Genomic DNA, 56,992 nt, shown 5'->3' with positions numbered 1-56,992 from the left:
CGCGCATTTCAAAATCCCCCGCTATGTGCACATCGTCGAGGAGTTCCCGATGACGGTGACCGGCAAGGTCCGCAAGGTCGAGATGCGCGAGGTGTCCGCGCGGCTCTTCGGAGGAGGTTCCGGCCAAGAGCATGCCGGACTGACAGATGGCCGCATGCCGGACTGACAGATGGCCGGATGTCGGATGACAGGAGATTGCGCATGACCTCGAACACCGAGCGATACCGAGCGGCGCGCGACCAGCTCAACACTCTGGCAACGGATTACACGTCCGCCGTACAGCTCTTCACCTGGCCGCAGCTCGAGGGCCGGTTCAACTGGGCTGTCGACTGGTTCGATGTGATCGCCCGCGGCAACGACCGCACCGCCCTGTGGATCGTCGAGGAGGACGGCCGCGAGCAGCGGGTGAGCTTCGCCGAGATGGCCGAGCGATCCGATCGGGTCGCGACCTGGCTCGCCGGACTCGGTGTGCGCCACGGCGATCGGGTGATCGTGATGCTCGGCAACCAGGTGCAGCTGTGGGAGTCGATGCTGGCGATCGCCAAGCTCGGCGCGGTCGTGATGCCGACCACGGCGGCGCTCGGCCCGGCCGACCTGAGCGACCGGATCGCCCGCGGCGCCGTGCGTTTCGTCATCGCCAATGCCGCCGACGCCGCCAAGTTCGAGCAGGTGGCGGGCGACTACACCGGCATCGTCGTGGGTGCGCCGGTGCCCGGTTGGCGAGATTACGCAGAGGCCGATGCGGTGTCGTCCGCGGGCCCGTTCGAGACCGCCACCGATATCACCGACGAACTCCTGGTCTACTTCACCTCCGGCACCACCAGCAGGCCGAAGATGGTGCGGCACAACCAGGTCAGCTATCCGGTCGGCCACCTCAGCACCATGTACTGGATCGGCGTCCGCCCCGGCGACGTGCACCTGGCCATCAGCGCGCCCGGCTGGGCCAAGCACGCGTGGAGCTGTTTCTTCGCACCCTGGATCGCCGAGGCGACCATCTTCGTCTACAACTACGGCCGATTCGACGCCGCCGCCCTGCTCGGCCAGCTGCGCCGGGCCCAGGTGAACACGTTCTGCGCGCCGCCGACGGTGTGGCGCATGCTGATCCAATCCGATCTGGGTACGCGGCCGGACGGCCTGCGCGAGATCCTCGGCGCCGGTGAGCCGCTCAACCCGGATGTCATCGCGCGGGTCGACAAGGCCTGGGGGCTCACCATCCGGGACGGTTTCGGCCAGACCGAGACCACCCTGCAGGTGGGCAACACCCCCGGCCAACCGGTCAAACCCGGTTCGATGGGCCGTGCCGCCCCCGGCGTGCCGGTGGTGCTGGTCGATCCGGTTACCGGCCGACCGGGCGACGAGGGCGAGATCTGCCTGGACCTGAGCGCGGAACCGGTGAATCTCATGACCGGGTATCTGCAAGACCCGGAACGGAATTCGGCGGTCCTGGCGGGTGGCTACTACCACACCGGCGACGTCGCCGCCCGCGACGGCGACGGCTACATCACCTATATCGGGCGTACCGACGACGTATTCAAATCCTCCGACTACAAGGTGTCGCCGTTCGAGCTGGAAAGCGTGCTCATCGAGCATCCGGCCGTGGTGGAGGCCGCGGTCGTGCCGCAACCCGACGACACCCGCCTGGCGGTCCCGAAGGCGTATGTCGCGCTGGCGGCGGGTTGGGAGCCCGGCCCCGAGACCGCCCGCGCCATCCTCGAATACGCCCGCGACCACCTGGCTCCGTACCTGCGGATTCGCCGGATCGAGTTCGCCGAGCTGCCCAAGACCATCTCCGGCAAGATCCGCCGGGTCGAGTTGCGGCAGCGCGAGGAGCAGGCGGCCGGTACCCCGATCGATACCGAGTACCGCTACGAGGACCTGCTACCGCTGGCCTCCGGATAGTGGGTGGACTCACGTTGCGTCATATTCGCTCGTCGCCGGGAAGGCGCGCCGCCGAGTGTGCGGCCGCCACGCCGAGACGAAATTGGCACGTTTGCCCGAGTGTGGCGTGTTCGGCGCTGGTCCACTCCGTGACAGGGCGCAAGACTGGCACCGTGCCCGCCGCGCGGCACCGGTGCCTGTCGTCCACGGATCGCTCCTCCCCTCCCTCGGACGCGATCCGCCCTCCCGGACGGCGTTCGCCGTCCCCGAGGTCTCGGCCCGGCGCATTCGGGCACCGGGCCTTACGCCGAACCGGGACGACGAACCCGGGACGACGGGGACCGCCCGCGCGGTGTCGGTTCGGTGTCTGCCGCGCAAGCCACTGCGCGGCAACACGATCCGTGATCGACCGTATGTGTACCTGCGACCGATTGGAGAACGCCGTGTTGAACACCTTCGAATCCGCGACCGAGTACGTGATCGCAGAGCTCGAAGCCAAGGGCACCGCCACGCGCGAGGACTTCGATGTCGCGGCCATCGTGACGGCCTCGCACGCCATCGCCGAGAGCTGGGACCTGCAGTCGCTCGACCGCGGCACGTTCTGGAATATCGCCGCCAGCAATCTGAAGGTCTGACGTCCTAGACGCGGCGGTCCACTTCGTCGCCGAGGCGGGCATGCGCGACCACCGACCACCGACGCGCCGCCCGCCGCATGGACCCCGCGTCGGAGTAGCCGAGCAGTTCTGCCTGCCGCTCGCGGCTCACCGGCCCCGCCGCCGTCGCGCGGACCAGCCTGGCGCGATCCAGTTCCCGCCGCCAGGTGGTCCCCGCCTCGGCCAGTCGGCGCTGCAGCGTGCGCGGGCTGGTCGCCAGCCGCCGCGACACCCGCTCCAACGAGACCGTGCCCTGTTCGAACGCCTCGGCCAGCGCGGCGGCGACCCGCTCGGGCCACGCCGTCGCCAGCGGCGGGGGCGGGGGCAGCGCCGCGGCCAGCGGTTGCAGCACATCGGCCAGCACGGGATCGGCGGTGGTCAGCGGCAGTTCCATATCGACCGCCCGGAACGTGATGGCGTCCACCGGGGCGTCGAATTCGATGGTCTCGGTACCGAATACCTCGACGAAGGTGCCGCGGTTGCGCGGCGCCCGCTGCCGCAGCGACACCCGGATCGGATGCAGCGGAGCCTCGACGACGTGGCGGGCCCGGGTCAGCACGGCCACCAAGCCCCAGACCTGAGTGAGGTCGCGGCCGCGGCCCTCGCCGTCGATCATGTCGAGGTAGAGCGTGGTCTCCCCGTCGTTCTCGGCCACCAGGTCGAAGCGGTGGTTGGTGGTGACGGCAGTGACGTACGGGCCGCAGGTCGCGAATCCGGCGCCGACGGTGGGCGCGCTGGTGAACAGGTAATCGTAGAGCCGCGTCGCGGTGAGCTGGTACCGGCTCGCGACGCGCAGGGCGATATCGGGGTCATCGAGTAATCGCTCACCGACCTCCCATAATCGGGAGAACGTCGCACTGGGCACATGCACACCCTCACCGGTCAGCGTCCACTCCGGGACGCCGCACTCGCGCAACACCTGGTCGCGGTCGAGCCCCGCCGCGGTGAACTGCGACAGCACGAAGCGGTGCAGCAATGTCTGATCGGTCCCCAACGCCCCTCCTGCCCGACGGCTCCCCTAGCACGCGAATCTTCCGTTCGACGGTACAGTGTCCGATTCGTTCAAGACCGCGCCGCGGACCGCGGCCTAATGTTCGGGACATGACTGTTCGACTGGATGTAATCGGTGTGGTCGTCTCCGATATGGCGGCCGCCCTCGCCTTCTACCGCCGACTCGGCCTGGAGTTCGGCGAGGATTTCGGTGGCCACGTGGAGGCCGAACTTCCCGGCGGGTTCCGGCTGGCGCTCGACTCCGAGGCCAATATCCACTCGTTCCACCCGGATTTCCCCAAGCAACTGAACGGCGAGACCGGGCGGATCGGCCTGGCGTTCCGCTGCGAATCACCGGCGGAGGTGGATTCGATGTTCGACGACCTCGTCGGCGCCGGATATCACGGTGAGCTGAAGCCGTTCGACGCGTTCTGGGGCCAGCGCTACGCCTCGGTGCAGGATCCGGACGGCAACGGCGTCGACCTCTACGCGCCGCTGGACTGACCGGCCACCAACTGCCCCAGCGGCCGCCCGGCCAGCTCGCGGATGTCGCGGGCCAGATGCGCCTGGTCGGCGTATCCGGCTCGGAAGGCGGTGTCCGCGAACGGGATTCCGGCGCGCGCCAGGGCCAACGCCCGCTGCATGCGCAGCACCCGCGCCAGCATCTTGGGCCCGTACCCGAACGCCGACAGCGACAGTCGGTGCAGCCGCCGGGCGCCGAGGCCGAACTCGTCGGCGGTGGCCGCGACCGAGGCGCCCGCGTCGAAACGGTCGACGAGGCGACGCAGCAGCGGGTCGGCGGGCGCGCGGTCGGCGACGATGCGGCGGGCCAACTCGTCCAGGCCGGTCATGGGATCGGGCGCGGACGCCACCGCCGCGGCCAGCGCCCGCACGCGCGGCGCGGACCACAGATCGGCCAGGGCCGGGCGGCTGTCGAGCAGCTCGTGCGCCGGGACGCCCAGCAGCGCCGGTGCGGTGCCCGGGAAGAATCGGATGCCGGACACTTGGGCGCCGAGGGCGGCCGCGGGGATATAGCCGCGCGTATCCGGGCCGGCCACGAACAGCCGCTCCCCGGTCCACAGCACATCCATGCATCCATCCGGCAATACGGGAGCCACGTCGGCGGACCCGATGGTCCGCGACCACACCACGGCGCCATCGACGACCGCCGACGGCCGCTCCCGGTATCCGCGCGGGCCCAGTGACTCCACGCACCCGAGACTAGCGCGCCACGCCGACAGGAAGCCCCGGGCGCGGACCCGGGCACCCGTAGTCTGAACCCGCACCGAGCGGTTCGCGCCGATGCGCCGCCGCCCGTCCACGCTGCCCGTACTGCCGGTCGAGGATGCCGCCGAAGGGAGGATGCCCCGTGCTGGCCGCCTCATGATCGGGCGATTCTCCCGCCCGCGAGGACGGGTGCACGCCCCGCCCAGCGGCGTCATCCGCGATCCCCGCCTGCGCCGCCACCACCGCGGCGACGCCTACCGGCTCACGGCGGTCGGCGGCCTCGCCGCACTGTCGCTGGATGCGCTGTCGAGCGTCGCCTACGGTCCGGAGGCGATCGTCGCCGTACTGGTCACCGCGAGTGCGGACGCGGTCGGCTACACGGTGCCGGTGGCGATCGCGCTGACCGTGCTGCTGCTGGTGCTGGTGACCTCGTATCGGCAGGTCATCGCGGTTTTCCCGGATGGCGGCGGCAGCTACGCGGTGGCGCGGCGCGAGCTGGGTCGGGCCGCGAGCCTGCTGGCGGCGGCCGCGCTGGTGGTCGACTACGTGTTGACGGTGGCGGTCAGCCTCGCGGCGGGCGCGGCCGCGCTGGGCAGTATGTTCCCGCTGATCGCCGAGCACCTGCTGGTGACGGCGCTGCTCGCGCTGGCGGTGCTCACGGCGTTGAACCTGGCCGGTATCGCCGAATCGGCCAAGGCGCTGCTGGGACCGGCCGCGCTGTTTCTCGTGGTCATCGGCGCGATCATCGTGGTCGGACTGCTGCGCGACGAGCCGGTCGCCACGATCGGCGCCTCGCTCATCTTTCACGAACTGCCCGGGGTGATCGGTCCGCTGCTCCTGCTGAAGGCGTTCGCGGCGGGTGGTTCGTCGCTGACCGGCGTGGAGGCCACCGCGAACGGCGTCCCCGAGTTCCGCACGCCCGCGGCGCGACGGGCACAGCACACCGAGATGGCGCTGGGCCTGCTGCTCGGCGCGATGCTGCTGGGGATCGCCGCGGTTGTGGCCACCCATCGGGTGGTGCCGCGCGAGGGGGTCACGCTGCTGGCGCAACTGGCGGCGGCCGCCTTCGGCACCGGGCTGCTGTTCTACGTCGCCAACCTCGCGATCGCGGGTGCGCTGGGACTGGCGGCCAATACCAGTTTCGGCGGATTGCCGGTGCTGCTGAGCCGCCTCGCCCACGACCATCGGATGCCGCATCTGTTCGCGCTGCGCGCCGAGCGTCCGGTGTACCGGTTCGGCGTGGCGACCCTCGGCGTACTGGCGGCCCTGGTGCTGCTGCTCGTCGACGCGCGCGTCGACCGCCTGCTGCCGCTGTACGCCATCGGCGTGTTCATCGGGTTCACGATCAGTCAGGTGGGCCTGGTCCGGCACTGGCGCGACAGCCACGGCCCGTGGTGGCGGGCGAAGCTGTGGCTCAACGGGTTCGGCGCGCTGCTCACCGCGGCGGCGGCCGTGGTGTTCCTGTTCGACCGGTTCGCCGAGGGCGCGTGGCTGCTGCTGTTCCTGGTGCCGGGCCTGATGCTGCTGTTCGACCGCACCGAGCACTACTACCGGCAGGTCGCCGCCGAACTCCGCATGGGAACGAGGATCCCGGCGCCCCGGCGCGATCCGACGAAGCACACGGTGGTCGTGGTGCCGGTGGTGGCGGTCAGCGATCTCACCCGGCGGGCGCTGGACGCCGCGCTCAGCCTGGGCGAGCAGGTGCATCCGATCGCGGTGGACATCGATCCGGAGACCACGCGGCGACTGGTCGAACACTGGGAGGACTGGGACCCGGGCCTCGGGCTGCGCGTGCTGCCGAGCCCACACTGCGGGATGGTCGAACCGATCGTCGAGTACGCCCGCGCCCTCACCTCGACCGAGCGCCAGGTGCTGGTGCTGCTGCCGCGGCTGGAACCGCGGCGCCGCCGCTACCGCATCCTGCACAACCAGCGCGCCCCGATCATCGCCGAGGCGCTCGACCGGCACACCGACGCGATCGCGGCGACGATCACCCTGCATCTCGACTGACCGCGCGCGACGTCGTTAGACTCCCGCGAAGATAAACATCATCTGTTCAGATTGGAGTGGCGGGGCGCCATGCTCAAGGGTTTCAAAGACTTCCTGATGCGCGGGAACGTGATCGATCTGGCTGTCGCGGTCGTGATGGGCACGGCGTTCACCGCCGTGGTCACCTCGGTCACCAAGGGAATTCTGGAACCGCTGCTCGCGGTGCTCGGCGACAACGGGCAGCTGGGACTGGGCGTCCAACTCGTCCCCGGCAAACCCGCCACCTTCATCGCGCTGGGCCCGATCATCAGCGCCGCCATCAATTTCGTCATGGTGGCGGCGGTGCTGTACTTCGTACTCATCGTGCCGATGAAGCATCTGCAGAAGCGCTTCGGCGGCCAGAAGAAGGCCGAGCCCACCCAGACCGAGCTGCTGACCGAGATCCGCGACCTGCTGGCGGCCCAGGCCGCGGACGGCACGTCCGCCGCGAAGGACACCACGAAACTCGCCGCGACGATGAAGACGGTCATGGACTGAACGCCGTCGGGCAAGGCTCGCGGGATTCGAGTACCGCGCTACTCGCGTCGCGGCGCTGCCCGCGGCGCACCCTCGAAAGGTGGCACAGCACAAACTCTTCTGCATTCCGGGCACCTGGGAGGCCGTCACGGCGGCCGAGGAATTCGGGCGGATCGAACCGCGCACCGAGATCGGCATGCTCACCGGTGTCACCGATCTGCTCGACCGCCGCGTGTTCGACGTCGTCTACCTCAACTATCCGAGCAGCGCCGGACCGGTATCCGGCGGCGGCGACGGGCTGCTCGAGGCGCTCGGCCGGCCCTCGCACCGGGAGGTCCGCGAGATGGGCGTGGCCGAACTGCTCCGGCTGATCCGCGAACACCCCGGAGGCTTCGGCATTCTCGGCTACGGTCAGGGTGCCGCGATGGCGTCGCTGGTCGGGCGCGAGCTGGTGTCGGGGTCGCTGCGCAACCGCATGCCGGACTGTCACTGGCTGCACACCTTCGCCTCACCGCACCGGGCGCCCGGGCATACCTTCCCGCTCGGCAACCAGCTGGCGGGCCAAGGGATCTCGGGTGATCCGATCACCGACACCGGCAGCATCGACTGGTTCGACTACTGCCTGCCCGGCGACCTGTACGGCGACGCCGACCTCGTCGACACCTACCTGCCGCTGGCCTACGAGCTAGCCGTCGAGCTGTCGCTGGTGGATCCGTTCGCGATGATCGCGGGCTGCACCGACAGCCTGCTGCGCGGACGGCTGCGCGACGTCATCGCCGAGCTCGGCGAGCATCCGGCGCTGGTGGTGGGCAAGGCGGGCATCACCGGGGCGACGCTGGCGGCTTTTCTCCAGCAGTACCCGCACGACAAGTACGCCGTGCGCGAGATCCTGCCGGGCACAACGGCATTGCGGCACTCGGCCAACCACCTGAACTTCTGGGGGCCGCGCGTGGAGACCGGCGAGCAGCTGGCGGCGACGACCGCGCCGCCACGCTGAGCGAGCGATCACCCAGCCAGCGGGATCAGGCGCTCGGCGTCGTCGAACAGTCCGCGTTCGGCGATGCGCGCGGTGGCCAGCGCGGCCAGGGCCGCGGCGGCGAGCAGCATGTACATGACGACGATCTGGTAGCGAATGGCGGTCAGCGGCTCGACTCCCGCGAGGATGAGCCCGGTCATCGCGCCGGGCAGGCTGATCAGGCCCACCACCTTGGTGGCGTCGATGCCCGGGAGCAGGGCGGTGCGCAGCGCCGAACGCCGGTACGGCAGAAATGCCTGGTGCGCGGGCAGTCCGAGACACAGCCGCGCCTCGACGGCGGCCCGGGACGCGCGACCGTCCTCGTGCAGGCGGCGCAGCGCGATACCGGTGGCCTGCATCGCGCCCGAGACGATCATGCCGCCCACCGGCACCACCACGCGGGCCTCGGTCGAGATCACGCCGAGCAGGAGCAGCGCGCCCAGCGTGATCACCGTGCCGAAGGCGACACCGAGGGTGGCGGCCCGAATCGCATGCGGCACACCCGCTCCGCGCCGACCGGCGACCTGTCCGGCGATGATCACCATCAGCACCACCCAGCCCAGCGCACCGGGCAACCCGGTGTGCCGGAACAGGATCAGCAGCACGGCGCCCACGGCGATCAGCTGCACCCCCGCCCGCGCGGCGGCGATCAGCAGTTGGCCGGTGAGCTGCAGTCGCTGTCGGTAGGCGATGAGCGCCGCCACCCCGACCAGCAGCAACGACACCGCCACACCCGGCCAGTCCGGTACCGAAAGACCCTCTGTCACTGCGCTATCCGTTCGTCGAGCCGTATCGAGTCAAAGAAGCCGGTCCGTCCCGCCACCAAGGAGCCTGCCCGCCTGGGCTCGGGCCGCCGCCCAGCGGCGCCAGTCGCCCGTCCTCGAGCAGCAGGATGTCATCGGCCACGGCGCCGGTGAAATCGCTGTCGTGACTGACGAGGACGGCGCTGCCGCCCGTCCGGCAGTGCGCCCGGACCACATCGCCGATCACCGCGGCCGCGGCCTCGTCCAGGGCGGAGGTCGGCTCGTCGAGCAGCAGCACCTCGGGGGCGACGGCCAGGGCGCGCGCCAGGCAAACCCGTTGCGCCTCACCGCCGGACAGCTCCTCGCACCGCCGATGCACGAAGGTCTCCGGCAGGCCGACGCGGCGCAGCAGCGCGCCCGCCTGCTCGTCCCACAGGGCGGGCCGCCCCACCCGCACCTCGTCGGCGACGACCTCGGTCAGCAGCACCGGATGCTGCGCCACCAGACCTATCCGCCGCCGCAGCGCGAGCACGTCGAGTTCCGCGACGGGCACGCCGTCGAGGAGTATTCGACCGGATGAGGGTTCGGCGAGCCGGTTGAACAGCCGCAACAGCGTGGTCTTCCCGACCCCGCTCGGTCCGACCACCGCCGTGCAGCCGCCGCTCGAGATCGTCAGATCGATATCGGCGAAAATCGTGCGCCCGCCACGCGACACGCCGATTTGCTCCAGGACGATGCTCTGCACGGCCCCACCATGCCGCACCTCCCCCGATATCGCAGCGCAAGCGCACAGGCACGCCGCCGCCGTGGCCGAGCGAGCGCTCAGATCGTCTGTGCCGCTTCGGCTTCGACCAGGCCGGTGAGGAACCCGGCGGGCACGTCCGGCCAGCGGGGCGCGTCGACCGGCGTCCGACGGTGCGCGTAATCCACCACCGGCAATCGGCCGAACTCCGGATGCGGCGGCAGCCCGAGGCGGAGCCGTTCGTTCTCCACCTCGGCGCCCAGGCGCGGCAACGCCATCGAGCGCGCGACGCGGGCCCCCTCGTTGAGCCGCCGGATCGCGGCGGCGCGGTCGCCGCGCAGCGCCTTGATCCGCGCCCCCACCACGTAGCTTGTAGCCCTCGGCGAGTTGGTCGCGCTCGTAGAGCAGTTCGCCCAGCAGCGATCCCGCCAGCCGCGCCCCGTAGGAGTGCGTACCGCCGGTCTGCTTCGCGGCCTTCAGGGCCGCGCGGAAATGCTGTTCGGCCCGCCCGATGTCCAGGCGCAGACCGGCCGCCAGCCCGAGGAAGCACCGACCGTGAATGTTGTTGTAACTCCCCTTGTTTCGCCTCATGTACGGCGCCGACCACTCCTGGATGCGCACGGCCTCCTCGAAGTCGCACCGATATCCGGCGGCGAAGGTCGCCACGTTCGCGGCGATCGCGACCACGTATGGCGGCAGCTGGTCGGCGCGGCGGAAGCACGGCGCCAGCATGTCCTCGACCCCGCCCAGCACGTCGGCCCGCACCGTCACTACCGCGTGCACCACGCCCGCCTCGGCGCGCAGGTTCGCGGTCCTCGTCTCGTCGAGCCCGCCGCGGTCGAGATGCTCCTCGGCCAGTCGCAACGCCCGCTCGGCCGGGTCGGCGCGGTGCAGCAGGATATTGGCCCAGGCCAGATCCAACCGCAGCCGCGGATGCGTCTCGATGGTCGCGGCCGGAAGCTTGCCGACCAGGCCGATGAGGCTGGCCATCTGGCCGTACTCGAGCAGCGTCATCCCGTCCTGCTCCACGATCTCCACGGCCCGCTGCTCGTCACCGGCCAGCAGTGCGTGATCCACCGCCTCGCTCACGTACCGATGCTCGGCGAACCAGATCCTGCTGTTCGATCTGCTCCAGCAGCGCCTGCCCGTCGGCCACCCCGGTCAACGCGGTCGCCAGCTCGCCGCAGGTGCGCTCGGTGATCGAGGTCGCCACCACGAACCCCAGCGTCCCGGGTTCCAGTGTGTCCAGGACATTCTCGGCGAGGAATTCGCTGATGGCGTGATGGCGGTCGGTCAGGTGGCCGACCAGCGCGCCGGGGTCGTCGCTGCCGCGCAACGACAGCGCGGCCAGCTGCAGCGCCGCGACCCACCCCTCGGTCGACTCGGTGAGATCCTCGACATCGCCGCGGTCCAAGGTCCAGCCCGGCCAGGTCGACCAGGAAGGTCTGGGCCTCGTCGATCCCGAAACGCAGGGCGGCGGTGTCGATTTCGACGAGTTCGTCGCGGGCGCGCATGGAACTCATCGGCAAGCCGGTGCGGTGTCGGCTGGTCACCACGAGATGCAGTGCGGGGCTGCAGTTTTCGACGAGAAAGCGCAGCGCGCGGGTGGTGTCCGGATCGGTGACGCGATGCCAGTCGTCGATCACCACCACCAGATCCTCCGCGTGGCCGTCGATGTCGTTGATCAGCGAGGTGAGCACGTACCGTTCGGCCTCGTCGCAGTGTTCCTCGAGCAGGTCTCCCAACCCGAGATCTGCGCGCGCTGCGTGGAGAGCGGATCGGTATACGCCACGGCGACCTCGAGAGAACCTTCGACCAGTTACAGACGAGGATATTCCGCCCGCGCCGATTCGGTAGCCCCTTGTTGTCTATCGCACCGGCCACCGCCGCGCCCGGGGACGACATCGGCGGCATCCGGCGCTCCTCGTTAGCATGCACGCGTGGCAAAACTGAAGGTATCGGTCGACGTGCCCATCTCTCCCGACGAGGCCTGGTCGCACGCGGCCGATCTGCGCGAACTGCACCGGTGGCTACTCATGCACGAGGCCTGGCGCGGCAGCGTTCCGGAAGAGCTGACGGCCGGTACCGAGCTGGTCGGCATCGCCTCGGTGAAGGGCCTGCGCAACCGCGTGCGGTGGACCGTGCGCGCCGCCGAGCCGCCGAAGCGCCTGGCGCTCAGCGGCTCCGGGAAGGGCGGCACCAAATTCGGGCTCGAGCTGCTGATCGCGCCGAAGGGCGACGGGTCGCAGGTCACGGTCGATATCGAGCTGGGCGGACGGCCGCTGTTCGGGCCGATCGGCTCCGGCGTCGCCAGGGCGCTGAAGGGCGATATCGACCGTTCGCTGGACCGATTCGTGGAGCTGTACGCCTGAGCTGATGTGCGAGTGCGGGGCGGTCCTCCGGGCCGCCCTTTGCTGTGCCGTGCGGGTTGGCGCCGACGTGAGCAAAACTGTAACATGTTCTTGTTTTTCCGGATCGTCGACTCCAGCGAACAGCACAGCCGCCAACACGGGCAGCACAGCCGCAGGACAGAAGGGAAGGTCTCATGCAGATCGACAACACCGTGGCCGTGGTGACCGGCGGCGCCTCCGGGCTGGGCCTGGCGACCGCGCAGGAACTGCACGCGCAGGGCGCCAAGGTCGTCGTCATCGACCTGCCGTCCTCCAACGGCGAGTCCGTCGCCAAGGAATTGGGCGCGGGCGCGGTGTTCGCCCCCGCCGATGTCACCGACGAGGAACAGGTCACGGCCGCCCTCGACGCCGCACAGGCGCTGGGCGACCTGCGGATCGCGGTGAACTGCGCGGGCATCGGCAACGCGATCAAGACCGTGGGCAAGAAGGGAGTCTTCCCGCTCGCCGACTTCACCAAGGTGGTGAACGTCAATCTGATCGGCACGTTCAACGTGATCCGCCTTGCCGCCGAACGCATCTCGGCCACCGAGCCGGTCGGCGAGGAACGCGGCGTCATCATCAACACCGCCTCCGTCGCCGCCTACGACGGCCAGATCGGCCAGGCCGCCTACTCCGCCTCCAAGGGCGGCATCGTCGGCATGACGCTGCCGATCGCCCGCGATCTGTCCGGCCTGAAGATCCGCGTGAACACGATCGCTCCGGGCCTGTTCCACACCCCGCTGTTCGCCACCCTCCCCGAGGAGGCCATCGACTCCCTGGGCGCACAGGTCCCGCACCCGTCCCGGCTGGGCAATCCCACCGAGTACGCCGCGCTGGCCCGCCACATCGTCGAGAACCCCATGCTCAACGGCGAAACCATCCGCCTGGACGGCGCCATCCGCATGGCCCCGCGCTGAGCGCGTCACACGAAGGAAGGCCCGGTCCGTTCGGACCGGGCCTTCGCGCACCGCGGAGATCGGCGACTCAGCGCTCGGCGGCCCGTGCCTGCTGGCCGTCCTCCTCCAGCACCGCCTCGCCGCGGGCGACCATGCCCGCCTCGTCCGAGAGCGTCAGGTGCGGGATGAACAGCGCGAGCAGGAACGCCAGCACCGCACCGGGAATCAGGTACCAGAACCCGGGCACCAGCGCGTCGGAGTACGCCCCGACGATCGCGTCGTGCAGGCCGTCGGGCAGGTGCTCGACCACCGACGGCACCAGCGCGCCCGGCTGCAGACCCGCCTGGACCGCCTCGGGCCCGCGCTCGGTGAACACGTCGGTCAGACCGTCGGTGAGCCGGTGGGTGAAGATCGAGCCGAAGATCGCGACGCCGATCGCACCACCCATCTCCCGGAAGTAGTTGTTGGCGCTCGTCGCGGTGCCGATCTGGTCGGGCGCCACGGCATTCTGCACCACCAGCACGATGATCTGCATGATCAGGCCGAGCCCGGCGCCGATCACCATCAGCATGGCCGACACCACCCACACCGAGGTGTGCGCGTTCAGCGTGGTCATCCACAGCATGCCGCCCGCCATGACGAGCGCGCCCAGCGGCGGATAGACCCGGTAGCGGCCGGTGCGGGTGATCGCGGCCATCGAGGTGATCAGGGTGGCCATCATGCCGATCATCATGGGGATCAGCAGCAGGCCCGACACCGAAGCCGATGTGCCCGTGGCCATTTGCAGGTAGGTCGGGATGAACGCGAGCGCCGCGAACATGACCAGGCCCAGCACCAGCGCGATCGCCGAGGTGAGCACGAAGCTGCGGTTGCGGAACAGCCACAGCGGCAGCATGGGCTCCTGCGCCCGCGCCTCCACCGCGACGAACGCGGCCACGACCAGCGCCAGCGCCGCCGCCATGGTCAGGATCGTCGGCGAATCCCAGTCGTAGCGCTTGCCGCCCCAGTCGGTGATCAGGATGAGCAGCGCCGTCGCCGCCGACATCAGCACGACCCCGAGATAGTCGGGCCGGGTCTTCGGGCGGTGACTCGGAATGTTCAAGTAGCGGAACGCGATCACCATCGCCGCGAGCCCGATCGGGACATTGATCCAAAAGCACCAGCGCCAGCCGAGGTGATCGGCGAACAAGCCGCCGAGCAGCGGCCCGGCCACGGAGGTGACGCCGAAGACGGCGCCCATCGGGGCCATGAACTTGCCGCGGTCCTTCGCCGGGACCACGTCGGCGATGATGGCCTGCGCGAGAATCATCAGGCCGCCGCCGCCGACGCCCTGCAGCCCGCGGAACACGATGAACTCCCAGAACCCGGTGGATACCGCGGCTCCCACCGACGCGGCGGTGAACACGCCGATCGCGAACAGGAACAGCCAGCGCCGCCCGAACAGGTCACCGAATTTGCCGTAGATCGGCATCACGATGGTGGTGGCCAGCAGGTATGCCGTTACGGTCCAAGCCATTTCGGACACACCGCCGAGCTGGCCGACGATGGTCGGCATGGCGGTGCCCACGATGGTCTGATCCAGGCTGGCCAGGAACATGCCCGCGATCAGTGCGGAGAAGATGAGCCAGATCCGCTTCTGGGTGAGGACGATGGGAGGTGGCGGCGCTTCAGCCGTCGTGGTCATCGGGGTTTCTCCTTCTGCTGTCTCCCGCGTGGAAAAGGCGAGCGGCAAGGTCTGTTTGATCGTGCAGAGCGTCGGCGAGCGTGCGTTCAGGGTGGTCGGCCAGCGACAGCGCCGCGCGGGTGGTGAGCGTCGCCATGAGATGCGCAGCGAGAGAGGAGAATTCGGTCGAGGCGGCCGTGCCCATCCGAGCAGAGAGCAGTTCCCCGATGGCGGCCTCGTGCCGCACCCCCGCGGCGACGAAGCCCGCGAGCACCCGCGGCTCCTGCTTGATGATCTCGGCGACGAGCGAAATGCTTTCCCGCACTTCGTCATCGGGTTCGTAACCGGAGGCGTACAACCACGTGAGATCGTCGATCAGCACGCCGGTCGGGCCGCCCGCGACGAACCGCTCCCGCGAATCCGGGTCGCCGATCTCCCCCACCGGGCCGACCACCGCGTCCAGCTTGGTCTCGTAGTAGTTGAAGAAGGTGCGGGGCGACACCCCGACCGCCTTCGCCACATCCTCGGCGGTGGTGGCGTCGAGCCCGCGCTCCAGGGTGAGCCGCCGCGCCGCCATGCAGAGATCGAGCAGGGTCCGCCGCTTCTTCTGCTCCCGCAGCCCCGGCTCCGAGGCGCCTCTCCCCTTGGTCATGGCAAAAATTTAGCACAAACTGCAATTTTTCAGAAACTGCAATTTACTGTGAGCCGCAGCACTCATCCCCGTGTTTGACATCAAGTCGACTTCATGGATCAAGGTTTAGGCAAGGCTAACCTGAACACGAGATATGAGGATCGCTGCATGCCGATGACAGCCACGGAAACCCCTCCGCCGCGCCCCTCCCGCGCACAACCAGGACCTGTCGAGCCCGCTGAGGCCGACGACGGGCCCGATGCCCCCAGCCTGATCCGGATCGGGGCCGCGGCGCGGATGCTTCGGCCCATCCGAGGTCACCTGATCCTCAGCGCGACGCTCTCCGCGCTGGCCGCGATCGCCGGGTTCCTCCCGTTCGCGGCTGTCGCCGAGATCGCCAGGGCCGTGCTCTCCGCCGGGGATGTAAGCCAGGCCGCGGGCACGGTCTGGTTCTGGACGGGCGCCGGAGCGGTGGGCGCTTTGCTTCGCCTGGTCCTGCTCGCGCTGGCCACGCATATCGGGCACAACGCCGACGCGGAGATGCTGCACCACCTCCGGATGCAAATCGTGCGACGGCTCGGTGTCCTGCCGATGGGCTGGTTCCGCTCGGCCGGTTCCGGCCAAGTGCGCAAGGCGATGACCGACGACCTCAGCGCGATGCACGAACTGTTCGCCCACGCCTTGGGAGGCCTCGTAGGTGCGCTCACGGGATTGGCGGCGGCGATCGCCTACCTGGTCGCGGTGGAATGGCGGATGGCGATCGTCGTCGTCGCGGTCCCCTTCCTCGGCCTGCTCAGCTACCGGATCGGGATGCGCTCTTCTCCTGTCCTCATGGGCAGGCTGATCACCGCCGAGCGACGGATCGGCACCGCCGGTCAGGAGTATGTCGACGGCATCACCGTGGTGAAGACGTTCGGCGGCACAGAAAAGCGCGTACTGGACCGGTTCGACCAGGCGATGGACGAGCACACCCGCGCGTACGGCTCCTTCCTCGCCCAGAACCGGATGACCGGTGCGATGAGCCACGTACTGGGTGCGGAAGTGACGATCCTGGGCGTCGTCATGGCCGTCGGACTGGGTTTCACCGGCGCCGGCTGGCTCACCATGCCCGATCTGTTGCCCTTCCTGGTAGTCGGGGTCGGGCTGCCGAGTTCGATCGGCCCGCTCTTTCACGGCGCCCACGGCTTGCGGATGGCGCGAACGGCGGCGGGCGACCTCGAACGACTGCTGGCTCGCACACCCTTGCCGGAGCCCCGGGAACCGCGGGAGCCGGACGGACACCGCATCGAGTTCGACCGGGTGTCGTTCTCCTACGACGGGGTGCACGACGCGGTGACCGACGTCAGCGCGATCTGCGAACCCGGCACCGTCACCGCTCTCGTCGGGCCGTCCGGCGCCGGGAAGTCCACGCTGGCAGCACTGCTGCCGCGGTTCTACGACGTCACGGGCGGTTCGATCCGGATCGGCGGGGCAGACGTCCGTGACCTGGCCTCGGAGCGGTTGCTGTCGTCGATGTCGCTGGTGTTCCAGGACGTCATGTTGTTGCGCGACTCCGTCACGGAGAACATCCGCATCGGCAGGCCGGAGGCCACCGACGAGCAGGTCCGGCAGGCCGCCGAAGCCGCGCAACTGCACGAAGTGATCGAACACCTGCCGGACGGCTACGAGACCGTGCTGGAAACCGGCAAGGGCGGCTTCTCCGGCGGCGAACGCCAACGGCTGACCATCGCCCGCGCGATCCTGTCCGAGGCACCCATCGTCGTACTGGACGAAGCGACCGCGGCACTCGACCCGGACAACGAAGCGGCCGTCCAGGCGGCGCTGGCTGAACTCGTCACAGGCAAGACCGTCATCATGATCGCCCACCGCCTGCACACCATCGTCTCCGCCGACCGGATCCTCGTCCTCGAAGACGGCAGGCTCGCCGAATCCGGCACCCATCGAGAACTTATCGCCCACAGCGGTCTGTACGCGCGAATGTGGCGAGCACAACAGAACGGGAACCACGCATGATCCGCAACGTATACCGGCTGTGGCCGCACCCGCGTCCACTGGTCCGGATCTGGCTGCTGACCGCCTTTCTTGCGGTGGTGCAGGGGCTTCTGCTCGGAGCCCTGCTACCCATCCTGCGGGCTCTGCTGGGCCCCGAGCCCGACTACGCGGCAGCCATGCCCTGGCTGATCACCGGCGGCATCGGGCTGCTCGTCTACCTGGGGTTGACCATGATCAGCACGCCGATCGGGTTCGACGCCACGATGGAACTGGCGATCCAGTTGCGCAGGCACCTGATGCGGATGGTGACCACGCTGCCGCTGGGCTGGTTCACCGCCGACCGCAAGGCCCGCTTCGTGCACACCGTGACCACCGTCGCCGGGCATCTCGCTCAGCTGACCGTGACGGTGGGAGCCCCGGCGATCACCTGCCTGGTCGTACCCGCCACCGTCGCAGGGGTCACCTTCGCCGTCGACTGGCGCCTGGCTCTGCTGTTGCTGGCGACGTTCCCGCTCGCCCTGCTGGCCATGCGCAGGTCCAAGCGGATCGTCGCCGCGGTGTCGGTGGACATGGAAATCGCGGGCAAGGAGGTTGCCGGACGAGCCACCGAATTCGGCCAGGCTCAACCCGTCCTGCGTGCCGCCGGGCACGCCACCACCGGCACGGTCCGCATGCGCGACGCACTCGACGACCACCGGTGGCAGTACCAGCGGGCGCTCGAGCGCATGCTCGGCCCGGAGCTGATCTACCACGGTGTGGTGCTGGCCGGATACCTCGCCGTCCTGGTGCTCGGCGTGCAGTTCCTGCTCGACGGCACGCTCGCGGTTGCCGACGCCGTCGCGCTGCTGGTGCTCGCTATCCGCTTCCTCGAACCCCTCGGCACGATGATCAGTCTCGCGTCGGGGCTCGGGGCGATGGACTACCTGGTCGACGAGGTCGACGACATACTGCACACGCCAAGGCTGCCCCACAGCGCGGATCCGATACACCGGGTCGAACACACCGGCATCGAGCTCTCCGACGTCACCTACGCCTACGACCACGGTGACGAACCTGCCCTCTCCAAGGTGTCGTTCCACTGCCCGCCGGGGTCTACCACCGCGTTGGTCGGGCCGTCCGGCTCCGGCAAGACCACGGTCACCCGGCTAGTCGCGCGCCTCTTCGACACCGATGCCGGGACCGTGCGCGTCGGGGGTGTCGATGTCCGCGACTACGACCACCGGGTGCTGCTCGAGGACATCGCGATCGTCTTCCAGGACGTCTACCTCTTCGACACCACCATTGAGGAGAACGTCCGCATCGCCCGCCCGGACGCCAGTCACGCCGAGCTCGAGGCGGCCGCCCGCGACGCCCGTCTCGACGAGGTGATCGACCGACTCCCCGACGGCTGGCGGACCCGGGTCGGTGAAGGCGGTGCCCAGCTCTCCGGCGGGGAACGCCAGCGTGTGTCCATCGCCCGTGCGTTCCTCAAACAGGCGAGGCTCGTGCTCATCGACGAGCCGACCTCGGCCATCGACCCGGAGAACGAAACCGCCATCAGCCAGGCCATCGGAGCGTTGTCCAGTGACCCCGGCCGGACGGTGATCGTGATCGCCCATCGGCCTCCCACGCTCGCCGCCGCCGACCAGGTCGTGACTCTCGACGCCGGACACGTAGTGGAAGTAGGCGCACCGGCGGACCTGCTACACACCGGTGGCTCCTTCGCGCGGCTTTATCAGCAGTACGAGAACGCCCGCATGTGGCAGCTCACCGCCGACGAGCGGTCGGCGGTGCGTCGGCGGTGACCGCGACGGGGTTCGCGGAAACCCATCGGACACGGGGCGCGACGCGGCGACGGCTGTTCGTGGTTGGCTCGCTGTGGCTGGTAGCCAACATCAGCTTCACCTTCTTCTTTCTCACCGTGACCACCATCCTGCTCGACCGGGGCGTCGGGCTCGGCACGGTCGCGCCGATCAATCTGCTCGGCGCGATCTACTTCGGACGGTTCCTCGTCGCGCCGGTGGTCGACCGGTTCGGTTCACGGAGGTTCGGGCACTACCGCAGCTGGCTGCTGCTCACCCAGACCGGGCTGATCCTCACACTGATGGCGCTGTCCATGCTCGACCCGGTCACGAACCTCTCCGCGTTCCTGGTGTTGATGTCGCTGGTCCTGATACTCACGCTGTTCCACGACACCGCGCTCAACGGGCTGGTGGTCCGGCTGCTGCAACCCGCGGAACGCGGCTTCGGCAACGGCATCAGCATGGCCGCGGCCAGCGGTTCGATGCTCATCGGTTCCAGCGCCGCCCTGCTGCTGTACACGTTCGCCGGGTGGACCGCCACCGTGCTCTGCCTAGCCGCGGTATTCCTGATCCCGTTCGCCGTACTGGCCCGGTTCACCGAGCCCCCGGCCGATCCGACCGAGCGAGCGGGCACACCCTGGCGCGAGTTGCCCGGATACTTCCGGCATCCGAGGCGGGCCATCTGGGCGCTGCTGGTGATCCCTGTTTTCGCCGTCAGCGATTGGCTGGCCAGCGCGCCACGAGCGGCCATGCTGCTGGCTGCCGGCTGGACGGTGGACCGGATCGCGATCATCCAGTCGCTGGCGACGGCGGTCCAGATCGCCGCCGCGCTGTTCACCGGTGCCGCCATCGCCCGCTACGGCAAGCGGCGGACGGCGCTGGTGATCGCCGTCGTCGGCGCGATCGCGGTCGCCGCGTCGTTCCCGCTGGCCGCGGGTGCCGCGCCGCTGGTACCGACGACGATGGCGATCATGGGTGTGACCATCGTCTACACCGCCAAGATCACCTGGATAGCCACGGTCTGCATGGATCTCGCCCGGCCGGCGTCGGCGGCCACCGATTTCAGCGTGCCCATGTCGATCGAGGGTGTCTTCGTTACCGTGGTCAATTCCGCCGGGCTCGGCCTCGCGGCGGCGGTGGGGTTCCCTTGGCTCATCGGGCTCGCGCTGGTGATGGCGGTCATCGGCGCGACAGTCGGACCCGCCTGGATCCACCGCCATGGCGAGCCGGTTCCGGAAAGGAGCTGAATGCGACGCACGGCGGGCGGGCGGTGTGCCGCCTCGCCGTGCAGCGCCATGCTGTGCATGATCCGGAACGCATCGTCATAGATCGATCGGTTGAGCGCCAGACTGCGAGCCGCTGGCGCGTGGTGTGGGCAAAATGTGGGCACGGAGGGCAATCGAGCCGGAGGCGTGGCATGAAAAAGGCCCCTCACCTGCATTTCAAGTGAGGGGCCTCAGTGGAGCTGCCGGGAATCGAACCCGGGTCCTCCGCCGCTTCTTCAGGGCTTCTCCGTGTGCAGTTCGCTGTGCCTCTGCTCGGATCTCCCGGTCACGCGAACAAGCCGAGATGACGATCCCAGTCGCTGTTTGTTGTCCCGTCCGACTCCGCGACCGAGGCGGACGGTGCAGCCCTCTAGCTGATGCCAGGGACCGGGTCGAGGGCGAACCCGGGCTGACAGACACGCTCTACTGCTTAGGCAGCGAGAGCGTAGTCGCGCTGATTAGACTCGGCGCTTATTTGGTTACAGCGACGCTTACGGTGGTCTCCTGCCTGCACCGACACGCTTCCCCTGAATCGACGTACGCAGTCGAAACCGTTCAGCCCCGTACTCATCGATCCAGATACTCCCGGCTGGTGGCCGGGCTGTTCATGATAACACCCTCCCCCATCCGTTCATTCCAACCCCACCCGCACCAGCGCGCCGCCACAGTCGACACCCATTCCGGCACACCGGTATTCACGCTACGGCGATCAAAGCCACCGAGCCCAGCGCCAGCGCCATCCCGATCTGCTGCAGCGGACCCACCCGCTCGCCCAGCAGCACCATCGCCAGCAGTACCGTCGCCGCCGGATACAGCGAGCCGATCACGCTCACCAGCGACAGCAGCGAGCCGTGAAAGGCGTACAACATGGCGATATTGGCGATCACATCCAGCACGCTGACGTAGCAGGCCAGCCGCAGCGGCTCGCCGCGCGGCGCCCGGAACTGGCCCGTGACCAGCGCCGCCGTCCATACGACGAACGTCGCCGCGAGCCGCGAGGCCACCAGCGGCCACACCCCGCCCGCCGAACCGGTCTCGTGCAGGAAGGTGAACGTCAGCCCGAACGCCACGCCCGAGCCGACGGTCAGCAGCGCGACGTGACGGCCGAATCGCAACTCGCGGCCGCCGGTGATCTCCTCGGTCACCTTGTCCGGGGACTCCCGGCTGACCAGCACGACCGCCACCAGCGCACAGCCGATGCCGACCAGCGCGGGCGGCGTCGGATGTTCCCCGCCGACCACCCCGACCAGCACCGGAATCCCGGCCACCAGCACCGCCGTCACCGGCGACACCACCGCCATCGGCCCCTGCGCGAGCGCGGCGTAGAACCACCACACGGCCAATCCGGCGGCGACCCCGGAGGCGGCGCCCCACGCGATCGACACCGTATCGACGTCCCCGCCGACGAAGGGCGCCAATCCCAGCACCAGCAGCACCGACAGCGGATAGGACACGATGACGATGCGCAGCGCCGCCACCCGGCGCGAGGCGACCCCGCCGACGAAGTCGCTGACCCCGTAGCCGAGGGCGGCGAGCAGCGCCAGCAGTATCGACGTCAATCGGCGTCTCCGGCCGACCCGCGCGTCATCGCATGCCCTTGATCCGCCTGCCCAACTCGCGCGTCACCTCCCGCTCCGCGGTGCGCCGTGCCAGGTCCTGGCGCTTGTCGTAGTCCTGCTTGCCCTTGGCCAGCGCCAGTTCCACCTTCACCTTGCCGTCGGCGAAGTACATCGACAGCGGCACCAGGGTCAGCGAGCTCTCCTTCGTCTTGCCGACGAGCTTGTCGATCTCGCGGCGGTGCAGCAGCAGTTTGCGGCTACGTCGCGGCGCGTGGTTGGTCCAGCTGCCGTGCCCGTATTCGGGGATGTGCAGCCCGCGCAGCCAGACTTCGCCGTCGTCGATGGTGGCGAAGGCGTCGACCAGCGACGCCTTGCTCTCGCGCAGGCTCTTGACCTCGGTACCGACCAGCGCGACCCCGGCCTCGTAGGTCTCCACGATCGAGTAGTTGTGCCGCGCCTTGCGGTTCGTGGCGATCACCTTGCGCCCCTGCTCCTTCATAACGATCAACAGTAATAGCCGCGGGCAAGCGGATATTCCCTGGATAGCCGGGGGGCTCGCTGACCAAGCGCTCTCGCACAGGCGCGAGTGGCGGCGGCCACGATGGGTAGCAACCGGCGAGAACGGCACGGTGAACCGCCGGGGCAGATCCGGCCGCTCGCGCCGCAGCACGGCGCCGCGACGGCCACGATGATCATCGCGGACAACGGTCGGCACGCTCGACGCCGGTTCGGCGTCGGCAACAGGGTGCGGTTCATGCTGCGGTCCAGGATCTGCTGCGTGGAGTCTCGATGCCGACACCCGCGAACGCCCGGCGGCACGGGTGGTGCCGCCGGGCATGGCTCAGGCCCGATCGCGGGGATCCAGGACGATCTGGGTGCCCGGGGTGGCCGCTACCTGCAGGGTGCGCAGGCGCAGCAGGGCCGGGTGGTCGTCGAGCAGGCGGGCGGTGTTGGCCAGCGAGCGCAGGGCGGCCGCCTCGGCGCGGGCCCGTTCCAGGTCGGCGCGGCCACGTTCCTTGGCCAGCACCGTCTCCAGGGCCGCACGGCGCAGTTCGCCAGGCAGCATCAGGTCGCGGGCACGCAGGTTCGAGACCTCGATGCCGATCTCCGCGACCGCGGCGGCCACCTCCTCGGCGCCCGCGAGCAGAGCGCGGTCGGCGATCAGCTCGTCGAGGGTGTGCGCGGCGACCTTGTCTCGGGCGGCCTCCTGCACGGCGGCGTACAGCACCGACTCCGGGTACTGGGCGCCCGTGGTGTAGGCGACCGGATCGATGATCACCCAGCGCACGGCGAAGCTGGCCCGCAGCGACAGGCCATCGCGGGTGAGGAGTTCCTGACCGGTGACCTGCAGCTGACGCGGTCGCATATCGACCGGGACCAGCGTGCACCGGCGCTGGTCGTAGCGGTGGCGGCCCGGCTCGAGCACCCTGTCGAGGGTGCCGTCGCGGTACAGCAGCGTGCGCTGCCATTCCATCACGGTCGTGTGCATCGTGAACTCCTTCCCCCGGTCGATCGTCGGCGCGAATGCGGCCTGCCCGGTCACGGCAGCGCGGCGGGGGTCTCCCCCGTCGTCGGACGGGGAGCCCGCAGAGCCACGGCACCGCATGCGACCGGGCAGGTCGCACCACTGGGAGGGGAATCGAACCCCGGCAGACTTGTAGTCCGCGCCAACCTGAATGGCGTGCCGCAACCCGACGCGGGGAACGCGGTCCGGAGATTCCGGTGCGCCCCTTGACTTGCGGCCGAGATCAACGGTAGAGATTCGCGGGCCGGTCCGCGAGGGAATTACCGCTGCGGTTCTCTGTGTGGGGATCCCGTCGTCGCGGCCCTAGAGGGCCGCGACGACGGGAAATAAGAAAGCTGGGCCGCTCCACCTGAGTAAGAGAAAGCTGGGCCGCTCCACTCGAAGTAAGAAAGCTGGGCCGCTCCACTTGAGTAAGAAAGCTAGGCCACTCGACCTCGGGCAAGGAGGCAGAACCACTCGACCCCGGCCGAGGAAGCCAGGCTCAACCTCGGGGTTGAGCCGGAGGCTAGGGGCGTATCTGGATGTAGAGGATCAGGAGAGAGATCCAGAGAAGTAGGAGCAGGATTGTGGAGACTCGGGGGCGGCCCAGGGCCCGGCGGGCGTGGGGGCGTAACCAACCGGCCTCTACCGATCCCTCGGCGACACCGCCGCGGCCCGGCTGCGCCCCTGCGGCGTCGGCTCCGGCGGCACCGGAATCGGAGGACTGTTCCGAGCGCTCGCCGCCGCCTGGATTCTCGGTCATGGCGGCACGCTATCCGGCCGGTCGGCGTCGTGCGACCGATTCGTGCCGTTCCGGCACCCGTGTCATGGGGATCTCCCGCTCATCCCGGCCGCACCTGGAGGTAGACGACCAGCGCCGCCACCCACACCGACATCAGCACCATCGTCGAGACCCGCGGCAGTCCGCCCGGCTGCCGCCGCAAGCGCATCCGGCGGCGCGGTACGGGCGGCTCGGCTCCGTTCGCAGCGAGCTGCGGCGACAGGATCTCGACCGTGTTCTCCGACGGCGCGAAGGCGCCTTGACTCGCGGGAACACCGTTCCCGCTGATCACATCATCGTCACCGAGCGCCATACCGGACCATTACCCAGATCGAGGCCCGGGATAAACGCGAACCGAACGGTTCCGTTCGGTGGTGCCACCGCGTGGCTATCGGAAATGCCGGGCGAGGCGCTCCGCGATATCCGCCATGGTGGCCTCGTCGACGGTCGCGATCGGCTCGCCCTCCAGCCAGTCGGCCGGGAGCGTCGTCGGGGCCGCCAGCACGGCCGCGCCGACCGTGCCCAGGTCGTACAGGTAGGCGCCCGCGGCCGGGAACTGCGGACCGACGACCTCCACCACGAGCCGACGATCGGGCTGGTCGGCGTTGTAGTCCTGACCGGAGACGACCAGGTACATGATGCCGCCCGGAATCAGTGACTCCTGGCTGAGAATGATCTCGCCACGGTCTGCGGTCACGCGGGCCCGCCGCGGGGGGCGGCGACGATCAGGGCCTGCCGCTTCGCCCATTCGTCGCCGAGCAGGCCGTGCCGCCGGATCACCGCGGTGTCGTGTTCGCAGGCCGCGCGCCATGCGGCACGATCCACGACATCGGCGATCCACGTGGACAGCGGCTTGCCCGCCGCAGCCGCCGCGGTGCGCGCCGCCTCGGCAGTGGCGTCGGGCATCGTGATCGACAGCTTCTTGGTCATGACTCGCAATCCTACCGGCGAACTGCGCTGGTAGTCAGTACCTTTCGTCAGGCGGCGGCTCGAAATCCCAATCGGGGGGAGGTTCGTAGGTGGTGAAATCCGGTTCTTCCGGAGCAGCCGAAGCCGCGGCCCTCGATGCCGAGGAAACGGCCGCCCGCCCGGACCCGCGACGGTCTTGCCCGGACCCGCGACCGTCTTGCGCGGGCGTGCGGCGGTCACGCACCGGCCCGTCGCCCCTGACGCCGTCGCCGTCCGCCGCGCTCGGCCCGCCCGGATCCCCCGCGACGACCTCCAACACGCCCTCTCCGTACTTGGCGCGCTTGTTCTCACCGATGCCGCTGATACCGCCCAACTCGGCGAGTGTCGCGGGCTTGCGGGCGGCGATCTCGCGCAGGGTGGCGTCATGGAAGACGACATAGGCGGGGACGCCCTGCTCCTTCGCGACCGAGGCCCGCCAGGCCCGCAGGCGCTCGAACAGGTCGGCGGCGGCGGGTGCGAGGTCGGCGGCGGCGAGGCGAGAGGCCTTGGCGCGCGGGGCCTTCGCCGGTTTCACCCGTTCCGGCTCGCGGCGCAGCATCACTTGGCGGCCGGAGAAGAGCACTTCGCTACTGGCCTCGGTGAGGGTGAGCACGCCGTACTCACCGTGCACGGCGAGCAAACCCTGAGCCAGTAGCTGGCGGATGACCCCGCGCCATTCGGTATCGCGCAGGTCGTTGCCGACGCCGAACACCTTGAGCTCGTTGTGGTTGTGCTGCAACACCTTCGGGTTGGACTTGCCGACCAGGATATCGGCGATATGCCCCGCGCCGAAGCTCTGGCCGCGCTCGCGTTTCAGCCGCAGCACGGCCGAGAGCGCCTTCTGCGCGGCAACGGTGCCATCCCAGGACTCCGGCGGATTCAGGCAGGTGTCGCAGTTGCCACAGCGCTCCCCCCGCTGCCCGAAGTACGCCAGCAGCTGGGTGCGGCGGCACTGCACCGTCTCACACAGCGCGAGCATGGCATCCAGGTGCAACTGCAGCTGGCGCCGATGCGCGGCGTCGCCCTCGGAATTGTCGATCAGCTTGCGCTGCTGCACCACGTCGTTGAGGCCGTAGACCATCCACGCGGTGGACGGCAGTCCGTCACGCCCGGCGCGGCCGGTCTCCTGGTAGTAGCCCTCCACCGATTTGGGCAGGTCGAGGTGGGCGACGAACCGCACATCGGGCTTGTCGATGCCCATGCCGAAGGCGATGGTGGCGACGACCACCAGGCCGTCCTCGCGCAGGAACCGCGACTGATTGGTGGCGCGGGTGCGCGCGTCGAGGCCCGCGTGGTACGGCAGCGCCTCGATGCCGTTGCGGGTCAGGAACTCCGCGGTCTTCTCCACCGAATTGCGCGACAGGCAGTAGACGATGCCCGCCTCGCCCGGGTGCTCGGTGCTGATGAAGCTGAGCAGCTGCTGGTCCGGGCGGTTCTTGGGCTCGATCCGGTATTGGATATTGGGCCGGTCGAACCCCGCGACGAATTGCCGTGCGCCAGTGAGGTCCAGGCGTTCGGCGATCTCCTTGCGGGTGGCCTCGGTGGCCGTCGCGGTCAGCGCGATGCGCGGCACATCCGGCCAGCGCTCGTGCAGGATCGACAGCGCCAGATAGTCGGGCCGGAAATCGTGGCCCCACTGCGAGACGCAGTGCGCCTCATCGATGGCGAATACCGACACCTTGGCCCGGTCCAGCAGTTGCAGCGTGGAATCGATGCGGAGCCGCTCGGGTGCCAGATACAGCAGGTCCAGCTCTCCCGCCACGAAATCCGCCTCGACCCTGCGCCGCTCGTCGGGGAACTGGGTCGAGTTGAGGAACCCCGCGCGCACCCCGAGCGCGCGCAACGCGTCGACCTGATCCTGCATGAGCGCGATCAGCGGCGAGATCACCACGCCCACTCCGGGCCGCACCAGCGCCGGGATCTGATAGCACAGCGACTTGCCGCCGCCGGTAGGCATCAGCACCAGCGCGTCGCCGCCGCCGACCACCTGCGCGACGATATCGCGCTGTAGCCCGCGGAAACTGTCGTACCCGAAGACGCGACGTAAAACCTCATGCGCCGCATCGGAATTCGCATCCGCGCCGAGTTGATCGGCCACCGTCTCGAGCGTCTCCGGGCTACTCACGCTGGCCATCCTACGGATCTCCGCCGACACCGCGACCCCCTGTGCGATTCCCGCACCCCGCCTTCGCTCACGCACCCCCTACAACTGCTGGAGCGGGTGCGTGAACGGGCGAGGGGTGCGGGAGGCCTTACTCGCGCACGTAGTAGCGGAGGGTGCCGTAGGCGGTGAGGGCCGCGAAGAGGATACCCACCGGGACGACGGTCATGGCGACCATGGCGACGTCGTCGCCGGTGATGCGCGGGAACACCTTGGAGGCGAACAGGTCGCCGAGGGCGCGGTCGATGACCAGCGAGCGGGAGATCAGCAGGCCGATGACGGCGAGCACCGAACCGGCCAGCGCGCCCACCACCGCCTCCAGCAGGAACGGCAGCTGAGTGTACCAGCGGGTCGCGCCCACCAGGCGCATGATGCCGACCTCGGTGCGCCGGGTGAACGCCGCGATCTGCACCATGTTCGCGATCAGCAGCAGCGCCGCGAGCGCCTGCAGCACCGCCAGCCCGAACGCCGCGTTGCGCAGGCCGTCGAACAGGCTCACCAGCCGGTCCACGATGTCCTTGTCGTTGCGCACGAAGCCGACGCCCTCGCGCCCCTGAAACTCGGAGAAGATGCGCGGATAGTCCCCGGCGTCGGTCATTTTCACCCGCAGCGACGCCGGCAGCGGCGACTCGCTGACATACGCCGCCAGCTCCGGCTGATCCTTGAAGGTCTTCTCCTTGGCCTCGCGGATGGCGTCCTCCCGATTGAGGAACTGCACCGACACCACACCCGAGGTGTTCTTCAGATCCGCCATGAGGGTCTTGCAGGGGTCCTTGGAACAGTCCTGGTCCGACGCGGAGACGTCGTCGGTCAGGTACAGCCGCACCTCCAGCCGATCCAGGAAGTACTGCTCGGTCTTGTCGGCCATCCGGACCGCCAGCAGGCCGCCGCCGAGCATCGTCAGCGACACCGCAGTCGTGAGGATCATGGCGATGGTCATGGTGACATTGCGGCGCAGGCCGTTGAAGACCTCGCCGAACAGGAAGCTCGCGCGCATTACCGGCCCACCCCGTAGACGCCGGTCGCCTCGTCGCGCACCAGCCGCCCCCGATCCAGCTCGACCACACGCCGCCGCATGGCGTCGACGATGTGGTTGTCGTGGGTCGCCATCAGCACCGTGGTGCCGACGCGGTTGATGCGTTCCAGCAGCGTCATGATGTCCTGACTGGTCTCCGGGTCGAGGTTGCCGGTGGGCTCGTCGGCCAGCAGCACCAGCGGCCGGTTCACGAACGCCCGCGCGATCGCGACCCGCTGCTGCTCGCCGCCGGACAGCTCGCTGGGCAGCCGGTCGGCCTTGCCCGACAGGCCCACCAGATCCAGCGCCTCCGGGACCGCGCGCTGGATGAACTTGCGGTTCTTGCCGATCACCTCGAGCGCGAACGCCACGTTCTGCTCCACCGTCTTCTGCTGCAGCAACCGGAAGTCCTGGAACACGCAGCCGATGCGCTGGCGCAGCTTGGGCACCTTGCGGCCGGGCAGCCGGTCCACCCGGAAGTCCGCGACGACGACCTCCCCGGAGGTCGGCTTCTCGTCCTTGAGCAGTAACTGCATGAACGTCGACTTGCCCGAACCGGACGGTCCGATGATGAAGACGAACTCGCCCTTGCCGATCTCGACCGAGACATTGTCCAGCGCCGGACGGGTCGAGGTCGGAAAGGACTTGGTCACATTCCGGAGGGTGATCACGAGCGCCCAGTGTAGCCAGCGAAGAACGGGCATTCCCCCAGCCGTGCCGTGAAAATGCTTCGTGTCACATTCACGTCACTTGTCCGGCGGCGTCGTAATCATCGATTTCGGAATGGTATTCGCGATCGGGGTGAAGCCGGAGTGCTCAGGAGTAGTCGGCTTGACGAACACATACAGGACAAACGTCGCGACCCAGACGCTGATCAGGATCGCCGTCGACTTACGCGGTTTCACTCATGCCCTCCCGGCGCAACGCCGCGGCCACCCGCACCCGCAGTTCGCGCCCGACTTCGAATTGCTTACCTGGCAAAGTTCTGGCAACCATTCTGATGTTCATCTGATCGACCGTGAGGTCCTCGAGGCCCATCACCGTCGGCTCGTCCAGCAGCAGCGTTTTCAGCCGACGATCCTGGAAGGCCTTGGCGCCGACGTCGTGCAGGATCTCGTTGACCTTGGTGATGTCGGCGGTGGCCGGTACCGGCACATCGATCGCGGCGCGGGCCCAATCCTTCGACAGGTTGGTGACTTTCACGATCTGGCCGTTGGGCACCGAGATGACCTCGCCGTCCACGTTGCGCAGGGTGGTGATCCGCAACGTGACGTCCTCGACGGTACCTTCGGCGGGCACGGTCTGACCCGTGATCGCGATGCTCACCACATCGCCGAAGCCGTACTGCTTCTCGGTGATGAGAAAGAAACCCGCCAGCAGGTCCTGCACGATGCGCTGCGCGCCGAAACCCAGCGCGGCGCCGAGCACCGCGGCGGGCGCGACCAGGCCGCTGAGCTCGAATCCCAAGCGGCTCAACACCTGCAGGGCCACCAGGAAGTAGACGATGGACAGCACCACCCAGGTGACGACCTGTGCCAGGGCGTGCCGGTGCTTGGCCGCCTCGGATCGCACCAGCGAGTCGCTGCTCTGGAAGCTCGCGTCGATGCGCCGGGTGATCCGATCCCGGACGAACGTCGCGAATCGGCTGAACAGCATCACGCCGACAATCAGCAGCACGATCTCCAGGCCGCTACCACGCAGGAACGTCGTGACGTCGCTACCCGCGGCGAGATTCGTGGTCATGGGCACATCCTTTCCGGTGCACACCGGAAACCGCCGTGAATCGCCCTGCCACCGAAATACACGCCAGTCAGGCTACTACAGCTCCCGGCACCGGAAACGTCGTGATTGCGCCGTGATAGCGCGATCGCGCCCGCGAGATTACTGCTCGGCACCCTGGCGCATCCGCCAGCGGATTCCTTCCTCGATGAACCCGTCGATATCGCCGTCGAGCACGGCGTTCGGGTTGTTCACCTCGTAGTTGGTGCGCAGGTCCTTCACCATCTGATAGGGGTGCAGGACGTACGAGCGCATCTGGTTGCCCCAGGACGCGCCCTCGGTGGTCTTGAGCGCGTCCATCTCGGCGCGCTCCTCGAGCCGCTTGCGCTCGAGCAGCTTGGCCTGCAGCACGCGCATCGCCGAGATCTTGTTCTGCAGCTGCGATTTCTCGTTCTGGCAGGTGACGACGATGCCGGTCGGGACGTGGGTGATGCGCACCGCGGAGTCGGTGGTGTTGACGCTCTGACCGCCCGGGCCCGACGAGCGGTACACGTCGACGCGGATATCGCCCTCCGGGACGTCGATGTGGTCGGTGGTCTCGACCACCGGCAGCACCTCGACCTCGGCGAACGACGTCTGGCGGCGGCCCTGGTTGTCGAACGGGCTGATGCGCACCAGCCGATGCGTGCCCATCTCCACCGACAGCGTGCCGTAGGCGTAGGGCACCTTGACCGCGAAGGTGGCGCTCTTGATACCGGCTTCCTCGGCGTAGGAGGTGTCGTAGAGCTCCACCGGGTACCTGTGCCGCTCGGCCCAGCGGACGTACATCCGCATCAGCATCTGCGCCCAGTCCGCGGCGTCCACCCCGCCCGCGCCCGAGCGGATGTTGACCAGCGCCTCGCGCTTGTCGTACTCGCCCGACAGCAGCGTGCGCACCTCCATCGCCTCCACGTCGGTGTGCAGCGACGCGCGTTCGGAATCGGCCTCGGCCAGCGCGGCCGTGCGGGCCTCGCCCTCCTCGCCCTCCGCGAGCTCGTACAGCACCGGCAGATCCTCCAGGCGCTGGCGCAGCTCGGTGACGCGGCGCAACTCGCCCTGGGAGTGCGACAGCTCGCTGGTGACCCGCTGCGCGTGCTCCTGGTCGTTCCACAGGTCCGGGTCGGCGGCCTGCTGTTCGAGTTCGTCGATCCGGCGGCGCAGCTCGTCGACATCGAGCACCGACTCGACGGTCTTCAGCGTGGTGTCGAGCTCGGCCAGATCAGCGGAAACGTCAGGTTGCACGAGGATTCAATCTACCGGTCCCGGGCTGCGGCACGAAATATGCCGAGGTCACCCGGCAGGTGGGAAGGGGCGATGCGGGATCGCGAGGGTGCTCAGCCCGAGACCGCCCGCAGACTGCCCGGGCGGCGGCCGTCGAGCGTGTCCAGGGCCGCGGCCGTGGCGTTGTCGGCGGCCAGATAGATCTGTATGTACTGGTCGTCGTCGGCCGACAGGTCCAGCCGCTCGTAGGCCAGGCGCAGCGCCCCGGCCTCCGGATGCTCCATGCGGACGATGCCGCTGGTGTCGGGCAGGCCGGGGATGTTCTCCAGGCGCCGGGTGAATTCCTCGCCGACGAGCAGGGACAGTTCGTCGACAAGGGTGGAGACCATGCGGTCCGACCGGAACGGCCCCTGTTTGAGCGTCGCCACCGCGAGGTCGGCCCTGCGGTCCCAGTCCGGGTAGGCGGTGCGGGCGCGCGGGTCGGTGAACAGGTAGCGAGGGAAGTTGGCGGGCAGACCGCCGTCGAGCTGACCGGTCGGTCCCATCAGGCGGTGGTATCCGTCCGTGCAGGCGATCACCTCGCCGAGCCGGTTGAGTACGGCCGCAGGCGTCGGTTCGAGGCGGGCGAGGACGGATCGCACCGCCGGGCGCACCTCCCGGTTCGGGGTGGCGCCGCCGAGGCAGTGAAAACCCGGGTAGGCCGCCTTGACCAGGCTGTACAGGTGCACGCGCTGATTGGGCGTCATGCGCAGCGCGGTGGCCAGCGCGGACAGGACCTCCGACGACGGGTGCCGGTCGCGGCCCTGTTCCAGGCGGATCAGGTATTCGACGCTGACCCCGGCCAGCGTGGCCAGCTCGGCGCGTCGCAGGCCCGGGGTGCGGCGGCGCGGACCAGCGGGCAGGCCGACCTCCGCGGGCGTGACTGCCTCGCGCCGAGTGCGCAGGAAGAGGCCCAGTTCGTTGTCACTCACAGCTGCGCTGCCCCTTTATCTCGCCCTGTGCCGAGCACTTCCGCTCCGCGCCCACGCCTGCCGTACGCGGCCGGCCGTCACTTCGTACCTACGCCGACCGGCCCAAGTCTGTTCCCCCGCGCCTTCGAACCTAGCAGCGGCGATCACCCCGAGGGTGCCCCTGCTACTACCACCCTCGCAGCGGGCTCCCTGACCGACGCGGCGCTCGGCACAGTCATGGACGACAGGCAAGACAGCTCAGAAGGAGATCCGCAATGTCCGACACCCTGCGCCTCGCCGTGATCATCGCCAGCGTCCGCAACGGACGCTTCGGCCCCGTGGTGGCGAACTGGTTCGCCGACCGAGCCCGGCGGCACGGCGCCTTCGAGATCGACGTGATCGATCTCGCGGAAATGGAACTGCCGCACCAGCTTCCGGCGCTCCCGCCGCGGATCGAACCGAATCCGGCGCGTCCGGACGGCATGACCGACCTCACCGAACGTCTCGGGCGGGCCGACGCGATGGTGATCGTCACCCCCGATATCAATGCCAGCTACCCGGCGGAGCTGAAGACGGCCATCGACTGGCACTTCACCGAGTGGGACCGCAAGACCATCGGATTCGTCGGCTACAGCGGGGCGAGCGGCGGCCTGAACGCCATCGCGCACCTGCGCCAGATCTTCGGCGAACTCAACGCCCACGCGATCCGCGACTACGTGTCGTTCCCGCGCTACTACGAGTTGTTCGACGCCGAGGGCAACCTGCTGGAGCCGACCGGCCCGGAGGGCGCGGCCCGGGACATGCTGGACCAATTGCACTGGTGGGCAGGCGCATTGGCCTCGGCGCGGGTGGCTGCCTGAGCCCAGCCGAGTAGTATCTCGACGGCTTGACACTTCCCATTCAGCGGACACGATGTCGCCGAGTCCTAGCGTCGGGTGATGGGATGGCAGTTCGCCGTCGACGAGGAGGCCGGAATGACCGAGCCGCGAAACAACCCGGCCACCGCGCCGGTCGGGAAGACCGTCGCCGTGACGGGCAGCGCATCGGGTATCGGTGCGGCGGTGGCCGCACATCTCGCGAAGGCCGGGCACCGGGTGATCGGCGTGGATCTGCGCGACGCCGACATCACCGCGGATCTGGGCACGGCGGCGGGTCGCGAGTACGCGATCGCCGAGATCACCCGGCGCTGCGAGGGGCGACTCGACGGGTTCCTGCCGTTCGCCGGGGTCGCCGCCGCGACGGGCCGCCCCGGCGGACTGCTGGTGTCGGTCAACTACTTCGGCGCGATCACGCTGCTCGAGGGCCTGCGGCGGCCGCTGCGTGAATCCGGCGCGGCATCGGTCGTGCTGGTCTCATCGAATTCCACGACGACCCAACCGGGTTGGCCCGTCGAGCTGGCGGAGGCCTGCCTGGCTGGGGAGGAGAAGCGCGCCCGCGAGATCGCGGAGTCGTTCGGGGATCTGGCCGCGATCCAGGCGTATCCCGCCACCAAGGCGGCCCTGGCCTGGTACGCGCGGACCAAGTCCGGGGAGTACATCGCCGACGGTATCCGGCTCAACGCCATCGCCCCCGGTCTCATCGACACCCCCATGACGCAGGAGGGTCAGCAGGACGCGCTGATCGGCGAGGCGATGAAGGGGTTCCTGGGCGCGGTCCCCATCGGCCGCGCGGGCCGACCGGAGGAGATCGCCGACCTGGCAGCCTTCTTGCTGTCGGAGCAGGCGGGATTCTTCGTCGGCTCGGTGATCTTCTGCGACGGCGGCATCGACGCGGCCTTCCGCGGGAAGGATTGGCCCGCCCCCTGGGAGATCTCCCCGTAGTCCGGCCTGCTCGGACACAAGACCGTACGCGGCGGCCGCCACAGCGACCCGCTAACGTGTGCCGGCGTGACCGACCACACCGCTGATCTGGAACTCGCCCTGCGTCTGGCCGATGCGGCCGATGCGATCACCCGCGACCGGTTCGGGGCGTTGGACCTGCGGGTCGACAGCAAGCCCGACCTGACACCGGTGTCGGATGCGGATCTGGCGGTGGAGAAGGCGCTGCGTGCGGAGCTGGAGCGCGAGCGCCCCGCCGATGCCGTGCTGGGCGAGGAGTTCGGCGGCGACGCCGCATTCAGCGGCAGGCAGTGGGTGCTCGACCCGATCGACGGCACCAAGAATTTCGTGCGCGGGGTGCCCGTGTGGGCGTCGCTGATCGCACTACTGAGGGACGGTGTGCCGGTGGTGGGCGTGGTGAGCGCCCCCGCGCTGGCCCGGCGCTGGTGGGCCGCGACGGGTTCGGGGGCGTGGACCCGGTTCGAGTCGGGGCCGGCTCGGTCGATCGCCGTCTCCGCCGTGCGCGAGCTGGGTTCGGCCAGCCTCGCGATCTCCAGTCTTTCCGGCTGGCGCGACCTGGGTCTGCGCGATCAACTCCTCGGGCTCACCGACGAGGTGTGGCGCACCCGCGGCTACGGCGACTTCTTCGGCTACTGCCTACTCGCCGAGGGCGCGGTCGACATCACCACCGAACCCGAGGTCTCCCTGTGGGATCTGGCCCCGCTCGACGTGCTCGTCCGCGAGGCGGGCGGCAGGTTCACCGCGCTCGACGGCAGCGCGGGCCCGCACGGCGGCAGCGCGGTCGCCACCAACGGCGCGCTGCACGACGAGGTGCTCGCCAGGCTGCGCCACTGACGAGCAATCGTCATCCGGCCGAACTGTCCGTGGCGATGTGCGTGCACAGCTCCTCGACCAGCTCGGCGACTCGCTCCGGGTCGGGATCGGCCTTGACCACTCGTACCCACGACACTCGTCGCATCGCCTCAGCGCGCTCAGCCTGCCAGATCGCCTACGAGCACCGCGAGATCCCGGTCCTCCCAGACGATTTCCACCGCGAATCCGGACTCCGACAGCCATCGCACCTGATCCGCGGCGCTGCTGGGGGTGTCGTAGTCGCCGTCGATCGGGGTGACCGTATCGGCCGGATCGTCGGGAACCACCAGGTCCCCCAGCACGAATCGCCCGCCGGGTGCCAGGGACCGAGCCACCCGCCCGAACAGGTCGGCCTTGCCGGGACCGTCGAGATGATGCACCGCCAGCGCCGAGACGACGAGATCGAAGGATCCGCCGGGCAGCGGGTCCTGCAGGCGGGCGGCGTGCAGTTCCGTACCCAGCGGCAACGCGGCGCGGGCGTGCGCGAGCATCGCCGCGCTCTCGTCGACACCCACCAGCGTCGCCCCGCGATGCACCTGCAGCACGCCGTTCGCCGTGACCCCGGTGCCGGTCCCCAGGTCGAGGATCCGGCCGACCCGGCCGACGCCGATGGTCGCGTCGCGGACCGCTCCCTGCAGGCGCTCGTAAGCGGGCACCTCCGCCGCCATCAACGCCGGGTAGGTATCGGGATCGAAATGGAACTGGCCCATACCTCGACGGTATCGGCGCCACGACTGTTGCGCCCGGATCGCGCGCGGCGATACAGCCGGAAACACGAGTAGCCCACGGCCCTCGGCCGCGTCCGGCCCGCACGTCGCGCCCCGGTTGCTGTGGCGCAGATCGCGCGGTGCAAACTGCCGCTCGACTCGTTTCTTACTCTGGAGTAAGATAGACTTACTCGCAAGTAAGATGCTGGGAACCCGATCACCCACCCCCACTCCGAGAAGACTGGTGATTATGAGCACTCGAGACTCCGCAACGAAGCGACGTCCGGATTCCGCCGTGGGCCTGAATCCGCAGAAGCGTGACTGGATGGGCGCGGCCATGCGGGTCATGACGACCCTCACCGGTTCCGAGCTGGCGGAGAAGTACAAGCTGCGCGAGCCCATCAACCGCATCACCTACGAGGGCACCAAGACCGGCTTCCGCACCCTGGGCGCCGCCACTCGCGTGTTCGGCAAGGTTGCGGGCGGCGGTCAGCCGAAGCGCCTGCCCGCCAACGAGTCCCGCAAGAAGGACTACTTCGACCTCACCCCGAGCGACGAGCAGCAGATGATCGTCGAGACGGTGCGCGAGTTCGCCGCGGAGATCCTGCGCCCGGCCGCCTACGAGGCCGACAACGCCGCCAAGGCGCCGCGGGACCTGCTCGAGCGCGCCGCCGAGCTGGGCATCACGCTGATCAACGTGCCCGAGGAGCTCGAGGGCGCGGCCGCCGAGCGCGGCGCGGTCACCAACTCGATGGTCGCGGAGGCGCTCGCGCACGGCGATATGGGCCTGGCGCTGCCGATCCTGGCGCCCTCCGGTGTCGCGGTCGCGCTGTCGCAGTGGGGCACCGACGCGCAGCAGAAGACCTACCTGGGCGCGTTCACGGGTGAGAACGTGCCGCAGGCATCCGTGGTGATCAGCGAGCCGCGCCCGCTGTTCGATCCGTTCGCGCTGCGGACCAAGGCCACCCGCTCCCCCAGCGGCTACCGCCTCAACGGCGTGAAGAGCCTGGTCCCGGCCGCGGGCGATGCCGAGCTGTTCATCGTGGCCGCCGAGCTCGACGGCCGCCCGGCGCTGTTCGTGGTCGAGTCCGACACCCCGGGCGTGGTGGTCGAGGCCGATCCGAGCATGGGCCTGCGCGCCGCCGGTCTGGGCCGGTTGCTGCTGGACAATGTCGCGGTCTCCACCGATGCCGTACTGGGCGACGGTGACGCCGCGCAGCGCGCCGAGGAGTACGCCGACGCGGTGCGGCTGGCCCGGCTGGGCTGGGCCTCGCTGGCCGTCGGCACCGGACAGGCCGTGCTGGACTACGTGACTCCCTATGTGAAGGAGCGCGAGGCGTTCGGCGAGCCGATCGCCCATCGCCAGGCCGTGGCGTTCATGGTCGCCAATATCGCGATCGAACTGGACGGCATGCGGCTCGTGACTCTGCGGGGTGCGTCACGCGCGGAGCAGGGGCTGTCCTTCGCCCGCGAGGCGGCGCTGGCCCGGAAGCTGGCCACGGACAAGGGAATGCAGATCGGCCTGGACGGCGTGCAGCTGCTCGGCGGCCACGGCTTCACCAAGGAGCACCCGGTCGAGCGCTGGTACCGCGATCTGCGGGCCATCGGCGTCGCCGAGGGCGTAGTGCTGGTCTGACCCACGACTTTTGATGGAGCCACTGTCATGATCAATCTCGAACTTCCGAAGAAGCTGCGGGCCAGCGCCAATCAGGCCCACCAGGTCGCGCAGGAGATCTTCCGCCCGATCTCGCGCAAGTACGACCTCGGCGAACACGAGTACCCGGTCGAGCTGGACACCATGGCCGCCATGGTCGAGGGCCTGGCCGATTCGGGCGCCCAGGACATCTCCGGCGCCACCGGCGGCCGCAAGGCCGGTGAGGGCGAGGAGGCCAACGAGCACGCCACCGAACTGCTCGGAAATACCAACGGCGGCAATATGTCCGCGCTGATGAACGCGCTCGAGACCTCCTGGGGCGATGTCGGCCTGATGCTGTCGATCCCGTACCAGGGCCTGGGCAACGCCGCCATCGCCGCGGTCGCCACCGACGAGCAGCTGGACCGCTTCGGCAAGGTGTGGGCCGCGATGGCGATCACCGAGCCGTCGTTCGGCTCCGACTCCGCGGCCGTGTCGACCACCGCGGTGCTCGACGGTGACGAGTGGGTGCTCAACGGCACCAAGATCTTCGTGACCGCGGGCTCGCGCGCCACCCACATCGTGGTGTGGGCGTCGGTGGACAAGACCAAGGGCCGCGCGGCCATCAAGTCGTTCGTGGTGCCGCGGGATGCCAAGGGGCTCACCGTCGCTCGCCTCGAGCACAAGCTGGGCATCAAGGCCTCCGACACCGCGGAGCTGCGCCTCGAGGACTGCCGGATCCCGAAGGACAACATCCTCGGCAGCCCGGAAGTCAACGTGGAGAAGGGTTTTGCCGGGGTCATGCAGACCTTCGACAACACCCGCCCGCTGGTGGCCGCGATGGCCGTCGGCGTCGGCCGCGCCGCCCTCGAGGAGCTGCGCACCATCCTCACCGAGGCCGGTGTCGAGATCGACTACGACAAGCCCGCCAACAGCCAGCACGCCGCCGCCGCGGAATTCCTTCGGCTGGAGGCGGATTGGGAGGCGGCCTACCTGCTCTCGCTGCGCGCGGGCTGGATGGCCGACAACAAGAAGCCCAACTCCCTCGAGGCGTCGATGTCCAAGGCCAAGGCGGGCCGCATGGGCACCGACGTCACCCTGAAGGCCGTGGAACTGGCCGGTGGCCTCGGCTACTCCCAGCGCACCCTGCTGGAGAAGTGGGCCCGCGACGCCAAAATTCTGGATATCTTCGAGGGCACCCAGCAGATCCAGCAGCTCATCGTCGCCCGCCGGGTGCTCGACCTGAGCAGCGCCGAGCTGAAGTGAGCGGCTACTCGGAGTAGCAAGCAGCGCAACGGAACCGGCGCGGGCCTCTCGGCCCGCGCCGGTCTCCTGTCCCATCGGAATCGGCCGGGCACCGGCGATATCGAGGACTGGCGGGCAAGCCGGTCGCCGGGGTGTGGTCGTAGCGGCGTGCGGGACCGATGATTTCTGCGGCCATAGCTCGTCTACTCACCAGACCGATCCGTCCGATCCCTGGAGGCAACCGTGACCGAGCAGCATTCGAGCAATGGACATCTGCCGATCAACGGCCTGAGTCTCTATCACGAGGTGTATGGCGAACTCGGCGAGTCGAAGACGTCTCCGCTGCTGCTCATCCCCGGCGCGTTCATGGCCACCGACTCGATGGCGTCGTGGATATCCGCCTTCGCGAGCCACCGCCCGGTGATCATCTTCGATCAGCAAGGGCACGGCCGCACCCCGGATACCGCGCGCGCGATGTCTTACGAGCGATTCGCCGACGACGCGGCGGCGTTGCTGCGCGCGTTGCGGGTCGAGCGCGCGGACGTGATGGGTTACTCGCAGGGCGGAGGTGTCGCGCTGCAACTCGCGCTGCGCCACCCGGCACTCGTCGGCAAGCTGGTCTCCATGTCCGCCACCTACCACCGGGACGGCTGGTACCCGTCGGTATTGGCGGGCATCAAGGACCTCACGGCCGCGGCATTCGCCGGTTCGCCCGTCGAGAAGGCGTTCCTGGAGCACACGCCGGAGGCCACGGCATTCGACGCCTACATCGAGAAGATGAAGGTCTTGAACGGCGACGACCAGACCATCAGCGACGATCGGATGCGTTCGATCTCCGCGAAGACGATGGTCATCGTCGGCGATGCGGACAGCGTGAAGCCGGAGCACGCGCTGGCGATGTTCAGACTGCGCGGTGGCGGCGACGAGGAAGCGGCAGCGTCGGGGATGCTGCAGGAGTCTCCGGCCGCGCGCTTGGTGGTGCTGCCGGGGACATCGCATATCAGCATCTCGGGCGAGTCGGAGGTGCTGGTACCGATGGTGAACGCGTTTCTCGACGATGTGCCGCCGGCGATGCCGGATTTCTTCTAGGCCCGGCCCTCCTCAGCAGTAGAAGCCCTGCCCCACAGTCTCTTTCGGCCTGCCCTCGCGCTCGCGGAGGCAGCCGAACGGGACGACTCCCGCGTGGCTCATCCGCACCCCGGACTTCGCGGCGGGGTGCACGCAGAACAGCCCGGTGGGATCGGTGCGGCAGGTGTAGTCCCTGATCGTGACCCGGCTTCCGTACGGCAGCACCGCACCCTTGCCGCGCAGGAACGGGCCCGGGTCGCCGTGCAGGCCACCGACGGTCAGGCTCGAACCCGTGTAGTCGATCCAGTTGCCCACCCAGTTGCCCACCGGGCTGTCGTCGGGACGCCCCGGCGGGTTCGTCAGAGCCGCCAGGCAGCTCAGCCCCTCCAGCCGATCCTGGAAAGCACTGGTGCACTGGATCTTTCCGCTCGGGCTGACGAACGCCACATCGCCGTTCAACGCAGTGGCCACACCCGCCTCGGTGGTGGCGGTACCGAACTGCGTGGGGTCGACGGCGGGACCGGCCCGCACCCACGCCACGACATCATCCAGTGCGGCGCCCGCGGCCGGAGCCGCGGCGGACAGCTCGCCGGGAACCGGACGCGGATCGCCGTCGGTGGTGAGCGAACACCCGGCCGCCACGAGTACGAGCGCTGTCAACGCGGCGATACGCATGCCGAGCATGCTACCGCCGGCCCCACATCGGTTGCGCCGCGATTCGGGCACCTCTCCCCGCCCGAATTGGCCGTATTTGTGTATCCCAGGTCACACCCGGCTGTTACCTTCCACAACACACGGATGGTATGCGTGCGGTGCCGCACGCCGGGCGCGTGAAGGTGGTCGAGGTGGCTTCGATTCTGCAGGATGTACAGCGCCGGATGGTTCACACGGTGGCGGCTCTTCGCGGCCTGAACGTATTGCGGGAGAGGGGTTTCACCGATCCACGCAATCCGCTGGAGACGCTGCGGGTGGCCAAGGAGGGGCGGCTGCTGGGGCCGCAGGCCACCATGGTCCGGCACGCCGCGCGCGTCTGGCCCGACCGGGTCGCGGCGATCGACGAGCGCACCACGCTGACCTATCGGGAACTCGACGAGCGGTCCAACGCGCTCGCGCACGGGCTGCGAGGCATGGGCATCACCGCGGGGACCGTGGTCGGCATCCTGGCCCGCGACCACTGCGGCCTGCTGCTGGCGATGGTGGGCGCCGCCAAGGCCGGGGCCCGCATCGCGCTGATGAACACCGGCTTCGCCAAACCCCAGTTCGCCGAGGTCTGCGAGCGCGAGAACGTCAGGGCCGTACTGCACGACAGCGAATTCGTCGGCCTGCTCGACGCCCTGCCGCCGGAGCTGCCCCGGATCCTCACCTGGGTCGACGAGGGGCACGAATTACCCAGCGGCGCAACCACTGTCGACGAACTCGTCGGTGCGAACCCGACCACGCCGCTGCCGCTGCTCGACAAGCCCGGCGGTTTCGTCATCCTCACCAGCGGCACCACGGGCCTGCCCAAGGGCGCCCCGCGCGATAAGGTCGCGGTGCTGGCCACGGTGCAGATGGCCGACCGCATCCCGTTCCCGCGCCAGGGCACGATGATGATCGTCTCCCCCATCTTCCACAGCACCGGCCACGCCACCTGGCTGGTCGGCGGCAGCCTCGGCAACGCGATCGTGACGACCCGCCGCTTCGACGCCGAGACCACGCTGCGCAAGATCGCCGAGCACAAGGTGGACATGCTGGTGGCGGTGCCGACGATGCTGCACCGCATGGTCGAGCTCGGCCCGGACATCCGCGCGAAGTACGACCTGTCCTCGCTGAAGTCCATCGTGCTGGCCGGCTCGGCGCTGTCACCCGAGCTCACCGTCCGCGCCACCGAGGCGTTCGGTCACGTCCTCTACAACCTCTACGGCTCGACCGAATGCGCCATCGCGACCGTCGCGCAGCCGCGGGATCTGGCGATCGCTCCCGGCAATGCGGGCCGCGCACCGATCACCTGCGAGGTGGCGCTGTTCGATGACGACGGCCGCCGCATCCACGACAAGCACGTCACCGGCCGCATCTTCATCCGCTCCGGATCGCCGTTCAAGGGCTACACCGACGGCAGGCACAAGGAGCTGATCGGCGAGTACATGTCCTCCGGCGACGTCGGCCACTTCGACGAGCACGGCCTGCTGTTCGTCGACGGCCGCGACGACGACATGATCGTCTCCGGCGGCGAGAACGTCTTCCCGCAGGAGGTCGAGAACCTGCTGCTGGAACGAGCCGATATTTTCGACGCCGCGGTCGTCGGCGTGGACGACGTCGAATTCGGCAAACGCCTGCGCGCGTTCATCGTGCCCGAGCCGGGCGTCACACTCGACGGCGAGGAAATCAAGGCCTATGTGAAGGGCGCGCTGGCCCGCTACAAGGTGCCGCGCGACGTCGTCTTCCTGGACGATCTTCCCCGCAACGCCACCGGCAAGCTGCTGCGGCGCGCGCTGATCGACTACCCGGTCACACAGTAGGTCAATCGTCCAGTTATAGGCGTACCGTCGGTTACAGAGACACGAACCACATCCCACCAGGCGTGCTTGCTAGGGTTAGCGACGCACTGGATCTCGATGTTGCGGTCCGCCAGCTCCATCGGCGGTATCCGCGGAAGGTTGTACCCATGTCAGCTGTTCCGTCGGTCGGCACTGCCCTCCGCAAGGCCGGAGATATGGCCCTGAGCGTCAATGCGATGCGCAAGCGCGGCTTGTTCAACCCGCTGCGCCCCGATCACGCGCTCAGCTCGGTGACGAGCATCAACAAGTACGGCCCGTTCGCGGGTGTCGTCATGCATTCCAACCAGACCCGCCCGAACTCCGCGGCCATCGTCGACGAACTGGGCGAGTTGACCTTCGGCCAGCTCAACGAGCGGTCGAACGCGCTGGCCCGGGGCCTGGCCGCGCAGGGTGTCTGCGAGGGTGACGTGGTGGCGGTGCTGGCCCGTGACCACCGCGGCCTGGTCCTGACGCTGCTGGCGACCGGCAAACTGGGCGTGCGTGCGGTACTGATGAACACCGGCTTCGCCAAACCGCAGTTCGCCGATGTCACCGCGCGCGAAAAAGTGAAGCTGGTGCTGCACGACAGCGAGTTCCTCGATCTGATGAGCGCCATCCCGGATTCGATTCCGCGCGTCCTCACCTGGGTCGACGAGAAGGACGGCGTCGACCCGGAAACGCCCACCCTCGATACGCTGATGGCCGACCGCTCGACCGAGCCGGTGCAGCTGCCGACCAAACCGGGCGGCATGGTGATCCTCACCAGCGGCACCACCGGCACCCCGAAGGGCGCCCCGCGCGACAAGACCAGCCCGTTCATCTCCGCGCAGCTGGTCGACCGCATCCCGATGCCGCGGGAGGGGACGGTCCTGATGGCCGCGCCGATCTTCCACGCCACCGGCCTGTCGCAGTTCACCATCGGCCTCGCGCTCGGCAACCGCATCGTCTTCCAGCAGCGGCGCTTCGATCCTGAGCAGACCCTGGCCAACATCCAGAAGTACAAGGCCGACGAGCTGGTCGTGGTGCCGACCATGCTGCAGCGCATGCTCGATCTGCCCGCCGACATCCTTGCCCGCTACGACATGTCCTCGCTGCAGGTCATATTCGCGGCGGGCTCGGCGATCCCGCCGGACGTGGTGACCCGCAGCCTCGACTACTTCAACAACAGCCTCTACAACGTGTACGGCTCCACCGAATGTGCCGTGATCACCGTGGCCACTCCGCAGGAACTGCGGCAGGCACCGACGACCGCGGGCCGCCCGCCCGTCGGCATCCGGCTCGGCCTCTACGACGAGAACCGCAAGCGGATCACGCAGCCGAACGTGACCGGCACGATCTTCATCGACAACGCGCACTCCTTCAAGGCCTACACCGACGGCCGCACCAAGGAGATCGTCGACGGCCTGATGTCCAGCGGCGACGTCGGCCACTTCGACGAGCACGGCCTGCTGTTCATCGACGGCCGCGACGACGACATGATCGTCTCCGGCGGCGAGAACGTCTTCCCGCAGGAGGTCGAGCACCTCATCGCCAACCGGCCCGATGTGCTGGAGGCAGCGGTGGTGGGCGTTGACGATCGGGAGTTCGGGAAGCGATTGCGCGCCATCGTCGTTCCGGGGCCCGATTCCCAGCGCGACGCCCAGGAGATCAAGGATTACGTCAAGGCGAACCTGGCTCGGTACAAGGTGCCGCGCGAGGTGATATTCCTCGATGAGCTGCCTCGCAATGCCACCGGAAAGCTGCTGCGCAAGCCGCTGGTGGACATGGAGATCCCCGCGGAGTAGTGCGTGGCGTCCCTGCGACAGCTGAGAATTAGCTGGGAATCGTCCGGTATTATCAGCGCGTGATTCTCGACCCCGGCCGATCCCCGGCCCGCGATGCCGCGGCGGCGCAGACGCGCCACGCGGCGACCGCGCGGCTACGCGGGGGATCGGCCGGATCGGTTTCCGGCGCGCTCGCCATCGCCGCCCACGGCTGGGCCTCGGGCGGAATGCCGCTCGAGACCAGCACATTGGTGCTGCTGGTGGCCGCCTGCACGATTGTCGGCGCGCTCGTCGCCGGTATCGGCCCGCTGCGCGACTCCCTGGCCGGGCTGGCGGTCGCGCTGGTCGGCGGGCAACTCCTGGGCCACACCGTGATGTCGTACGGCATGATCGGCATGCATCACACCAAGTCGATGTGGTCGCCCGCCATGCTGTGCGCCCATATCGCGGCCGCGGTCTGCGCGGCCCTGATCATCCACGCGGCCGCGGCCGCCTACCGGATCGGCACCGCGGTGCTGGCCCGGGTACTGCCGGGCCTGTTCCGGTCACCGGCGATCGCCGGACCTCCCCTGCTGCGGATCACCCACCGCGACCGCGTGATTCTGCGGCTCTTCCCGGCCGATACCTTCCGCACCCGCGGTCCCCCGCTTCTCGTTCGAGCCTGATATTCCAACACCCGTACGCACGAATGACTTTCGTGCGGGAAATACTGTATTGCGCACGCCCCATGCCGAATTCGTCGTGGCTCGTGGGCGGCTCAGCCCGTTGTCCCGGCGAACGCCGGGGACCGAGTCGCATCGGTATGGCCGGTGACGTCTTGTCACGATTCCATGATCGTGCCGTAATACAGCACGTGCGGGTGCCCCTCGAACAGGAGCACTACCTTGAGTATCACCGATACCCCGATTGCGGACGCGGAGGCGTCGCAACCACCACCGGAACCGTCCGGTGCACCATCGCCCGGCAGACGTCCCGGGTCGCGAAACACCCTGTATGCCTTGGCGATGCGGCTGCATTTCTATGCCGGTGTCTTCGTCGCACCGTTCGTACTCATAGCCGCGGTCACCGGTGCGCTGTACTCGATCTCCCCCACGCTGGAGTCGATCGTGAATCGCGATCTGCTGCACGTGGATTCGGCCGGGCCCGCCAAACCGCTGTCCGAACAGATCGGCGCCGCGGTCGCGTGGCAGCCGGATCTGGCCTTGAACGCGGTCATGCCCGCGCAGGACTCGGGCGACACCACCCGGGTGATCTTCACCGATCCGACCCTCGGCGAATCCGAGCGACGCGCGGTATTCGTCGACCCGGCGACCGCCGCACCGGTCGGCGCCAGCGTCGTCTACGGCAGTTCCAGCGCGCTGCCGCTGCGCACGTGGATCGACGTCCTGCACAAGAACCTGCACCTGGGCGAGCCCGGCCGACTCTACAGCGAGGTGGCCGCGTCCTGGATGTGGGTCATCGCGCTGGCGGGCCTGGTGGTGTGGGTGCGCCGGGTGCGGGCGCGGCGCGAACGCCGGTCCCCCGGCTGGCTGCTGCGTCCGGATCGTTCCCGCACCGGGCGCAGCCGCACGATGAATTGGCATGCGTCCGTGGGTGTCTGGATCCTGCTGCCGCTGTTGTTCCTGTCCGCCACCGGCATGACCTGGTCCACCTATGCGGGCGAGAACATCGCGAAGCTGCGCGAGGACCTCAGCTGGACGAAGCCGACGGTCAGCGCCAAGCTGCCCGGCTCGGCCGGTCCGGAGGTCTCCGCGGGCGGCGATCATGCCGGACACGGCGGCGGTCACCAGATGGGCGCACCGGTCCCTGCGGATCGCGTCGCCCAGATCGACAAGGTATACGCGGTCGCGCGCGGACACGGCCTGGAAGGGGCGCTGGAGATCAGCGTTCCGGCCGAGGACGGCACCGCGTTCGTCGCGCAGGAACGGCGGCTGTCCGGGGTCTACACGCAGGATACGGTCGCGGTCGACGGCCGCACCGGCGATGTCACCGCCACCCTCCGATACGCCGACTGGCCGTTCATCGCCCAGCTTGCCAACTGGGGAATCCAACTGCACATGGGCCTGCTGTTCGGGCTCGCCAACCAACTCCTGCTGCTGGTGACGATGATCGGCCTGATCACGGTGATCGTGCGTGGCTATCTGATGTGGTGGCGGCGACGTCCCACCAAGGCGGACAAGCGTTTCGCGGTCGGCAAGCCACCGCGCCGCGGCACGCTGCGCCGGACGCCGCTGTACATCACGGTGCCGCTGATCGCGGTCGCCGCGGCGATCGGCTGGTTCGCGCCGCTGATCGGGATCAGCCTGCTGGGCTTCCTGGTGGTGGATATCGTCGTCGGGGTGGTACAGCGCGCACGCGCTACTGCCTGAGCCACAACAACTTTCGCCGACGGAACCACGTCGGCCGCACAAAGTAACCGCCTGATTCGAGCCTTCGCCGAAATGAGGGGGCGAGGGCCCGAATACCCAATTTCACTGCCATTCCCCGCTGTTCCCGAAATTGGCCGGGAGAGCGGTGGCCCGGTACCGGATGAGCTTGCGCCACATACGGATCGGACGGCGCGAGGGGAACCTGGTGCCCGCGTGAATCGTCCGGTCTCCCGTAGGGAGACCGGGCTCTCGCACGGTGTACGCCGAGCCGGTTACTCGGTGGCCTCGGGGGTCGTGTCGGCCTCGGTCTTGTGGACCAGCTCCTTGACCGGGCGCAACCAGACCCAGGCGAGGAAGACGAGGGCGACGACGATCATGGCGATCCCGGCCCACAGGTTGGTGTTCCAGCCGCCGGAGCGTGCGAGGTCCTCGTCGCTGTGGCTCACCAGGCCGGTGACCACCAGGATGACGCCGTAGAGACCGAGCAGCGCGCCGACGATGGTGCGAATGTCGAAAAGCATTGGTCACTTCCTTATCCGACGAGGATATTGAGCACGATCACGATCGCCAGGGCGATACCGGCCAGCAGCACGGGGCGCTGGTACCACGGCAGCGAGGCCGCGTCCGGATCGTTCAGCTGGGCCTTCGGCGTCTCCGAGTAGACCAGGCCCACCAGCTCCGCGGCCGGTTTGGGAGCCGTCACCTGGGTGACGATCACGCTCAGCACGATGTCCACCACAAACGCCACACCGGCGGCGAGGAAGCTGGACCCCTGGCCGGACAGGTGGAACACCTCGGTCTGGTGCAGGATGAAAACCACCACCGCGGACAGCGTTCCGAACACCAGGCCGACCCAACCGGCCGTCGGTGTCATCCGCTTCCAGAACATGCCGAGGATGAACGTCGCGAACAGCGGCGCGTTGAAGAAGCTGAACAGCGTCTGCAGGTAGTCCATCATGTTCGAGAAGTTCCCGGCGATGAACGCGGTGAAGATCGCGATGACGGTGGCGCCCACCGTGGCCAGCCGCCCGACGGTCAGGTAGTAGCCGTCCGGTTTCTCCTTGACCACGTACTGCTGCCACAGGTCGTAGCTGAACACCGTGTTGAACGCGGAGATGTTGGCCGCCATACCGGCCATGAACGCCGCCAGCAGACCCGCCAGCGCGACGCCGAGCAGACCGTTGGGCAGGACGGCCTTCATCAGATACAGCAGGGCCTGGTTGTAGGTGACATCGCCCTGCCCGGTCGCCTTGTACTCGACCACCTGCGGCACCAGCACCGCGCTGATCATGCCGGGGATCACGACGATGAACGGAATGAACATCTTCGGGTAGGCGCCGATGATCGGGGTGCGGCGGGCGGCGGAGATCGAATGCGTCGCCAGCGCGCGCTGTACCTCGACGAAGTTGGTGGTCCAGTAGCCGAACGACAGTACGAAGCCCAGGCCGAACACGATGCCGAACACCGACATGATGTTGTTGCCGAATCCGCTGAGCTCGTTGCCCGGCCAGGAATGGATCTGTTCCGCGCCGCCCGGCGTCGCGCTCACCTTGTCCACCAGCCCGCCCCAGCCGCCGACGCGGTTGAGGCCGACCAGGGTCAGCGGCAGCAGGGCGGCCACGATGACGAAGAACTGCAACACCTCGTTGTAGATCGCCGCCGACAATCCGCCGAGGGTGATGTAGGACAGCACGATCACCGCGGCGACGATCACCGACACCCACAGCGGCCAGCCCAGCAGCACGTTCAGGATCGAACCCAGCAGATACAGGTTCACCCCGGCGATGAGCACCTGGGCGATCGCGAAACTGAGAGCGTTCACGAGGTGTGCCCCGGTGCCGAAGCGGCGGCGCATGAACTCGGGCACGCTGCGCACCTTGGAGCCGTAGTAGAACGGCATCATCACCACGCCGAGGAACAGCATGGCGGGCACCGCGCCGATCCAGAAGTAGTGCATGGTCGGCATGCCATACTGCGCGCCGTTGGCCGACATGCCCATGATCTCCACCGCGCCGAGATTGGCGGAGATGAAGGCCAGGCCGGTGACCCAGGCCGGTAGCGAACGCCCGGACAGGAAAAAGTCGATACTCGACGACACCCGCTGCCGCGCCAGCAGCCCGATGCCGAGAACGAAGACGAAATACAGTGCGACCAGGGCGTAGTCGACGGGCGCGGCATCCAGGCGTAGCTGGGTGCCCTCGGCCAGAACCGAGTGTGCGGCATCCCCCGCGAGCACCGAATCGAACACGCCTGGCGGCTCAGCAGCGGGCGGCATAAAGCTCTCCTGTCGATGGGGTCATCGGATGACCAACCGGCCGAACCCGGATACTAGCGTCTTGTTAGCGCTCACAGGGGTAGTTTTGTCCGACCCGTCATGCTGTGTCTCGAGAGCATCGAACGGCCCGCCGGTTTCGCCGCCGCCATAGCCGCGGCGACGAAACCGAGGGCGGATCAGGTGTCGCGGCCTAACCGGCCAGATCGTCCAGGACGCGCCGGGCCTGTTCGAGTTCCGCCTGCAGCTGTTCCACCTTGGCGCGCTGGCTGCTGCGGACCGACTCGAGCACCGAATCGACCACCTCGGCCACCTCGGGATGCAGGAGCTTCGCCGCCTGGGCGACCGTCGCGCCCGGGACCGACAGGCCGCGCGTGCGCTTCTTGCCGTGCACCACCTCGACGGTCCACTCGCCGTCGGCGGTGCCGGACAGGGTCACCGTCACCTCCGGGCTCGTCTTGGATTTGCGGGCGGCGGCACTCTTCTGCGGCTTCGCCGGGCCCGGTGCGGGTTTGGCCGCGGGCTTGGGCGCCGGGTTGTCGGCGACGGGCGCCGGTTGCGGAGCCGAACCCTGCTCGGCGACAGCGGGTTTCACCGGCTCGGGATTCGGTGGCGCCGGGTTCACGGTCGACGGCATGCTCACTGCGGTGTCCTTCCTTCTAGCCGTGGTCTTCTTCGCGGTCTGCTTCGTCGCGGCCGGTGCCGCGGTGCGCCGGGCCGGTTTGGTCAGCGTCACCTCGGTCGGCGAGAACGACAGTTCATCCTTGGATCCGGTGGGCCGCACCTGCAGGAAATCGCCCTCGGCGGGATCACCGAGCGCGACCACCTTGCCCGAGCGGCCCTCCGGCACACCGACCGCGGCCGCGGTGAACCACACCATCGGCGGCCGACCGGCCGCGATGTCCGCGGCGATCTGCCGAATCTCGATGTCGGACAAAGGTTGCGGCTTGGTTCGACGGGACGACATGGTGCTCTCCGGGCGGTTCGTGGACGTGTGCGTGCCACGAGCATGCCCCATGACACCGACAAGTCCACATCGTCCGGCCGCACCGAGCGAGCCTACGCGAACCGGCAAATCTTGAGCTACAACCAGGTTCCCGCCCGGCCCGCCGATCTCGACCGACCGCGAGAATCGTATGCGTTCGCTGCGCTGCGCGGTGACAGTTGGCGAGATTGCCCGCGACGGAAGCACGGCCGAGCAAGGGCCGCGAACCGCCTTTGCGCATCCGGACAGCAACAATCAGCGACGGGAGACGGTCCGGCCCCCACTCAGGCCGCGTGGCTCACATGCTTCGCCGACTCGCCGATCACCGCGTTCTGCTCGCCGACCAGCCGCCGCAGGAACGCCTCCTGCTCGCGGCGGCCCCGGGCGGCGGCGCGTCCGGGCCCGCCGGGCAGCTGGGCCGCGGCACTTCTGGTGAGGTTCACCGGGATCCGCAGCAGCGGGTACCAGGGTGGCATGTACGCCGGGAGGCCGAGGCTGCGCATGGCCCTCGGGCCGAGGAACGTGCTCGCGATCGACAGATGCTGCGCCCGGGCGATGCGGCCGCGCAGTGCGGGCAGATTGTGGAAGTGCCAGCCGAGCGGTTCGTCACCCATCGGCAACGCCAGTTGCGCCGTGGTCTCGTCCGGATTGGTGATCGCGCACATGCAGTGGTAGAGCACGCGCACCGCATCGCGGAATCCGTTGGGCAGCCACTCCTCCCGAACCCCGATCAGCCAGCCGACGTACCGGGTGAGGTGCGCGGCGGCGTCGGCGTCGGCCGGAGTCGGCACGATGCCCATCGGCATGGCCCCGACCATCGGGGCGATCAGCGCGCCGACGAGCGTGGCCGCCATATCGGTCTGATTGATCGGCACGCCCCACTCCTCGGCGTCCCAGTCCGGCATGGCCGCCACGTGCCGCCGCACGAACGCGTGGATGAGCCGGACGTGGATCGTGGAACGGTATCCGGCGCCCAGCGGCCGCATGCCGCCGTCGGAGGTGACGTCGAGCGCCCACTGCAGGGTCTCGGCGAAACGCTTGGCCGGGCCCTTCTCCAGCGCGCCCGTGCGTATCAGGGTCTTGTTGAATCCGGATGCCAGGTAGCCGCCGAGCAGCGAGACGTCGCGGGCGATGTACAGGCCGTCGGTGCCGCCCGCCCGGAACACCTGCTCCGCCCGCCGGATCTTGTCCCAATCCACCCATTCCGGAACGGCCTCGTAGCGAACGAAGAACTCCCGCAACGGTTCCGGCGCGTTCGGCACGCTCGCGATGCCCTCGCGCAGGGCGCGTTCGAACAGCGGGCGCGTGCGGTCGCTGCTCTCGGCGTACATCCAGTCGACGACCCGGTCCATGGGCTCGTCGGCGACCAGCAGCGATTCCCCGAGCTCGCGCCACTGCTCCGGAGACGGTTTGCCGATACCCATCAGCAGCGCGAACGGGCGCAGCCCCGGGACCTTGCGCGGTGTGTCGGGATGCCGGCGCGGCACAGTCGGGCTCATCGCTGCTCTCCTTCGAGCTGACGCCAGGGACAACGCGGAAACGTCTCGTGAAACAATGTACTTACTTTTCTCTCATTGCGTCAAGGGTTCCCAGCCGTGCACAGCGCCCGCACAGCCGGTAGTCTGCGGTTTTCATGAGGAGTTCGGTGGTAGGACCGGCGATCGTGCGCCGGACGCCGGGGCGCTCCGGACCAGGCCGATGAGTGCGTCGCATATGCCCGCGCTGCGTGACGAACGACAGGCGCTGCTGGGCTTTCTGCGCGGATCTGAGCGAGGCCGACCTGGCCGCGCCGAGTGCGGCGCCGGGCTGGTCGGTCGCCGACGTGTTCCTCCATCTCACCGCCACCGCCCGGGCGCTGGTGACGCCGACGGCCCTCGCGCTGATGACGACCCGGGACATCGAGCGACTCAACGAGCGGCTGGTCGACGAGAGGCGCTCCCACACAACGAAACACGTGCTGCGCGACCTCACCGCCTGGACGGGACGCGGCTGCGCGGCCCTGACCTTGCTGACCGCGCCCGGGCTCGGCGGAGTTCGCCTGCCCGTGGGCGAATTGGGTTGGTACCCCTTGGATCTCGTGCCCGCGATGCTCGTATTCGACTGGCATACGCACCTGCGCCACGACATCGCGACCGCACTCGACCGGCCGGTCCCGCCCACCGATCCCCGGCGGATGGCCGCGGTGCTGACCTGGCTGACGACCCTGCTGGAGCGTTCCCATCGCCAGCCCCTGAGCTGGCTCGAGGCGCCGGTCGCACTCACCCTCACCGGGCCGGGCGGGGGCACCTGGCGCATCGACCCGCGGGGCGGCCGGATCCGGGTGCGCCCGGCCCCCGCCGCCGGCGCGGCGGCCCACATCGCCGCGCTCGCACTGGAATTCCCGCAGTGGAGCACCCACCGACTGCCCTGGCGAACCTGCGCGGTAGCCGTGACCGGCGACGCCGAACTCGGCACGCGGGTATTGGACGCGATCGAACTGGTTTGAGCCGCCGGTCAGTCGGCCCGCGCAGCGCCCATTTCCTGCTCGACGGCCGCGGCGAAGGTATCCACATCGTCCGCGGTGGTGTCGAACGCGCACATCCACCGCACCTCGCCGGTGTCCTCGTCCCAGACATGGAAGGGGAACCGCCGCTGCAGCCGGGCGGTGACATCCGGTGGGAGAACGGCGAATACGGCATTGGACTGCACCGGCTGCGCGAGCTTGACCCCCTCGACGCGTCCGACGGTCTCGGCCAGGCGCGCGGCCATGGCGTTGGCGTGGGCGGCGTTGCGCAACCACAGATCGCCGCCGAGCAGCGCCTCGAACTGCACCGACAGGAACCGCATCTTCGACGCCAGCTGCGTGGACAGCATGCGCAGATACTCGAGGTCGTGGACGCGATCCGGGGAGAGCACGACCACGGCCTCCCCGAGCATCAGGCCGTTCTTCGTTCCGCCGAAGGACAGGATGTCCACGCCGACATCGGTGGTGAACGCGCGCAGCGGTACACCGAGCGCGGCCGCCGCATTGCACAGCCGGGCGCCGTCCACGTGCACGAGCATGCCCAGATCGTGTGCGTGATCGCAGATCGCGCGGATCTCATCGATCGAATAGCAGGTCCCCGTCTCGGTGGTCTGCGTGATCGAGACGGCCAGCGGCTGGGCGCGATGCTCGTTACCTCGCCCCCAGGCCTGCCGGTCGACGAGTTCCGGGGTGAGCTTGCCGTCCGGGGCGGCGACCGGATAGATCTTGATTCCCGCGACCTTCTCCGCGGCGCCGCATTCGTCGGAGTTGACGTGCGCGGACTCGGCCGTGATCACCGCACCCCAGCGGGGCAGCAGCGCTTGCAGCGCAACGACATTGGCGCCCGTGCCGGTACACACCGGGAACACGCGGGCCTGCTCGCCGAAATGACGGATGAAGAGCTGCCGCAGCGCGGTGGTGTATTCGTCGGTGCCATAGGACCTTTGATGACCGCCGTTGGCCACCGCCAGTGCCGCCAGCACCTCCGGGTGGATGCCTGCCCAGTTGTCGCTGGCGAAGCCGCGCACGGTCGCATCGTGCCGGCGAATGGCGTCCGTCACCGATTCATCACCTCACCTCGGAGAATCTGCTCACCCGCCCCACGGTAACGCGGCCCGGGAGCGACAGCCCAGCCGCTGCGCCGCGATGTCGAGATCCTTGTCGCCGCGACCCGACAGGCACAGCAGCACCACCGAATCGGGCGGCAGTTCACCGCGATCGGCCAGCTCCAGCAGATATCCGACGGTGTGGGCGGATTCGAGCGCGGCGATGATGCCCTCGCTGCGCGTGAGGGCGCGCATCCCGCGCAGCGCGGCGTCGTCGGTGGCCGTGCGGTAGGCGACGCGGCCGGTGTCCTTGAGGTGGCTGAGTTCCGGCCCGACACCCGGATAGTCCAAACCCGCCGCGATGCTGTGTGTTCGCGCGATCTGGCCGTCCTCGTCCTGCAGCATGTAGCTGAACGCGCCGTCGATCTCACCGGGCGTACCGGAGCTCAATGTTGCCGCGTGCCAGCCTGTCTCGGTCCCGTGGCCCGCCGCCTCCACGCCGATCAAGCGCACCTGCGGATCATCGAGGAAGGGATGGAACATGCCGATGGCATTGCTGCCGCCGCCCACGCACGCGACCACGTAATCCGGCAGCCGCCCTTCGGATTTCAGCACCTGCGCCCGGGCCTCGTACCCGATCACCGTCTGGAAGTCCCGGACGATCCGCGGATACGGCGCGGGTCCCGCCGCCGTGCCGAACGCGTAATGGGTGGTGTCGACATTGGTCACCCAGTCCCGGACCGATTCGCTGACCGCGTCCTTGAGCCGGCGCCGACCGGTGTGCACCGCCCGGACCTCCGCCCCCAGCAGGTGCATTCGCACGACATTGGAGGACTGCCGTCGCATGTCGTGCGCGCCCATGTAGATCGTGCACGACATATCCAGCATCGCGCACACCGTCGCCACCGCGACGCCGTGCTGACCCGCGCCCGTCTCCGCGACGATCCGGGACTTGCCCATCCGCCGCGCCAGCAGCACCTGCCCCAGCGCACTGTTGATCTTGTGGGCGCCCGTGTGCGCCATGTCCTCGCGCTTCAGGTAGACCCGAACGCCCGGCACCGCAAGCGATTCCGCGAGGCGGGGCGCGCTGTGCAGCAGCGTCGGGCGGCCGACGCGGTCGCGCAGCAACTCCCCGAGCTCGTGGGTGAATCGCGGGTCGGCCTGCGCCTGCCGGTACGCCAGGTCGAGTTGGGTCAGCGCGGCCATCAGTCCCTCGGGCACGTACCGGCCACCGAATCTACCGAATCTGCCCTGCTCATCCGGGAAAACCGCGGAGTCGTAGACACCGCCGGCCAAGCCGTAATCAATAACCATCAGTACCAACGCGTTTCACTCACCGGACTCACATGTGCATCCTGTCTTACTCGGGCAAGCGGAGTAATGCCTATTGGCAACGAAATAGTTAACGATTTGTTAGCGAACCTACGTGGGATCACCGAGATTCGGCGCCTCGCCCGGCGGCCCGGACTGGCCGTGCGGCGCCCAGGTTCACGGCGCACTGGTTGCCCTGCGCTCCGGACGCCAAGGTGGTCGTCATGACGCACAGCGACGCACGTTTCGACAACAAGATCGCCCTCGTGACCGGCGGTTCCAGCGGTATGGGCCTGGCCGCCGCCCGGCGGCTGCTCGAGGAGGGGGCGCAGGTGGTCGTCACCGGGCGCGACAAGTCCCGGCTGGACGCGGCCGTCGAGGCCTGGGCGGCGGCGACCGTGTCCTGGCCGTCGCCGGGGACGCTTCGGACATCGCCGACCTGGAGGCCCTGACCGAGACCGTCCGGGCGCGCCATGGTCGGCTCGATGTGGTGTTCGCCAACGCCGGCGTGGCCTCGTTCGGGCCGACCGCCGAGGTCACCGAGGCTGAATTCGACCGCCTCGTGGAGATCAACTTCAAGGGCGTGTACTTCACGATCCAGAAGGCCCTCCCACTGCTCGCCGAGCGCGCCGCGATCGTGCTCAACGCCTCGTGGACGCCGCACCGCGGTCTGCCGGGCGGCTCGCTGTATTCCGCGACGACGACAACATCCCGGCCGAGGCGCACTCCGGGGTCCTGGCGCAGATCGCCGCCGGTCGATTCGGCACCGCCGAGGACGTCGCGGACGCGGTGGCGTTCCTCGCCTCCGGCGAGGCCGGGTATGTCGACGGCCAGGACTTGGTCATCGACGGCGGGCTGGTCGCCGCGATACCGGCCTGAGGGAGGCGCCGTCGTCGCACAGTCGGCGCGGGAGCGCGCGGGGTGCGGGGCGGGGCCTACGTGGCCGGGGCGGGCGCGTTGGCCGCGCAGATGTAGGCCACGGCCTGGTGTAGGTCCGGGAAGACGCGGTGGGCCAGTTTCCGGGTTTCGGGGGTGGGGGCGACCAGGTCGGGGATCAGCAGGCAGCGCAGCCCCGCGGCGTGCGCCGCACGCAGGCCGTTCGGCGAATCCTCCAGTGCCAGTACATGTTCCGGGTCGGCGCCCAGGGCCGCGACCGCGGTCAGGTACGGCTCGGGGTGCGGCTTGCCGCGGGTCACGTCCTGACGGGTCACCACCGCGTCGAACCGGCCCGCGATCCCGGCCACCCGCAGGTGGTGGTCGGTGCGCTCGCGTCCCGAGGAGGTCGCGATCGCGCGCGGGATCGTCTGGGAGTCGAGTTCGTCCAGCATTTCGGCCACGCCCGGTTTGACGGTCAGGCGGCCGTCGTCGACGAACCGGGAGAGCGTGGCCTCGTGGGTCGCGAAGAAATCGTCGACGGGAAATCCGGGGCCGTAGGCGGCGACGGCGAGTTCGCGACAGCGGTCGGCCGGTTGCCCGATCATGCCGCGGCAGAATTCCAGTGGCAGATCGTGCCCCAGCTGCTCCCCGGAGCTGATCAGCGATTCGATCGCCAGTCGCTCGGAGTCCAGCAGCAGCCCGTCCATATCGAAAACCACCGCGCGAACCGGTCTGTCGGCACTCACCTCGTACTCCCTTCGAATTCCGGCAGCAGCCGCCGCCGCACCACCTCCGGCGCGCCGTCGCTGCCGACAATCCGGTCGCGGAGCGGTTGCCCGTGAGCTTGCGCACACCGCGCGGGGCACGGACACGGCCGAGTCTGTTGCTCACGAATAACTGCCTTGTCTAAAGATCTGGCTATCCTGGGGTCGTGAGCTCAGCGACGACACCCACCGGCAAGCGAACCATCGGGCTGATCTGGGCGCAGACTCGCGATCGCGTCATCGGCGCGGACGGCACGGTGCCCTGGAATATTCCGGAAGATCTGCAGCACTTCCAGGACATCATCACCGGTCACATCGTCATCATGGGACGCCGGACGTGGGATGCGCTGCCCGAGCAGGCCCGGACCGACCCGGACCGGCGAACCATCGTCCTCACCCACGATCCCCGGTGGTTCGCCGAGGGCGCCGAGCGCGCCGGCTCGATGGAGGAGGCGCTGACGCTCTCCGACCCCGACGAGGTGTGGGTGATCGGCGGCGGCGAGACCTTCCGCGCGGCCCTGCCCTACGCGACGGTGATCTCGGTGACCGAGGTGACCACCGACGTCGAGGGCGACGTCTACGCCCCCGAGATCTCCGGCGACTACCTCATGGCCTTCACCACCGGCCTGGAAAGATCGTCCAACGGCAAGGACTCCTACGTTTTCCGCAGCTACGCCCGCAAATAGCGCGAACGCGCCCGACGGGGGAAATAAGCGGAAATGGTCTCCGTTTTTGATGGGGATAGTATATGGAGAACATCTCCGCTTATGTGAGACCGAGCGGAGAATCCATCCGTTTTTCCAGTGGAGGATTCGTGGACGCACCGCCGACAGCGACGCCGACGGGACGGCCGATGCGGGCCGACGCACGCCGCAACTACGAGCGCATCGTCGACTGCGCGCGCGAGGCCTTCGCCGAGCACGGCCCTGAGGCCCCGCTGGACGATATCGCCCGCCGCGCCGGCGTCGGGCCGGGG

56 protein-coding genes, 1 other RNA gene and 1 pseudogene (2 of these 58 only partly in view) are annotated in these 56,992 nt (G+C 68.9%); 27 read left to right on the top strand and 31 right to left on the bottom strand.

Features of this window, described 5'->3' with window-relative positions; genetic code table 11:
• The 3 genes from ACYVLQ_RS01335 to ACYVLQ_RS01325 form a co-directional block, all read left to right on the top strand.
• A protein-coding gene (locus ACYVLQ_RS01335) for an AMP-binding protein (RefSeq protein ID WP_460695603.1) crosses the window boundary here: on the top strand, positions 1–166 show its end. The gene continues 1,511 nt to the left of window position 1, outside the view; only the last 166 of its 1,677 coding nucleotides appear in the window; its start codon lies beyond the left edge, outside the window; the stop codon is at positions 164–166.
• Positions 167–201: 35 nt separating this feature from the next.
• Positions 202–1,899: an AMP-binding protein gene (locus ACYVLQ_RS01330; RefSeq protein ID WP_460695485.1), complete on the top strand. Its 1,698-nt coding sequence runs from the start codon at positions 202–204 to the stop codon at positions 1,897–1,899.
• Between the two features lie 422 nt (positions 1,900–2,321).
• Positions 2,322–2,513, top strand: a complete 192-nt coding sequence (locus tag ACYVLQ_RS01325) for a hypothetical protein (protein WP_460695484.1) — start codon at positions 2,322–2,324, stop codon at positions 2,511–2,513.
• A 4-nt stretch (positions 2,514–2,517) separates the two neighbouring features.
• Here ACYVLQ_RS01325 and ACYVLQ_RS01320 read toward each other — a convergent pair whose 3' ends face one another.
• A complete protein-coding gene (locus ACYVLQ_RS01320; RefSeq protein ID WP_460695483.1) occupies positions 2,518–3,525 on the bottom strand; it encodes an AraC family transcriptional regulator in 1,008 nt (335 codons plus the stop codon).
• A 107-nt stretch (positions 3,526–3,632) separates the two neighbouring features.
• Here ACYVLQ_RS01320 and ACYVLQ_RS01315 point away from each other — a divergent pair, with 107 nt between their 5' ends.
• Positions 3,633–4,025, top strand: a complete 393-nt coding sequence (locus ACYVLQ_RS01315; RefSeq protein WP_460695482.1) for a VOC family protein — start codon at positions 3,633–3,635, stop codon at positions 4,023–4,025.
• Here ACYVLQ_RS01315 and ACYVLQ_RS01310 read toward each other — a convergent pair.
• A complete protein-coding gene (locus ACYVLQ_RS01310) occupies positions 4,007–4,732 on the bottom strand; it encodes a helix-turn-helix domain-containing protein (RefSeq protein ID WP_460695481.1) in 726 nt (241 codons plus the stop codon). The two genes, ACYVLQ_RS01315 and ACYVLQ_RS01310, sit on opposite strands and share 19 nt — an antisense overlap.
• Before the next feature lie 91 nt (positions 4,733–4,823).
• On the opposite strand from ACYVLQ_RS01310, the gene ACYVLQ_RS01305 reads away from it, so the two are divergent.
• The 3 genes from ACYVLQ_RS01305 (at position 4,824) to ACYVLQ_RS01295 (ending at position 8,250) form a co-directional block, all read left to right on the top strand.
• A complete protein-coding gene (locus tag ACYVLQ_RS01305; protein ID WP_460695480.1) occupies positions 4,824–6,758 on the top strand; it encodes an amino acid permease in 1,935 nt (644 codons plus the stop codon).
• Positions 6,759–6,827: 69 nt separating this feature from the next.
• Positions 6,828–7,274, top strand: coding sequence for a large conductance mechanosensitive channel protein MscL (gene mscL / locus ACYVLQ_RS01300; protein WP_460695479.1), 447 nt, complete (start codon positions 6,828–6,830; stop codon positions 7,272–7,274).
• A gap of 79 nt (positions 7,275–7,353) precedes the next feature.
• A complete protein-coding gene (locus tag ACYVLQ_RS01295) occupies positions 7,354–8,250 on the top strand; it encodes a hypothetical protein (RefSeq protein ID WP_460695478.1) in 897 nt (298 codons plus the stop codon).
• A gap of 8 nt (positions 8,251–8,258) precedes the next feature.
• On the opposite strand, the gene ACYVLQ_RS01290 is transcribed toward ACYVLQ_RS01295, so the two are convergent.
• From ACYVLQ_RS01290 to ACYVLQ_RS01280, 3 genes are read right to left on the bottom strand one after another with little or no spacing between them, the layout of a single operon-like run.
• Positions 8,259–9,035 carry an ABC transporter permease gene (locus ACYVLQ_RS01290; RefSeq protein ID WP_460695477.1) on the bottom strand — a complete coding sequence of 259 codons (777 nt, stop codon included), beginning with the start codon at positions 9,033–9,035 and terminating at the stop codon, positions 8,259–8,261.
• 4 nt (positions 9,036–9,039) lie between these two features.
• Positions 9,040–10,842, bottom strand: a complete 1,803-nt coding sequence (locus ACYVLQ_RS01285) for an ATP-binding cassette domain-containing protein (RefSeq protein WP_460695476.1) — start codon at positions 10,840–10,842, stop codon at positions 9,040–9,042.
• Entirely contained in the window at positions 10,805–11,167 is a 363-nt protein-coding gene (locus ACYVLQ_RS01280; protein WP_460695475.1) for a hypothetical protein, read from the bottom strand. The genes ACYVLQ_RS01285 and ACYVLQ_RS01280 overlap by 38 nt, the downstream gene beginning before the upstream one ends.
• Positions 11,168–11,693: 526 nt before the next feature.
• On the opposite strand from ACYVLQ_RS01280, the gene ACYVLQ_RS01275 reads away from it, so the two are divergent.
• Both ACYVLQ_RS01275 and ACYVLQ_RS01270 read left to right on the top strand, forming a co-directional pair.
• Positions 11,694–12,125 (top strand): type II toxin-antitoxin system Rv0910 family toxin, encoded by a 432-nt coding sequence (locus ACYVLQ_RS01275; protein ID WP_460695474.1) that lies wholly within the window; start codon positions 11,694–11,696, stop codon positions 12,123–12,125.
• Positions 12,126–12,298: 173 nt separating this feature from the next.
• The gene (locus ACYVLQ_RS01270; RefSeq protein WP_460695473.1) at positions 12,299–13,060 is read left to right on the top strand and encodes a 3-hydroxyacyl-CoA dehydrogenase; all 762 of its coding nucleotides are present in this window, start codon (positions 12,299–12,301) and stop codon (positions 13,058–13,060) included.
• 67 nt (positions 13,061–13,127) lie between these two features.
• Here ACYVLQ_RS01270 and ACYVLQ_RS01265 read toward each other — a convergent pair whose 3' ends face one another.
• Positions 13,128–14,723 (bottom strand): MDR family MFS transporter, encoded by a 1,596-nt coding sequence (locus ACYVLQ_RS01265; protein ID WP_460695472.1) that lies wholly within the window; start codon positions 14,721–14,723, stop codon positions 13,128–13,130.
• On the bottom strand, positions 14,707–15,354 hold the full coding sequence (locus tag ACYVLQ_RS01260) for a TetR/AcrR family transcriptional regulator (RefSeq protein ID WP_460695471.1): 648 nt from the start codon (positions 15,352–15,354) through the stop codon (positions 14,707–14,709). Before ACYVLQ_RS01260 ends, ACYVLQ_RS01265 begins: the two co-directional genes overlap by 17 nt.
• A gap of 153 nt (positions 15,355–15,507) precedes the next feature.
• Here ACYVLQ_RS01260 and ACYVLQ_RS01255 point away from each other — a divergent pair, with 153 nt between their 5' ends.
• The 3 genes from ACYVLQ_RS01255 to ACYVLQ_RS01245 are packed head-to-tail and all read left to right on the top strand — an operon-like array spanning position 15,508 to position 20,353.
• The gene (locus tag ACYVLQ_RS01255; protein ID WP_460695470.1) at positions 15,508–17,346 is read left to right on the top strand and encodes an ABC transporter ATP-binding protein; all 1,839 of its coding nucleotides are present in this window, start codon (positions 15,508–15,510) and stop codon (positions 17,344–17,346) included.
• Positions 17,343–19,109, top strand: coding sequence for an ABC transporter ATP-binding protein (locus ACYVLQ_RS01250; protein ID WP_460695469.1), 1,767 nt, complete (start codon positions 17,343–17,345; stop codon positions 19,107–19,109). The genes ACYVLQ_RS01255 and ACYVLQ_RS01250 overlap by 4 nt, the downstream gene beginning before the upstream one ends.
• Complete coding sequence (locus ACYVLQ_RS01245) at positions 19,106–20,353, top strand: MFS transporter (RefSeq protein WP_460695468.1); 1,248 nt, start codon at positions 19,106–19,108, stop codon at positions 20,351–20,353. The genes ACYVLQ_RS01250 and ACYVLQ_RS01245 overlap by 4 nt, the downstream gene beginning before the upstream one ends.
• Before the next feature lie 210 nt (positions 20,354–20,563).
• On the opposite strand, the gene ssrA is transcribed toward ACYVLQ_RS01245, so the two are convergent.
• The 15 genes from ssrA to ACYVLQ_RS01170 form a co-directional block, all read right to left on the bottom strand.
• Positions 20,564–20,934: a transfer-messenger RNA gene (ssrA, locus tag ACYVLQ_RS01240) on the bottom strand.
• A 132-nt stretch (positions 20,935–21,066) separates the two neighbouring features.
• Positions 21,067–21,930, bottom strand: a complete 864-nt coding sequence (locus ACYVLQ_RS01235; protein ID WP_460695467.1) for an EamA family transporter — start codon at positions 21,928–21,930, stop codon at positions 21,067–21,069.
• A 25-nt stretch (positions 21,931–21,955) separates the two neighbouring features.
• Positions 21,956–22,429, bottom strand: a complete 474-nt coding sequence (gene smpB / locus ACYVLQ_RS01230) for an SsrA-binding protein SmpB (protein WP_460695466.1) — start codon at positions 22,427–22,429, stop codon at positions 21,956–21,958.
• Positions 22,430–22,771: 342 nt separating this feature from the next.
• Positions 22,772–23,419 (bottom strand): slipin family protein, encoded by a 648-nt coding sequence (locus ACYVLQ_RS01225; RefSeq protein WP_460695465.1) that lies wholly within the window; start codon positions 23,417–23,419, stop codon positions 22,772–22,774.
• A 541-nt stretch (positions 23,420–23,960) separates the two neighbouring features.
• Complete coding sequence (locus tag ACYVLQ_RS01220; protein ID WP_460695464.1) at positions 23,961–24,197, bottom strand: hypothetical protein; 237 nt, start codon at positions 24,195–24,197, stop codon at positions 23,961–23,963.
• A gap of 79 nt (positions 24,198–24,276) precedes the next feature.
• Entirely contained in the window at positions 24,277–24,528 is a 252-nt protein-coding gene (locus ACYVLQ_RS01215) for a hypothetical protein (RefSeq protein ID WP_460695463.1), read from the bottom strand.
• Between the two features lie 75 nt (positions 24,529–24,603).
• Complete coding sequence (locus tag ACYVLQ_RS01210; protein WP_460695462.1) at positions 24,604–24,912, bottom strand: hypothetical protein; 309 nt, start codon at positions 24,910–24,912, stop codon at positions 24,604–24,606.
• Positions 24,909–25,145: a hypothetical protein gene (locus ACYVLQ_RS01205; RefSeq protein WP_460695461.1), complete on the bottom strand. Its 237-nt coding sequence runs from the start codon at positions 25,143–25,145 to the stop codon at positions 24,909–24,911. Before ACYVLQ_RS01205 ends, ACYVLQ_RS01210 begins: the two co-directional genes overlap by 4 nt.
• A gap of 34 nt (positions 25,146–25,179) precedes the next feature.
• Positions 25,180–27,297 (bottom strand): DNA helicase RecQ, encoded by a 2,118-nt coding sequence (gene recQ, locus ACYVLQ_RS01200; protein WP_460695460.1) that lies wholly within the window; start codon positions 27,295–27,297, stop codon positions 25,180–25,182.
• A 118-nt stretch (positions 27,298–27,415) separates the two neighbouring features.
• The gene (ftsX, locus tag ACYVLQ_RS01195; protein WP_460695459.1) at positions 27,416–28,321 is read right to left on the bottom strand and encodes a permease-like cell division protein FtsX; all 906 of its coding nucleotides are present in this window, start codon (positions 28,319–28,321) and stop codon (positions 27,416–27,418) included.
• A complete protein-coding gene (gene ftsE / locus ACYVLQ_RS01190; RefSeq protein WP_068032095.1) occupies positions 28,321–29,010 on the bottom strand; it encodes a cell division ATP-binding protein FtsE in 690 nt (229 codons plus the stop codon). The genes ftsX and ftsE overlap by 1 nt, the downstream gene beginning before the upstream one ends.
• Positions 29,011–29,085: 75 nt before the next feature.
• Positions 29,086–29,244, bottom strand: a complete 159-nt coding sequence (locus tag ACYVLQ_RS01185; protein WP_460695458.1) for a hypothetical protein — start codon at positions 29,242–29,244, stop codon at positions 29,086–29,088.
• A complete protein-coding gene (locus tag ACYVLQ_RS01180) occupies positions 29,231–30,082 on the bottom strand; it encodes a mechanosensitive ion channel family protein (protein ID WP_460695457.1) in 852 nt (283 codons plus the stop codon). Before ACYVLQ_RS01180 ends, ACYVLQ_RS01185 begins: the two co-directional genes overlap by 14 nt.
• 138 nt (positions 30,083–30,220) lie before the next feature.
• Positions 30,221–31,339 carry a peptide chain release factor 2 gene (gene prfB, locus ACYVLQ_RS01175; RefSeq protein ID WP_460695456.1) on the bottom strand — a complete coding sequence of 373 codons (1,119 nt, stop codon included), beginning with the start codon at positions 31,337–31,339 and terminating at the stop codon, positions 30,221–30,223.
• Between the two features lie 92 nt (positions 31,340–31,431).
• Entirely contained in the window at positions 31,432–32,289 is an 858-nt protein-coding gene (locus ACYVLQ_RS01170) for a helix-turn-helix domain-containing protein (protein ID WP_460695455.1), read from the bottom strand.
• 254 nt (positions 32,290–32,543) lie between these two features.
• Here ACYVLQ_RS01170 and ACYVLQ_RS01165 point away from each other — a divergent pair, with 254 nt between their 5' ends.
• The 3 genes from ACYVLQ_RS01165 (at position 32,544) to hisN (ending at position 34,940) form a co-directional block, all read left to right on the top strand.
• Positions 32,544–33,128 (top strand): NADPH-dependent FMN reductase, encoded by a 585-nt coding sequence (locus ACYVLQ_RS01165; RefSeq protein WP_460695454.1) that lies wholly within the window; start codon positions 32,544–32,546, stop codon positions 33,126–33,128.
• Positions 33,129–33,206: 78 nt separating this feature from the next.
• A complete protein-coding gene (locus tag ACYVLQ_RS01160) occupies positions 33,207–34,088 on the top strand; it encodes an SDR family oxidoreductase (protein ID WP_460695453.1) in 882 nt (293 codons plus the stop codon).
• Between the two features lie 66 nt (positions 34,089–34,154).
• Complete coding sequence (hisN, locus tag ACYVLQ_RS01155) at positions 34,155–34,940, top strand: histidinol-phosphatase (protein ID WP_460695452.1); 786 nt, start codon at positions 34,155–34,157, stop codon at positions 34,938–34,940.
• 137 nt (positions 34,941–35,077) lie between these two features.
• On the opposite strand, the gene ACYVLQ_RS01150 is transcribed toward hisN, so the two are convergent.
• The gene (locus tag ACYVLQ_RS01150; protein WP_460695451.1) at positions 35,078–35,668 is read right to left on the bottom strand and encodes a class I SAM-dependent methyltransferase; all 591 of its coding nucleotides are present in this window, start codon (positions 35,666–35,668) and stop codon (positions 35,078–35,080) included.
• A gap of 241 nt (positions 35,669–35,909) precedes the next feature.
• On the opposite strand from ACYVLQ_RS01150, the gene ACYVLQ_RS01145 reads away from it, so the two are divergent.
• From ACYVLQ_RS01145 to ACYVLQ_RS01135, 3 genes are all read left to right on the top strand, one after another.
• Positions 35,910–37,301 carry an acyl-CoA dehydrogenase family protein gene (locus ACYVLQ_RS01145; protein WP_460695450.1) on the top strand — a complete coding sequence of 464 codons (1,392 nt, stop codon included), beginning with the start codon at positions 35,910–35,912 and terminating at the stop codon, positions 37,299–37,301.
• Positions 37,302–37,328: 27 nt separating this feature from the next.
• Complete coding sequence (locus ACYVLQ_RS01140) at positions 37,329–38,564, top strand: acyl-CoA dehydrogenase family protein (protein WP_460695449.1); 1,236 nt, start codon at positions 37,329–37,331, stop codon at positions 38,562–38,564.
• A 222-nt stretch (positions 38,565–38,786) separates the two neighbouring features.
• Positions 38,787–39,632, top strand: coding sequence for an alpha/beta fold hydrolase (locus ACYVLQ_RS01135; protein WP_460695448.1), 846 nt, complete (start codon positions 38,787–38,789; stop codon positions 39,630–39,632).
• Between the two features lie 12 nt (positions 39,633–39,644).
• Here the strand turns inward: ACYVLQ_RS01135 and ACYVLQ_RS01130 are convergent, their stop codons facing one another.
• Entirely contained in the window at positions 39,645–40,286 is a 642-nt protein-coding gene (locus ACYVLQ_RS01130) for a hypothetical protein (protein ID WP_460695447.1), read from the bottom strand.
• A 203-nt stretch (positions 40,287–40,489) separates the two neighbouring features.
• Between ACYVLQ_RS01130 and ACYVLQ_RS01125 the strand changes: the two genes are divergently transcribed.
• The 4 genes from ACYVLQ_RS01125 to ACYVLQ_RS01110 all read left to right on the top strand — a co-directional run bounded on the left by ACYVLQ_RS01125 (position 40,490) and on the right by ACYVLQ_RS01110 (position 46,259).
• Entirely contained in the window at positions 40,490–42,109 is a 1,620-nt protein-coding gene (locus ACYVLQ_RS01125) for an acyl-CoA synthetase (RefSeq protein WP_460695602.1), read from the top strand.
• A gap of 146 nt (positions 42,110–42,255) precedes the next feature.
• Complete coding sequence (locus ACYVLQ_RS01120; protein WP_460695446.1) at positions 42,256–43,911, top strand: acyl-CoA synthetase; 1,656 nt, start codon at positions 42,256–42,258, stop codon at positions 43,909–43,911.
• Positions 43,912–43,970: 59 nt separating this feature from the next.
• Entirely contained in the window at positions 43,971–44,555 is a 585-nt protein-coding gene (locus tag ACYVLQ_RS01115) for a hypothetical protein (protein WP_460695445.1), read from the top strand.
• A 219-nt stretch (positions 44,556–44,774) separates the two neighbouring features.
• Positions 44,775–46,259, top strand: a complete 1,485-nt coding sequence (locus ACYVLQ_RS01110; protein WP_460695444.1) for a PepSY-associated TM helix domain-containing protein — start codon at positions 44,775–44,777, stop codon at positions 46,257–46,259.
• Between the two features lie 272 nt (positions 46,260–46,531).
• Here the strand turns inward: ACYVLQ_RS01110 and ACYVLQ_RS01105 are convergent, their stop codons facing one another.
• The 4 genes from ACYVLQ_RS01105 to ACYVLQ_RS01090 form a co-directional block, all read right to left on the bottom strand.
• Entirely contained in the window at positions 46,532–46,780 is a 249-nt protein-coding gene (locus ACYVLQ_RS01105) for a hypothetical protein (RefSeq protein ID WP_460695443.1), read from the bottom strand.
• Between the two features lie 11 nt (positions 46,781–46,791).
• Positions 46,792–48,534: a sodium:solute symporter family protein gene (locus tag ACYVLQ_RS01100; protein ID WP_460695442.1), complete on the bottom strand. Its 1,743-nt coding sequence runs from the start codon at positions 48,532–48,534 to the stop codon at positions 46,792–46,794.
• A gap of 190 nt (positions 48,535–48,724) precedes the next feature.
• Positions 48,725–49,498, bottom strand: a complete 774-nt coding sequence (locus tag ACYVLQ_RS01095; RefSeq protein WP_460695441.1) for a DUF6319 family protein — start codon at positions 49,496–49,498, stop codon at positions 48,725–48,727.
• A 302-nt stretch (positions 49,499–49,800) separates the two neighbouring features.
• Positions 49,801–51,015: an oxygenase MpaB family protein gene (locus tag ACYVLQ_RS01090; protein ID WP_460695440.1), complete on the bottom strand. Its 1,215-nt coding sequence runs from the start codon at positions 51,013–51,015 to the stop codon at positions 49,801–49,803.
• A 227-nt stretch (positions 51,016–51,242) separates the two neighbouring features.
• Between ACYVLQ_RS01090 and ACYVLQ_RS01085 the strand changes: the two genes are divergently transcribed.
• Positions 51,243–52,001 (top strand): maleylpyruvate isomerase N-terminal domain-containing protein, encoded by a 759-nt coding sequence (locus ACYVLQ_RS01085; RefSeq protein WP_460695439.1) that lies wholly within the window; start codon positions 51,243–51,245, stop codon positions 51,999–52,001.
• Between the two features lie 8 nt (positions 52,002–52,009).
• Here ACYVLQ_RS01085 and ACYVLQ_RS01080 read toward each other — a convergent pair whose 3' ends face one another.
• Positions 52,010–53,080, bottom strand: a complete 1,071-nt coding sequence (locus tag ACYVLQ_RS01080; protein WP_460695438.1) for a threonine aldolase family protein — start codon at positions 53,078–53,080, stop codon at positions 52,010–52,012.
• Positions 53,081–53,110: 30 nt separating this feature from the next.
• Positions 53,111–54,379, bottom strand: coding sequence for a tryptophan synthase subunit beta (trpB, locus tag ACYVLQ_RS01075; RefSeq protein ID WP_460695437.1), 1,269 nt, complete (start codon positions 54,377–54,379; stop codon positions 53,111–53,113).
• 221 nt (positions 54,380–54,600) lie between these two features.
• Here trpB and ACYVLQ_RS01070 point away from each other — a divergent pair.
• Positions 54,601–55,022: pseudogene (locus ACYVLQ_RS01070) on the top strand (SDR family NAD(P)-dependent oxidoreductase); the annotation flags it as partial.
• A 5-nt stretch (positions 55,023–55,027) separates the two neighbouring features.
• Positions 55,028–55,255 carry an SDR family oxidoreductase gene (locus ACYVLQ_RS01065; protein WP_460695436.1) on the top strand — a complete coding sequence of 76 codons (228 nt, stop codon included), beginning with the start codon at positions 55,028–55,030 and terminating at the stop codon, positions 55,253–55,255.
• A 56-nt stretch (positions 55,256–55,311) separates the two neighbouring features.
• Here the strand turns inward: ACYVLQ_RS01065 and ACYVLQ_RS01060 are convergent, their stop codons facing one another.
• Complete coding sequence (locus ACYVLQ_RS01060; protein ID WP_460695435.1) at positions 55,312–55,998, bottom strand: HAD family hydrolase; 687 nt, start codon at positions 55,996–55,998, stop codon at positions 55,312–55,314.
• Positions 55,999–56,183: 185 nt separating this feature from the next.
• On the opposite strand from ACYVLQ_RS01060, the gene ACYVLQ_RS01055 reads away from it, so the two are divergent.
• The gene (locus ACYVLQ_RS01055) at positions 56,184–56,702 is read left to right on the top strand and encodes a dihydrofolate reductase (RefSeq protein WP_460695434.1); all 519 of its coding nucleotides are present in this window, start codon (positions 56,184–56,186) and stop codon (positions 56,700–56,702) included.
• Between the two features lie 128 nt (positions 56,703–56,830).
• Positions 56,831–56,992, top strand: partial view of a TetR/AcrR family transcriptional regulator gene (locus ACYVLQ_RS01050; protein ID WP_460695433.1) — the start only. Its footprint extends 423 nt past the window's final position; only the first 162 of its 585 coding nucleotides appear in the window; the start codon lies at positions 56,831–56,833; the stop codon falls past the right edge of the window.

This window comes from Nocardia thraciensis, assembly GCF_054782435.1.
The sequence above is the reverse complement of the archived record's forward strand: the minus strand, read 5'-3'. Positions and strand labels throughout refer to the sequence as shown.

Excerpts from the sequence above, each read along its gene's own strand:
- ACYVLQ_RS01130 (WP_460695447.1), bottom strand. The coding sequence starts at position 40,286 with ATGCGTATCGCCGCGTTGACAGCGCTCGTACTCGTGGCGGCCGGGTGT.
- mscL (WP_460695479.1), top strand. The coding sequence starts at position 6,828 with ATGCTCAAGGGTTTCAAAGACTTCCTGATGCGCGGGAACGTGATCGAT.
- ACYVLQ_RS01220 (WP_460695464.1), bottom strand. The coding sequence starts at position 24,197 with ATGACCGAGAATCCAGGCGGCGGCGAGCGCTCGGAACAGTCCTCCGAT.
- recQ (WP_460695460.1), bottom strand. The coding sequence starts at position 27,297 with ATGGCCAGCGTGAGTAGCCCGGAGACGCTCGAGACGGTGGCCGATCAA.
- ACYVLQ_RS01305 (WP_460695480.1), top strand. The coding sequence starts at position 4,824 with ATGCGCCGCCGCCCGTCCACGCTGCCCGTACTGCCGGTCGAGGATGCC.
- ACYVLQ_RS01330 (WP_460695485.1), top strand. The coding sequence starts at position 202 with ATGACCTCGAACACCGAGCGATACCGAGCGGCGCGCGACCAGCTCAAC.
- ACYVLQ_RS01120 (WP_460695446.1), top strand. The coding sequence starts at position 42,256 with ATGTCAGCTGTTCCGTCGGTCGGCACTGCCCTCCGCAAGGCCGGAGAT.
- ACYVLQ_RS01215 (WP_460695463.1), bottom strand. The coding sequence starts at position 24,528 with ATGGCGCTCGGTGACGATGATGTGATCAGCGGGAACGGTGTTCCCGCG.
- ACYVLQ_RS01125 (WP_460695602.1), top strand. The coding sequence starts at position 40,490 with ATGGTTCACACGGTGGCGGCTCTTCGCGGCCTGAACGTATTGCGGGAG.
- ACYVLQ_RS01270 (WP_460695473.1), top strand. The coding sequence starts at position 12,299 with ATGCAGATCGACAACACCGTGGCCGTGGTGACCGGCGGCGCCTCCGGG.
- ACYVLQ_RS01225 (WP_460695465.1), bottom strand. The coding sequence starts at position 23,419 with ATGCACACGACCGTGATGGAATGGCAGCGCACGCTGCTGTACCGCGAC.
- ACYVLQ_RS01150 (WP_460695451.1), bottom strand. The coding sequence starts at position 35,668 with ATGGGCCAGTTCCATTTCGATCCCGATACCTACCCGGCGTTGATGGCG.
- ACYVLQ_RS01250 (WP_460695469.1), top strand. The coding sequence starts at position 17,343 with ATGATCCGCAACGTATACCGGCTGTGGCCGCACCCGCGTCCACTGGTC.
- ACYVLQ_RS01255 (WP_460695470.1), top strand. The coding sequence starts at position 15,508 with ATGACAGCCACGGAAACCCCTCCGCCGCGCCCCTCCCGCGCACAACCA.
- ACYVLQ_RS01205 (WP_460695461.1), bottom strand. The coding sequence starts at position 25,145 with ATGACCAAGAAGCTGTCGATCACGATGCCCGACGCCACTGCCGAGGCG.
- ACYVLQ_RS01105 (WP_460695443.1), bottom strand. The coding sequence starts at position 46,780 with ATGCTTTTCGACATTCGCACCATCGTCGGCGCGCTGCTCGGTCTCTAC.
- ACYVLQ_RS01265 (WP_460695472.1), bottom strand. The coding sequence starts at position 14,723 with ATGACCACGACGGCTGAAGCGCCGCCACCTCCCATCGTCCTCACCCAG.
- ACYVLQ_RS01095 (WP_460695441.1), bottom strand. The coding sequence starts at position 49,498 with ATGTCGTCCCGTCGAACCAAGCCGCAACCTTTGTCCGACATCGAGATT.
- ftsX (WP_460695459.1), bottom strand. The coding sequence starts at position 28,321 with ATGCGCGCGAGCTTCCTGTTCGGCGAGGTCTTCAACGGCCTGCGCCGC.
- trpB (WP_460695437.1), bottom strand. The coding sequence starts at position 54,379 with ATGGTTATTGATTACGGCTTGGCCGGCGGTGTCTACGACTCCGCGGTT.
- smpB (WP_460695466.1), bottom strand. The coding sequence starts at position 22,429 with ATGAAGGAGCAGGGGCGCAAGGTGATCGCCACGAACCGCAAGGCGCGG.
- ACYVLQ_RS01180 (WP_460695457.1), bottom strand. The coding sequence starts at position 30,082 with ATGACCACGAATCTCGCCGCGGGTAGCGACGTCACGACGTTCCTGCGT.
- ACYVLQ_RS01315 (WP_460695482.1), top strand. The coding sequence starts at position 3,633 with ATGACTGTTCGACTGGATGTAATCGGTGTGGTCGTCTCCGATATGGCG.
- ACYVLQ_RS01090 (WP_460695440.1), bottom strand. The coding sequence starts at position 51,015 with ATGAGCCCGACTGTGCCGCGCCGGCATCCCGACACACCGCGCAAGGTC.
- ACYVLQ_RS01140 (WP_460695449.1), top strand. The coding sequence starts at position 37,329 with ATGATCAATCTCGAACTTCCGAAGAAGCTGCGGGCCAGCGCCAATCAG.
- ACYVLQ_RS01260 (WP_460695471.1), bottom strand. The coding sequence starts at position 15,354 with ATGACCAAGGGGAGAGGCGCCTCGGAGCCGGGGCTGCGGGAGCAGAAG.
- ACYVLQ_RS01100 (WP_460695442.1), bottom strand. The coding sequence starts at position 48,534 with ATGCCGCCCGCTGCTGAGCCGCCAGGCGTGTTCGATTCGGTGCTCGCG.
- ACYVLQ_RS01160 (WP_460695453.1), top strand. The coding sequence starts at position 33,207 with ATGGGATGGCAGTTCGCCGTCGACGAGGAGGCCGGAATGACCGAGCCG.
- ACYVLQ_RS01165 (WP_460695454.1), top strand. The coding sequence starts at position 32,544 with ATGTCCGACACCCTGCGCCTCGCCGTGATCATCGCCAGCGTCCGCAAC.